Raw genomic sequence first — 57,671 nt, 5'->3', positions numbered from 1 at the left:
ATCCAGCAGCAAGTCGATTTCCCGCTGGCGTTCGAGGTTTTCGAAGGCGAGGAGGGGAGTACGCTGTTCTGTCATTTCGACGCGGCGATTTATCCGCCGGCGATGATGCAGGAGCTGCAACGGCAGTACCTGGAGCTGTTGGCCACGCTGCCAGCGTTGGCCGCGGCGCAGGGTATTCCCCAAGCCGTGGCGCCAGCGGCACAACCCAGCTTGGCGGCGCTGTTCGAACGGCAAGCGGCGCTCACGCCTCATCAGGTGGCATTGATCTGCGACGACCAGCAGCTTGACTACCAGCGACTCAATCAGCGCGCCAATCAACTGGCCCGCGAGATCCGGCAAGCGCTGCCAGCCTATGGCGAACAGGAGGTCGTGATCGGCCTGTTGCTGGAGCCGGGGCCGGCGTTTGTCGCCGCTGCGCTGGCCGTCTGGAAACTCGGTCTGGCCTATCTGGCGCTGGACCCGGCACTGCCAACCAGCCGTTTGGCCTACATGGTCGCCGACAGTGGCTGCCTGCTGGTGGTCAGTCACGGGGCCGCCCGACAGCGTTTGCAGGGAACCCTGGAATGGGCCGTGCCAGAGTTGGACCTTGATGTCCGACAGGCGCAGATCGACGCTCAAGAGGTCAGCGATGGCGTGAACAGCCGGTTTCAGGATTTCTGCTACGTGATCTATACCTCCGGCTCCAGTGGCCGTCCCAAAGGCGTCAAGGGCAGCCAGCGTGGCACGCTCAACCGTCTGCAATGGGGCTGGAACACCTTCCCCTATGGAGAACAGGAGTGCTGCTGCCAGAAGACCTCACTGAATTTTGTCGACCATGTGGCAGAGCTTTTTGCTCCGTTGCTGCAGGGCGTACCGAGTGTGGTTCTTCCCGACCACTGGTTGCGCGAACGTGGCGCGGCGGCTTTTCTCCAGGCTCTCGAGGGGCATCGGATCACTCGGATGGTGGTGATCCCGTCGTTGCTGCGGGCGATGCTGCAGGAGCCTTCGGCCGCTACGGCGCTCGGCAGCTTGCGTTATTGCTTCAGTAGCGGCGAACCCTTGTCGGCGGATCTGGCAAAAACCTTCTTCGCTCTTTGCCCGCAGTCCGAACTGATCAATATCTACGGTTCCAGCGAAATGAGCGCGGACGCGACCTTCAAGCGCGTCACACCGGGGGCTGAAGAGCAGATCAACATCGGCCGTGAGCTGGACAACGTGAGCGTGGTCATCGTCGACGAGCAGGATCGTCACTGCGCCATCGGCGTCACAGGGCAATTGCTGGTCGCCGGAGATGCCCTGGCCCTGGGTTACATCGGCCAGGATGACGAACACGAACAGCGTTTTGCGCTGCTGGATCTCGATGCCACGGGGCCCCGGCGGTACTTTCGCAGTGGCGACCTGGGGTATCGGCTGGCGAATGGTGAGATGGTGCTTTCGGGTCGTCATGACCAGCAGGTCAAGGTCAAGGGACAGCGAATCGAGCTCGGCGAGATTGAAGCCGCGCTGCGAGAGCATGCCGGTGTCCTGGAAGCCTTGGTCAAGCAGGTCGGTGAAGACTCGGGACTGGAAGCGTTTCTGACGCTGAGCGAAGCGCTCGATGGTCGCACCCTGCGTGAGCACCTTGGCCGGACCTTGCCGCGGTACATGATCCCCAATCGCTTCTATCAGCTGGCGCAACTGCCGAGACTGGCCAGTGGCAAAGTCGACCGGTTGAGCCTCTCGGCGGCGGGGGCTCGCTTGCTGCCCTACGACGCGCAACACGAGCCTGGCGGCCCGGACTCGGCAATCGGCAGCGATAATGCGACGCGCCTGCTGCAGGCCATTGCGCAAGTCCTGCAGGTGGCGGCCAGCGAGCTCAGCCTTGACCAGGACTTCTACCAACTGGGCTTTGATTCATTCCGTTTCGTACTCCTGGCCGACGCCTTGAACACTGCGTTTGGCGTCAACAGCTCACCAGCGGACTTCTATCGCCATGGCACGCCGCGCAAGTGGCTGGCCAGCCTGGCGTTGCCCTCCGGTGATGAGGCTCGTGAGCCTGTACCGACCTCGGCGGCCCTCGATGAACCTATCGCGGTGGTGGGGATGGCCGGGGTGTTCCCCGGCGCCGATGACCTGGGCCGTTTCTGGCAGCAGTTGTATGAGGGGAACGACCTGGTCAGCGAAACCCCCGCTGCCCGCTGGCGTTGGCAGGACTATGCCGACCAGCCGGGGGGCGCCGCCTTGCGCTGGGGCGGGTTTATCAACGATGTCGACAAGTTTTCTCCCGGCTTCTTCGGCCTGTCGCCGCTGGAGGCCGAATTCATGGACCCGCAGCACCGCTTGTTCCTCGAGTCGGCCTGGCATGCCCTGGAAGATGCCGGTTATGCGCCGCGTACATTGCCCGAGCGTGAGGTGGGCGTGTTTGTCGGGGTCAGTTCAATGGATTACGCCGGCAAGCTGATGATCAACGGTGAGGTCGATCCGCTGGCGAATTTCGGTAATGGCCACAGCATGCTGGCCAACCGAGTGTCCTACCTGCTCGACCTGACGGGGCCGAGCGTGGCGATCGACACCGCCTGCTCCAGTTCGTTGGTGGCGATTCACGAGGGGGTCAAGGCCATTCGCAATGGCGATTGCCGCTGGGCCCTGGTGGGTGGGGTCAATATTTTGCTCGAGCCGCGCATCACGCTGGCCATGGGCAAGGCCAAGATGCTCAGCCCCGAGGGGCGCTGCAAGACCTTTGCCGCCGATGCCGATGGTTATGTGCGAGGCGAGGGGGCCGGGGTGCTGGTCCTCAAGACGCTCAAGCAGGCCTTGGCCGATAACGATCAGATCCATGGCGTCATTCGCGGTAGTGCGGTCAATCACGGTGGCCGTGCCAATTCGATGACCGCCCCCAATCCCCAGGCACAAGCCGATCTGGTGCACCAGTTGTACCAGCGTGTGGGGATCAGCCCGGATCAGGTGAGTTACATCGAGACCCACGGCACGGGGACTCCGATTGGTGACCCGATTGAAATCAACGCGCTGAAGGAAGCCTGGCAGCGCGGCGGGTATCAGCCCGCATCCGGGGCGCGCTGCGCCCTGGGGGCCTTGAAAAGCAATATCGGCCACCTCGAGGCCGCCGCCGGGATCGCCGGTGCAATCAAGTTGTTGCTGTGCCTCAAGCACAAAACGCTGGTGAAGAACCTGCATTGTGCGCGCACCAATCCCTACATCGACTTGCAGGACAGCCCGTTCTATCTGCTCGAGGACAGCGGTCCCTGGCTGATCGACTCCACGCGTCCACGCATGGCCGGGCTCAGTTCGTTCGGTATCGGTGGAACCAACGCTCACCTGCTTTTCGAAGAATTCTCAAAGGAATCTGCTGATGAATGATCGTGATGACCAACTGATCGTGCTTTCGGCGTTGCAAGCGCAGACTCTGCCAGTACTGGCGCAACAGTTGCTCGAGCATGTGCTCGGCCGGCCGGATCTGGCGCTGCCCGATATTGCCTATACGCTCCAGGTCGGCCGCGAAGCCTTGCCGCACCGTCTGGTGTTGCTGGCGGTGTCCATGACGCAGTTGATTGCCCGGCTCCAGGACTATGTGCAGTCGCCCGAAGCGCTTGAACCACCGTTCTGGAGCGGGGTTGCCGAGCGCGCCCGGGTCGAGCAATGGAGCGTCGAGCAATCCCGCGAGGCCAGCCATGAGTCCCTGGCCAGGGCCTGGGTCGACGGAGTCACGCTACCCTGGGCCGGGCTCTGGGCCGGGCAAGCGGTACGCCGGACCAGCCTGCCGGGTTACCCCTTCGAACGTGAACGGCATTGGGCGCAGCCGGAACAGCTCGCCCAGGCCGAGCCTCAAGGTGGAGTCACGCATCACGCGCATTTGAGCGGCAACGAGTTTTTCCTGCTTGACCATCGACTCAATGGCCGGGCGATTTTGCCAGGCATGATGTACATCGAACTGTTGAGCCGTGCGCTGCGCGCCGCGGGGCAACCGGCCGCGCCCTTTCAGTTGCGCGACCTGCTCTGGTTGCAACCGATGTGGGGGGATGCCGCCGGGATCGATCTGCAGGTGCTTCTGCGGGCGGGGGGCGAGCGTGGGCAACAGCTCGAGGTCCGCTCGCGAGCGGCTGACGGTCAATGGGTGGTGCACTGCAAGGCTGAGGTCTGCGCTCCCTTGCGAACGGCCAGCCGCCTGGACATCCCGGCGCTTGAGCAACAGGCCAAGAGCCAGTTCACAGGAGCCGAGTGTTATCCGCAACTGACCGCCATGGGGCTGGAGTACGGTCCTGGCCACCAGTGTATGGAGCGTCTGTGGGTCGGTGACTTCGGTGTCCTGGTCAAGCTCCGCGCGCCTGAGCCCACCGAGCCTGCGCAGGAGGACTTTCTGGTCCATCCGGGAGTGTTCGACTCGGCCCTGCAAGCGGCCCTGGGGCTGAATATGCAGGTGTCGGGCGCGGGCCAGGCGAGCGTTCCCTTCGCTCTTGCGCACTTCGAACTGCTGCGCGCATCGGCGCCGCCATGCTGGGCCTGGCTGCGGCCACAGCCGGGAGCCGGGAGTTCGGCAGCATTGCAGTTGATCGATATCGATCTGTTCGACGCCGAGGGCGAGCCCGTGGCGCTGTTGCACGGATTGGCCTCGCGCGCGCTGGCCCCCAGCAGCACTGCTTCCACAGGGCCGGCGCAAGCCCCTGCCGCACCCGCACCCGCGCCGGCCGGGGATCTGCGCTACGCGGCGCTCGCCTACTTTCGCCAGCAGTTCGCGCGGATCCTGCGTCTGAACGAAGACGACATCCAGGAGCAGGTGCAACTGGAGCAGTACGGTATCGACTCGATCATCATCATTCGCCTGACCGATGAGCTGGAAAAGACCTTTGGGCGTTTGTCCAAGACATTGTTCTTCGAGTACCAGTCGCTGGGGGAAGTGACGGACTACTTCATGGCCGAGCATGCAGCGGTACTGCAAGGAATACTGGAGCCGGAAACCCAGACCCCACCCCTCGCGGCAGTCGGCGTCACTCCTGCCTCGGTGGTCGCGTCCGAAGCGCCGGCACCGATGCGCTCCGCCAATGAAGACGATGATCAGGAGATCGCGATCATCGGTCTGGCGGGGCGCTATCCTGGGGCACGCAACATGGAGGAGTTCTGGAGCTGCCTGGCGAACGCCCAGGACATGATCCGTGAAATTCCAGCCGAGCGTTGGGACCACCAGCGCTTCTATGACCCGGCCAAGAACACCATCGGCAAGACGTACTGCAAGCACGGTGGCTTCATCGATGATGTCGACAAGTTCGATCCCTTGTTCTTCGGCATCTCGCCGCGTGAAGCCATTGGCATGGAGCCACAGGAGCGCCTGTTCCTGGAGTGCGCCTATGAGACGCTGGAGGATGCCGGTTACACCCGCAGCAGCCTTCCGGCGGCGCCGGGTGGCGGCAAGGGACGCAGTGTCGGGGTGTTCGTCGGGGTCATGTACGAGGAGTACCAGCTGTTCGGCGCTCAATCGACTGAGCGCGGTTACCCCTTTGCCGTTCCGGGGCATCCGGCCTCGATCGCCAATCGGGTGTCCTACATTTTCAACCTGCAAGGCCCGAGCATCGCGCTCGATACCATGTGCTCGTCCTCCATCACCACCTTGCACCTGGCCTGTCGCAGCATTCGCGACGGCGAGTGCGAAATGGCGTTGGCAGGTGGCGTTAATGTGTCCATTCATCCCAACAAATATCTGATGCTGGGGCAGGGTGGCTTCGCGTCGGCCAAGGGCCGCTGCGAGAGCTTCGGTGAAGGTGGCGAGGGGTATGTGCCGGGCGAGGGGGTGGGCGCGGTATTGCTCAAGCGCAAACGTCAGGCCATTGCCGATGGTGACCAGATCTACGGCGTCATCAAGGCTTCGGTGCTCAACCACGGTGGCAAGACTAATGGCTACACGGTCCCCAATCCACTGGCCCAGGCCGAACTGATTTCGGCGGCGTTGGCCCAGGCCCGGGTTCCGGCGCGTGCGGTGAGTTACATCGAGGCCCATGGCACAGGCACGCCACTTGGCGATCCGATTGAAATCGCCGGGCTGTCCCGGGCATTTGCCCGGCAAACCCAGGACCGGGGCTTCTGTGCCATCGGTTCGGTGAAGTCCAATATCGGTCACTGCGAGAGTGCTGCCGGGATTGCCGGGATCAGCAAGGTGTTGCTGCAGATCAGGCACGGACAACTGGCCCCTTCGCTGCACTCGGCGACCCTCAACCCCAACATCGATTTCGCCGGCAGCCCATTCTACGTGCAGCGCAGCCTGACGCCGTGGCAGCGTCCGACGCTGAGTGAGCACGCCGTTGAAAAGACCTGGCCCCGCTTGGCGGGGATCTCGTCTTTCGGGGCGGGAGGGGCTAACGCCCACCTGTTGATCGAGGAGTACCTGCCTTCGAGCGTGCCGCCGCATACGGCGAGGTCAATGCCCGTGGCCATTGTGCTTTCGGCAAAAACCGCAACCGCCCTGCATCTTTCCGTGCAGCGGCTGGCGGCGGCGCTGGCCAGCCCGGCATTGTCGTCAGCGGACCTGTCTGGCATTGCCTTTACCCTGCAGGTCGGACGCGAAGCGATGAGCGAACGCCTGGCGCTATGCGTGAGCTCTCACCAGGAGCTGCGGACTCGACTGGAGGCCTGGTTGCAAGGCGACAAGGTTGCGGCGGGCCTGTTAAGTGCAACGGTCAGCGCCGCGTCGGCCAGTGGGCCGAGTGTCGCCGCGACCGATCTGCCAGCCGCCGTCGCGGCCTGGGTCGCGGGTCAGGAGGTGGACTGGCGTACGGCGTATGCACAGCCGTACCCGCAAAAAGTCAGTCTGCCGACCTATCCGTTCGCCCGTGAGCGCTATTGGGTCGAGGACGAGGTCGAGGCGGCCATGCTGGCCGATGCCGGTCGCGCCGGCCAATGGCCGACAACACGGCCACTGCATCCGCTGGTACAGAGCAACACTTCCTGCGTCGGCCTGCAACGCTTCAGCAGCCGCTTCGATGGCCGTGAGTTTTTTCTCGACGAACACCGCATCAACGGGGAGAAACTCTTGCCTGCCGCGGCATCCATCGAGATGTTCACGGCGGCGGCGAAACTCAGTCATCGCCAGGGGCGCGGTGGTTCTGCGCTACGCCTGAGCCAACTGGCCTGGCTGCAGCCGATCTGGCAGCGCACGGCTGAACTGCGGCTGGACATCGAGGTACAGGGTGAGCCCGATACCGCTGACTGGCACCTGCGGTGTGTCGATGCTCAAGACCCTGAGCGTGTGTATTGCCAGGCCACTGTCGCCGATTGCCCATCGCGTTCGCTTCGGCATGACGTCGAGCAATTGATCGCCGGCTGCAGTCGCCATCTGAGCGGCGCCGAGCTGTATCAAGGCTACCGGGAGGCCGGTTATGAGTATGGCGAGTCTTTCCAGAGCATCGAGACGCTGTGGGGTAGCGATGACTATGTGATTGCCAAACTGCATATGCCGCAGGCCCGAGAGGCGAGCCAGGCCAAACCGTTCGATGTGCCGCCCTCGTTGCTGGACGGTGCGTTGCAGGCGAGCGCGGGGTTGATGCTGCCCGGCGCGCCTGCCGGTTTCTCGGTGGCCCTGCCGTTCGCCATCGACAGCCTGGAACTGTACGGCCCTTGTGAGAACACCCTGTGGGCGTACGTCCGGCGTCAGCCGGCGCAGAGCGAAGCGATCACCCGGTTCGACATCGATCTGTGCAATCGCGCGGGCAATGTCTGTGTCGCCATCAAGGGGTTCAGCTCGTTACGGCTCAAGTCGGGCGATACGACCGGGCCCACGATGACCACCCCCGGCTCAACCCCGCACACCCTGGCCAGCCGCGCCACGACCGAGGCCGAGCAGAAGGTCTATCTGTTGCCGCAGTGGACCCTGGCGCAGCCGGAGTCCAGTCCGTTGTCCCATGATCTGCGGCGCCTGTTGATCCTGGGGAGCCGGCAGGAAGACCTTGCGCGAATCGTCGAAGGCCAGCCTGATGCGGTCTGCCTGCAAGTCAGCCCCGACAGCGGCAGTGCCGAGCTCTTGGCCTTGCTCGAAGGTCGGGATATCGAGCATCTGATATGGCTGGCCCCCAGCGGCAGGCATTCGCCTTTCGATCAGGCCGCGATCCTGCAGGCGCAGCAGGGCGGGGTGATGTTCCTGTTCAACTTGTTCAAGGCCTTGCAGCAGATGCCGGTTGCCAGCACGGTGTTCGAGTTGACCGTGGTGCAGTACGAGACCAGCAGCTTCGACGGGCAGGCGAGCAATTTTACCCAGGCAGGCGTGCATGGCCTGGTCGGTACCATGGCCAAGGAGTCGCCGCGCTGGCGGGTCCGCAGCGTCGACATCGAGCGCGACAGCGTGGGAGCCCTCAAGGATATCCTCCGCCAGCCTTGTGACCCTCTGGGCCTGCAACGAGTGCGGCGCAACGGCCACTGGTACGTCCGCCAATGGCTCAAGACCGAGTTCCAGCAGCCGCCACGCGGCGACTACCTGTGCCAGGACGGTGTCTATGTGGTGATCGGCGGGGCAGGCGGGCTGGGCACCGCGTGGAGCGAATACGCGATTGGCCACTGCAATGCGCAGGTGATATGGCTGGGGCGGCGGGCGCTCGATGCCGATATTCAACGACAGATAGACAGCTGTGCCCAGGCAGGGCGTGCGCCGGTCTATTACCAGGCCGACGCTTGCGATCTGGAGGCTCTGCAGGCGTGCCTGCAGCAGGTTCGCCAGCGTTTCGGCAGCATCCATGGCGTCATCCATTCGGCGTTGCTGCTCGAAGACAGCACGCTGGCGAATATGGATGAGGCGACACTGCGTCGGGTGTACTTCGCCAAGCTCCAGAGCAGCCTCAACCTGGGGATCGCACTGCGAGAGGCGCCCCCGCAGTTCCTGCTGTTTTTCTCCTCGACCGTGGTGTTCACCCCGCCGCCGGGCCAGGCCAACTACAGCGCCGGGTGCCTGTTCCAGAATGCCCTGGCGGAGCAGCTGGCGCGGGAGTTGCCGAGCCGGGTCAAAGTCATCAACTGGGGCTTCTGGGGCAATACCGGTATCGCGGCCTCCGCACACTACCGTGAACTCATGGCGCGTAACGGCATTGCCTCCATCGAGCCGGTGGATGGCATGGAAGCGTTGAACTACCTGTTTGGCGACGACCTCGATCAGCTGGCGTTGCTCAAGGTCACGGACAAGGTCCGCAACCCGCCCGCGCTGATTCCTTCCGACGAACAGTTGACGGTGCTGGCGGCACAGTCCGGGCTGCCTGGCCGTGACTCGGACCAGGCTGCCCGCCCCGATGGCAGCGTTGTCGAGCGCTGGCGCCAGTGGGCCGCCACCCCGGGTGCCGCCGTATCGATACTGGACATGGGGGGCTGTTTCGCGGCGCGCGGCGATGTACTGGAGCATCTGCAAGCCACGCAGCGGTATGTGTGCAGCCACGATGGCGATGCCGAGCGGTTGATGATCGCCGGGCTGGAAGGGCAGGTTGGCGGACTGCAAGCGGTGGCTTTCGACCCGCAATGTGACATCGCCGGGCAAGGCCTGAAACCGGGGGAATACGATCTCGTCATTGCCCTGGCGCAAGCGGCTGGAGATTTCCGGCTGACGTTGCGCCACATCAAGGTGTTGCTCAAACGCCAGGGAAGCTTGTTGGTCGCCAGCCATGGACGCACCGACGAGCTGCGCCTGGCCTTGCATCGGGAAGGCTTCAAGGTGATGGGGCAGCTGTCGGATACGGTCAGCGGCGAGGTGCTGGAAGCCGTCAGCGATGGGGTCATTCGTCAGCCGTTGCGTTCGCCAGCCAATGCACAACACGCGCCGCAGGCGAGCCAGCCGCCGGTGACGGCTCAGACCGCCCAGGTACACGAAGGGCAGCTGCTCGACGCCGCTCTGGTCCACTTCAAGCGCCTGATCGCGCAGGAGCTGCGGATTCCCGTGGAGCGCCTGGACGTCGACGAACCGCTGGACAGCTATGGCATCGACTCGATCTATTCGGTACGGCTGGTCGCGATCCTCAATCAGTCCTTCGCCGATGTGAGCAATACACTGTTTTTCGAGGTACAGAACATCCGCGCCCTGGTGATGCATTTCATCAACAAGCATCGGCTCGAGTTGGAGACATTGCTGGGGGTGCAGTCGACGCCGTCGGACGTCGCGCCGGCGCCAGCGTTCGCAGCACCGGCGCCGATTCCGCTGGCCGCTTGGCCGCAGGCGCCGAGCGCTGTTACGGATCCCCGGAGCAGCGCCTGTGACATCGCCGTTATCGGGATGAGCGGGCGGTATGCCCAGGCAGACGACCTGGAAGAGTTCTGGCAGAACCTGTCCCAGGGGCGCAACTGCATCAGCGAAATTCCGCCAAAACGCTGGGACTGGCGCCAGCATTTCGATGAGCAGCGTGGCAAGTGGGGCAAGCACTACAGCAAATGGGGCGGATTCATCCGCGATATCGACGCGTTCGACCCGTTGTTTTTCCAGATATCGCCGACCGAAGCCGAGCGTATGGACCCACAGTCCCGTTTGTTCCTCGAACAGGCGTATGCCTGCATCGAGGAGGCCGGTTACACCCCCGGTACGTTATCGAACGGAAACCGGGTCGGGGTGTTTGTCGGGGCAATGAACGCCGACTACGTCAACGGCGCCAGCTACTGGTCGATCGCCAATCGGGTTTCCTACCTGTTCGACTTCAAGGGGCCGAGCCTGGCGGTCGACACGGCGTGCTCCTCGTCCCTGAGCGCCATTCACCTGGCAATCGACAGTCTGCTGTCGGGGTCGTGCGACAGCGCGATTGCCGGTGGGGTCAATCTGATCATGAGTCCGACCCACTACATGGGGCTGTCCCTGATGGGGATGTTGTCGGAGAGCGATCAGTGCCGGGCCTTCGGTGCCGACGCCGATGGTTTCGTCGACGGTGAAGGGGTGGGCGCGATTCTGCTCAAGCCGCTGTCGGCCGCGGTGGCCGCTGGCGATCACATTTACGGGGTGATCAAGGGCAGTGCGATGAATGCCGGAGGTCGCACCAGCGGTTTCACGGTGCCGAACCCGGCGGCGCAGACCGCGGTGGTGAGCGAGGCCTTGCGGCGCTCCGGAGTTCCCGCGCGCCAGATCAGCTATGTCGAGGCGCACGGGACCGGTACGCCGCTAGGTGACCCGATCGAGATCAAAGGCCTCAGCGATGCATTTGCCGACGCTGGCAACGAGCGTCAGTTCTGCGCCCTGGGTTCGGTCAAGAGCAATATCGGCCACTGCGAAAGCGCCGCCGGCATCGCCAGCGTGACCAAGGTGCTGCTGCAGCTCAAGCACTCCACACTGTTGCCGACGCTGCATAGCGAGCGCAGCAACCCGCGTATCGATTTCGCGCGCACACCGTTCAAGCTGCAACTCAGCGCGCAGGAGTGGCAACGCCTGTCGGTGGAGGTGGACGGCCAGATGCACTCCGTAGCGCGCAGTGCGGGCATTTCATCATTCGGGGCCGGCGGGGCCAACGCCCATCTGATCATTCAGGAGTACCAGGACCTGCGACCGCGGACTCCCATTGCATCCGGCGTGGTATTGATCCTGTTGTCGGCGCAGTCGGCTCCCCAGTTGCGTCAGCGCGCCGAACGTTTGCTGGCGCATTTGCAGGGAAGCGGTGCTCAGGTCGATCTGCGGGATTTGGCCTACACCCTTCAGGTGGGGCGCGAACCCATGGAGCATCGCCTGGCGTTCGGCGCTTCGACGCGGGAAGCGGTCTGCGAAACCCTGAAGGCGTTTGTCGAAGGGCGCGATGTCGAGCGGGGCGAGCTGTTCCAGGGCTCCGTGCAGGATCACCGCGAGGCCATGGGCCTGTTGCAGGGCGATGAGGACCTGCGCCAGACCATCGATCACTGGTTTGAAAAGGGCAAGCTTGGCAAGTTGTTGGCCCTATGGGTCAAGGGCTTGCAGGTGGACTGGCAGCGCTTTTATGCCGAGCGGCCGGGTCGGCGCGTGAGCTTGCCGACCTATCCGTTCGCCAAGGAGTTCTTCTGGCTTGACCTGGGGGCGCAGGCGGTCGCGCTGTTGCCGTCACTGGCGGCGCCCGCGCAGCTGCATCCGCTGTTGCAGGAAAACCGTTCTGGCCTGGAGGGCGTTCGTTATGTGAGTCATTTCAATGGCTCCGAGCCCCTGTTCAGGGATCACCGTGTTGCCCGGCAACGTCTGCTACCGGCTGCCGCGCAGGTGGAAATGATTCGTTGCGCGGCCACCTCGGCGCTGGGGCAGGCGGTCGATAGCGTGATACCCATGCGCCTACGGGACCTTGCGTGGGTGACACCGGTCAGCGGTGAGCAGCCGCTGAGCCTGGAGTTGGTGCTCAAGCGCACCGCCACGGACCTGCAATTTTGTCTCGGGCAGTCGATCTCTGCGGCCGAGGGGACCTTCCATTGTCAAGGCAGCATCGACTTCCCTGAAGCCCAGGCCCGGAGCGTGGTTGATCTCGACAGCCTGCGCGATGCCTATCCGCCGCTGGCGCTCGGCGCCGCCGATTTCTACCAAAGACTGGCCGAGCATGGCCTGGAGTACGGCGCGTCGTTGCGTACCCTGACTTGGCTGGGGAGCAAGCCGGACAGCTTGCTGGTGGGCCTGAGCGCAGATCCGCAGGCCTATACCGATGCGCGTTATGTGATCGATCCCGGTGTGCTCGATGGGGTTCTGCAGGCACTGGCCCTGTTCGAGCCGGCGGCGGCCGTCGGGCCACAGCCGTCGATAGCCTTGCCTTTCGCGGCGGACAGCATCGAGTTGTTCGCGGCCTGTCGCGGTACGTTGTGGGCGCATCTGCGGCGACAACCGGCGTTCAACGCCCTGGGGCCGAAAACCGATATCGATGTGTACGACCAGGCCGGGGGCCTGTGCCTGTCGCTGCGCGGCCTGGTAACCCGTGGATTGCCCGCCGATGCCACGCCATCTCTGGAAGACGACGCACTGGTGATTCTGAGTCCCCGGTGGACGCTGGCCAACCTTTGAAGTCCGAGGGACAAAACATGCAGCATTCAGCTCACCAGATTTATTTTTGCCACATGGCTTCGTTGCCGTTCACCGCCCTGAGCGCGCATTACCCCGATGCCCAGTGTCATGACTTCAGCGACGGGGCATCCGCTGCCCTGGCGCAGTCCTTTGAACGCCTGTCCGTGGCGTTGCTGGAGCAGGTCCATCAATGCTTGCGCCGTGGCGACAAGCAGCTGCCGTTGGTTCAGGTGATCCTCAGCGAGGAGCAGTTTGCCCAGCGCTCCGGCATTGCCGGCCTGTTTCGCACCATTGCCAGTGAATACCCCGGCTTTCGCGGGCAGGTGATCGCGGTCAATGCCCAGGAGAGCCTGGCAACGCTCACGGCGAAGTTGCGCGGCAACGCGCAGGCGGGCGATCGCCATGTGGAAATCCTTTATCGCGATGACCAGCGGTATGCGCTGGACTGGCAGGAATTGACGCTGCTCGATCATTGCCCCAGCCCTTGGAGGGCCGGGCATGTCTATCTGATTACCGGCGGGCTGGGCGCGGTAGGGCGCCTGTTGATCGAGGAAATTCTGGCCCAGGGGTTCAACAGCCGGGTGATCCTGGTCGGGCGCTCCAGCGTGGACGAACAGGCGCGCAAACAACTGGAGGCCTGGGCGCGTGCCGGTGTCCTGGTCAGTTACCGGCGTACCGATATCGCCGATCCGGAGCAAGTCGATAACTTGATCGGTTGGGTACTGGAGACCTGTGGCCGGCTGGACGGGGTGATCCATTGCGCCGGGATCATTCGCGACAACCTGTTGCTGAACAAGTCAGTCAGTGAGTTCGAACAGGTGCTTTCCCCCAAGGTTCGTGGCGCCGTGAATCTGGACCAGGCGACCCGGACGCTGCCGTTGTCGTTCTTTGCCTTGTTCTCTTCGCTATCGAGCGTGTTGGGCAATGCCGGGCAATCCGATTACGCCGCGGGCAATGGTTTTATGGACGGTTACGCCCGGCTGCGTGCGCAACGGGTGCGTTCCGGGCAGGGGACAGGCCGATCGGTGTCGATCAACTGGCCCTATTGGCAGGACGGTGGCATGCGCATGGAGCCACGGCAGGTGGAGCGCATGTGGCAGGAAAGCGGCCTGCGTGCGCTGTCCACCGAAAACGCCCTCAAGGCTTTCTATCAGGCCTTGGCCCAGGGCGATGAGCAGGTGTTGGTGGTCGAGGGCAATGTCCGGCGCATACGTCAGGTGGCGACGACATTGCATGGTTTCAGTCCATTGGCCGAAGCTCCGGACGTCACACCGCTGGCGACTCCAGTGGCCCGGGGAGAGACCGGGGCCGGGTCGCGTCCTGCACTGCTGGCGCACTTGACCCGATTGGTGGCGCAGGAACTGGGGCTTGCCGAACAGCGGATTCAGGTCGATGCCTTGCTCAGCAAGTACGGTATCGATTCGGTCATGATGATGAGGGTGATCGCGCAGCTGGAAAGTGATTTCGGTTCCTTGCCCAAAACACTGTTTTTTGAGTACCAGACGCTGGCGGAACTGGCCGATTTTTTTGTGGCGCAGCATGCCGAGGTCGTGGCCCGTCGCTGGCCTGCGCCGGGACAGGTTGCGCCGGGACAGGTTGCACAAGGAGAGGTCAAGGACGCGGTTTGCGCCGACGTGCCCGCATTGCCGGTTCAGCCTCCGGCACCGCGTAGTGTCGAGGCGTCCGTGCATGGGCTGGCCGGTGACGCCGAACAGCCGCCGTTGATCGCCATTGTGGCGGTGGCGGGGCGTTATCCCGGTGCTGACTCGGTGGATGAGTTCTGGAAGTGCCTGGCCGAAGGTTACGACGGCATCAGTGAGATCCCGCCCGAGCGCTGGAATGCCGACGACTTCTATGCCCGCACGCCGATGTTGGGCAAGAGCACCTGCAAGTGGGGCGGTTTCCTGGAAGAGGTCGCGGCGTTCGATCCGGCGTTTTTCAAGTTGACGCCGCGGGAGGCCAGCGTTCTCGATCCGAACGGGCGCCTGTTCCTGCAGACGGTTCAACACCTTTTCGACAGCGCCGGTCTGACCCGTCAGCGTATCGCCGAGCGTTACCAGTCGAAGCTGGGGGTGTTCGTCGGCGCGATGTACCAGCAATACAGCGCCGTGGACAGCGATCTGCTCAGTGAGTCGCTGGTATCGATTTCCTCCTACAGCTCGATCGCCAACCGCGTTTCCCATGTTTTTGATCTGCGCGGGCCGAGCCTTGCGCTTGATACCATGTGTTCATCGTCGTTGGTGGCCTTGCACTATGCCCACGAAAGCCTGCTGCGGGGCGAATGCACGGGCGCCATCGTGGGCGGTGTCAATCTGTCGTTGCACCCCAAGAAATACATCGGCCTGGGGGCATCGAACATGTTGGGCAGCGCGCCCGACAGTCGCAGTTTCAGCGACGGCAGCGGCTATCTGCCGTGCGAGGGAGTGGGCGCCGTGCTGCTTCGGCCGTTAAGCGATGCCTTGCGCGACCAGGACGAAGTGCTGGGGGTGATCCGTTCGACCCATGTCAGTCACAGCGGCGGGGCCAGCCATTACGCCACGCCGAACGTCAAGGCGCAGACGGCCCTGATCCGGGAAAGCCTGGCAAAGGCCGGCGTCGCGGCCAACAGCATCAGTTACATCGAAGCCGCCGCCAACGGTACCCCGCTCAGCGATGCGGTGGAAATGCTGGCGCTGCGCAAGGTCTTCAGCGAGCCTGGGGTGGCCTGTGCGATTGGTACGGTGAAATCCAACATCGGGCATGCCGAGGCCGCTTCCGGCCTATCGCAACTGACCAAGGTGCTATTGCAACTCAAGCATCGCAAGTGGCTGCCAACGCCGGGCATCGGCCAGATGAACAGCGATATCGATTGGCGGCAGGCGCCTTTTGAACTGCAATCGACGCTGCGCGACTGGCCACAACCGATCCTCACGGTCGATGGCAAGGAATGTCGCGTACCGAGGCGGGCGGCCATCGACTCGTTTGGCGCAGGCGGAACCTATGCGCATGTCATCGTCGAGGCGTTCGAGATTGCGCAGCCGCAGTGCCCGGCACCGGTACCGCTGGCCACCGAAGAGCAACTGATCGTGCTGTCCGCCGCTAGTCCCTCGTCGTTGCTGTCCCTGGCGACGGCTCACCTGCAGTCCCTGGGCTCGGGCCTGGCCACAAGCCTGGTCGACTATGCGCGCGCCCTGCGCCAACAGCGTGAGGCCATGGACTTCCGGCTGGCGATGGTGGTGTCCGACGTGAGCGAACTGATGCGGAGCCTGCAGGCTTTTTGCGCGGACCCCGAGGACTGGTCGAAACGTGATGGTGTCGGTTTTACAGGGGCTGTCGAGACGCCCGATAGCCGATTGCTGGAAGCTCTGGCACAGGATCGCACCACCGACAGCCTGATCGACGACGCCGTCGGGCAAAAGCATCTGCTCTCGTTGGCGGCGCTGTGGGCGAACGGTATTGATATCGACTGGCGACGTCTGGACGGCAGTGACTGTCATCGCCCGGTGGTTTTGCCGCTTTACCCGTTCGACAAGGTCCGCTGCTGGGTCGGCGCGGCGCCGTCGGCGGCAGAAGCGGGGCCGCAGCCATGGGCCGAGGAAAAGCTGCAAGGGCCGCTGCTGGAGAGGATTCGGCGGATCCTCGCGGAAGTGACCGGACTGCCGGCGACCACCTGGCGCGAGGACCGGGCGTTGAGCGAGTACGGCCTGGGCTCCGCGACCTTCATTCTGTTTTACCAGCGGCTGAGTGCGAGCTTCGGCGAGTTCGCGCTGGCTGATCTGCGTGAGTGCCAGACGCTGAACGACATCGTTCGCCTGCTGGACGCACAGCCGGTTGCCTCGATCGAGTCGCATCCGGTACGCCACCTCAGCCGGCGTTACCCGGAGCTGGTTGCGCTCAACCAGGGCCGTAGCGGGCGCCCGGTGTTCTGGATTCATGCCGGCATCGGTGGTGTCGAGGCTTACCAGGCATTGGCACAGCGCATCGAGCGCCCGTTCTTCGGTATCCAGGCCCGCGGCTACATGAGTGAACGTGCGCCACTCCAGGGCTTGCAGGCGATGGCGACCTATTACTGCCACCTGATCCTGATGCAGCAGCCGGACGGTCCCTATTCCCTGGGCGGTTACTCCCTCGGCGGAGCCCTGGCCTATGAAGTGACGCGGCAGTTGCAGGAGCTCGGTGAAACGGTGGACAGCCTGGTGATGGTCGACAGCCTGGACAGTCACGCCATGAGCGGGGCGGGGGTTTCAACCAAGACGCTTTATCTGCAGAGCGCCAATATCGCCATCGGCGCCTCGTATGGCGACGACCTGGAACAGGCGCTGGAGAACATGATTCACCAGGAACGGATCGACAGTGACGTCAGCGACGATGACTTCCTGCAGGCCCTCGCCGAGCAGGCCTGCCAGCACAGTTCGGATGTTTCGGTCGGCCAGCTGATGCAGCGTATCCGGCATAACGCCAAGGTGCAGTCGGCCTACGACAGCACGAACTTCCAGATACTGCCCTTGCCTCATCCCGCGGCCGTTCGATGCCATTACCTGCACAACCGTGGCGGCAATTACTTCGGTGGTCTGCAACCGTATCTGTTCGTGCGCGGGGAACACAGTGCCTTGGGGCAGGACGACTACGCACAAGGCTGGAAGCAGCAGATGCCGAGCCTTGAAGTCGTCGAGGTGGATGCGTTGTGTCACATGTTGATGCTGTCCACGCAACCGGCCCTGGACCAGATCGGCAGCTATTGCCAAGGGCTGTATGCCAAGACCGACAGGGTAACGCCCGGGTCGACAAAAAACCTGTCGGCGCAATCGGTCGAGGCCTGAGCCGCCAATCGGCGGTCCCTAATGAAAAGGAGTGCATGGAAATGAAAGCCTACATTTTTCCCGGCCAAGGGTCGCAAAGCCAGGGCATGGGTGGCGAGTTGTTCGACGAGTTCGATTTTTATACGCGCATGGCGGATGACATCCTCGGCTACTCGATCAAGGAGTTGTGCCTGAACGACCCGGAGCGCCAACTCAACAACACGCTCTACACCCAACCGGCACTGTTTACCGTCAATACGCTGTGTTACCTGAAGGCCATTCAGGACGACCCCACGCCCGCGGCATGCCTGGCCGGTCATAGTCTGGGGGAGTACAACGCGCTTCTAGCCGCTGGAGCATTCGGTTTCGATGATGGTCTGCGCATCGTCCATAAACGCGCGCAACTGATGAGCAGTGCTTCCGGTGGCGGCATGGCGGCGGTGATCAACTGCGACATCGACAGGCTCCGTGCCTGCCTGAACCAGGGGGGGCTGGATGGCATCGACGTGGCCAACTACAACTCGGACTCGCAGATTGTGATCGCGGGGCTGCAACCCGACCTGGCAGCAGCCTATGGCTTGTTTGACGAGCAGGGCATCGTCTACGTCCCCCTGAAGGTCAGCGCGGCATTCCACTCCCGCCAGATGGCGCCGCTCAAGGAAGCGTTCGCCGATTTCCTGAGGGGTATCGGGTTTTCCCCGTTGCAGGTTCCGGTACTGTCCAATGTCGATGGCGGTTTTTATAGCGACAGCAACCTGGTGGAGCGGCTGTCCGCGCAGCTGTGCAGTTCGGTGATGTGGCGGGATTCGGTGCTGAACATGCGGGCAGCCGGTGTCACGCGGTTCAAGGAGGTCGGCCCGGGCGACGTGCTGACCAAGCTCGTTGGGAAAATACTATGACGCAGCTAGAGCACGGGTTTGAGCGAAGCGTGCCTGGCCGGGTGCGGCAGGGCGAGCCGATGTCGCCGCGCTTGCAACAGCTGCTACGCCTGTTCGGTCCCTCTGCGAACAACGGTAGGGTACTGGAGGAGCTGGAGCGCACTATCGCGGGACATCCAGCCGGCTACTTCAGCAACCCAGGGTTCGGGAGTGACGCTCGGGGGGGGCTGGAGTCGGCGTTCTCCAGCGTCTGTCTCCCGGAGTCGCCCGTGTGCCTCGACGAGCATGTCCAGTACCTGCAGAACCAGGTGTTCAGCCGCGCCACGCCGACGGCCTCGCCGTCATTCATCGGCCACATGACTTCCGCGTTGCCGTCGTATCTGCTGCCGTTGGCAAAGATCATGACGGCGCTGAATCAGAACCCGGTGAAGCTGGAAACCTCCAATGCCTTCACGCCGCTGGAGCGTCAGGTACTCGGGATGCTGCACCGGCTGATCTATGGCAATGACGAGGATTTCTACCGACAGACGTTGCACAGCGGCGAGCATGCCCTGGGGGCATTCTGCGCAGGTGGGACCACCGCCAACATCACGGCCCTGTGGGCCAGTCGCAATAACCTGCTGCCCGCCGACAAGGGGTTCGCGGGCGTTGCCCGGGAGGGGCTGGCCAAGGGGCTCAAGCACTACGGTTACGATGGTCTGGCCCTGCTGGTGTCCGAGCGCGGTCATTATTCATTGAAAAAAGCGGCCGATCTTCTCGGCATTGGCCAGGACCAACTGATTGCCGTGCCCACCGATGGCGCCGAGCGTATTCGCATCGATGCCTTGCAACGCTGCCTTGAGCGGTTGCGCCTGGACAATATCAAGCCGCTTGCGCTTGTAGGGATCGCAGGGACCACCGAAACCGGGGCTATCGACGATCTCGATGCCATGGCCGATGTGGCCGCGCAGGCGGGTTGTCATTTCCATGTGGATGCGGCCTGGGGGGGCGCGAGCCTGATGTCGGATCGACAACGCCCCTTGTTCAAGGGAATAGAACGCGCCGACTCGGTGGTTATCGATGCGCACAAGCAGCTGTATGTGCCGATGGGGGCCGGCCTGGTTTTTTTCAGGCAGCCGACGCTGACCGCCGCGATCAGCCAACATGCCAATTACATCGTGCGCAAGGGCTCCAAGGACCTGGGGCGCCATACCCTGGAAGGCTCGCGCAGCGCGATGGCGATGTTGCTGTACGCCAACCTGCACCTTCTTGGGCGTCAGGGATATGAGCAGTTGATCGATCACGGCGTCGACAACGCCCGTTACTTTGCCGACCTGATCAAGCAGCAGGACGACTTCGAGCTGCTCAGCGAACCGCAACTCTGCCTGCTGACTTATCGTTATGTCCCGTCGCTGGTCATGCAGGCCTTGCACAAGGCTGACGCTGCAAAGGTGGACGCTTTGCAGGAATGCCTGGATGCGCTGAACGACGATATCCAGGAGCGGCAACGGGATGCCGGACGCTCCTTTGTCTCGCGTACCCGGTTGACGCCGGAGCGCTGGGCAAACCGCTCGATCAGTGTCTTGCGCGTGGTGCTGGCAAACCCGCTGACGACTGCGTCGATACTCCAGGAGGTTGTCCAGGAGCAACGGGCACTGGCGCTCGGCAGCCGGTTTCTGCCGCGGTTGCTGGCCTTGCTGGCTCAAGGACCACAATCTTCGGTCACGGTATGAGGCATATCGGTCAGGTCGATGCCCTGCATGAGCGGCTGGAATTGCCCCGGGGGCAGATCCACCTATGGATGGCAACGTGCAGCGAAATCGAGCCGGCGCTGTTTGAACGCTATCGCCAGGAGTTGCTCTGCGAAGAGGAGAGGGCGATCGAGTCGACCTTTCATTTTGCCCATGATCGTCGGCAATACCTGATCACCCGTGCCCTGGTGCGTTGTGTACTTTCGCGCTACAGCCTGCGGGCCGCGGCGGATTGGCGGTTCGGCAAGACGGCGCACGGCCGCCCGACGATTCTGTGCCCGTCCGATGAGGAGCGTGAGCTGTCGTTCAACATTTCCCATGGCGCGGGAGTGGTGCTGGTCGGGGTGATGAAGGGCGGCCAGCTGGGGATCGACACCGAGTCCTATGAACGGCGAGATGACTTCGTCGCCATCGGCCAACGCTGTTTCACCGCGGACGAGGTGTCGACACTCGATCGCCTGGCGCCGGCGCAACGATGGCAGCGCTATGTCGGCTACTGGACGTTGAAGGAGGCCTATGTCAAGGCCACCGGCGCGGGGCTGGCGACGGCACTCGACTGCTTCGGCTTCCGGATGCCCGACGACGAGCGAATCGACTGCCGGTTCGACGATCCCGCGCAACAGGCCGCAGGCTGGCATTTCAGCCTGCTCGAGCCGAACCTCACGCATGTGGCCGCGGTGTGCTGTTCGGGGCATGGGGACGGCGCGCCGCATTTGCTGTTGCGGCGCATCTGTCCCCTGGCCAGCGAATATTTTGCCGATTTCACCTGTCTGGCCCGATCAGTCCGGATGCCGACTGCCGGGCCTGTGCATTTCTTGAAGAGTCAGAACCCATGACCCAACGCAAAACCATTTTCATGTACCCCGGACAAGGGTGTCAGTACTTCCACATGTGCAAGACCCTGTTTGTTCACGACACGGTTTTCCGTGACAGCCTCAAGCGTCTTGACCGCTGGGTGGAAACCGAAATCGGCGGGTCGCTCATCGAATATGTGTTCGACGACCGGGTCAGTGCCCTGGTCCCGTTCGACGCCACCCTTTACTCCAACCAGGCGGTCTTCTGTTTCGAATATGCCTTGACCCAGTCCCTGCTCGCGCGCGGTGTCTATCCCGATGTGCTGTTGGGCGCGAGCCTGGGGGAGGTCGTGTGTGCCGCGGTGTCCGGGGCGCTGAGCCCCAGGGAGTGCATCCAATTGCTGGCGGCCAGCGCCCGGGTGCTGGCGCGGACCTGCGAGCGGGGAGGGATGCTGTCGGTCTTCGCGCCGCCAAGTCTGTTCGACGAAGACCGGCTGTTGCACGACAACTGCGAGATCGCATCGGTGTCTTTTGACCGGCACTTCGTGGTCGCCGGAACCCGCGCGCGGATCGAGCGGGTCGAGGCGCACCTCAAGGCCGGCAACCATATCACCAGCCGCTTGCCGGTCGAGTATGGGTTTCATTCGTCCGCCATCGATCCCGCCCGCTCGGCGTTGCGCGAGCAATATGGGAACAGCGCGCCGGGCCACCCCTTGGTGCCGGTGTTCTCCTGCCAGAAAAAAGCGCTTATCCGCGCCTACGAGGCCGAGCATTTCGATGCGGTGCTCAGGGAGCCGATTCACTTCAAGGAAACCCTGGCCATCCTGGAGCGGCAGGGCCCCAATCTCTATGTGGACGTCAGCCCCTCCGGAACCTTGTCGACGTATTGCAAGTACATCCTGGTTCCCGGCTCGGCGTCCGGAACGGTGCCGGTCTACACGCCGTTCTCGAAGCACCAGAGCCTCGACCCCGGGCTCTGGATGCTGTAGCGCGCCGGCGAGCTGACCAGGCAGGCGCGCGCGTGTCGCTCCTGCCCGGCCCGGTCGCGGCCTAGGTGGGGAGTTTGAACGACAGCAAGGCCAGATTCTTCTTGCGCAAGCTGCTCTGCGGCGTCAGGCGCAGATACCGCTCGCGCAGCCAGCACAGAAACCTGGACTGCGTCTGCTCGATACCGCTCATCGAGCGTGCGGCCTTGACCACGTCATTGGCGCGCGGCAGGCGGATCGCCTCATAGGTCGCCAGTGCCGCGGGAAGCTCGGGGTTTCGCGCGATGCAGTCGGCCAGCACTACCGCGTCCTCGATAGCCTGCGCCGCGCCCTGGCCCAGGCTGGGAAGCATCGGATGGGCCGCATCCCCCAGCAATGCGACATGAGCGTCGCAGAACTGGGTGACGGGGTCGCGGTCCCGGGCATGCACTTTCAGGATCCTGGCTGGCGGCGTCGCCTCGATGGCGGCCAGCACTTCCGGTGCCCAGCCGGAGTAAGCCTGCAGCACTTCATATTTGCTGAGGCTCTGCGCCGCCAGGGCTGCATCGGGCTGGTTACAGGTGCCCCACCAGTACACATGCCCGTCGCCAACATCGCACAGGCCAAACCTTTTACCCTGGCCCCAGTAGTGGGCCACCGTGCCCGGTGTCGTGGCCGGTGCCTCGAATGGCGTCACCGCCAGCCACGCGATGTAGCCCGATGAGCGCACGCAGGTTTCGCCCAGCATCTGGCGGCGGACCATCGAGTTCAGGCCGTCTGCGCCGATCAGCAGGTCGGCGGTGTGACAGGCGCCGCCATCGAACGCGACACTGACGCCATTGGCAAGATGGGTATATCCGGTACAGCGTCGTCCGGTGCGGATCGTGCCGGGCGTGAGCTGTCCGGCCAGTGCCTTGAGCAACAGGGGGCGCTGGATGTTTACACTGGGATGTCCCAGTTCTTCGCCGACCTCATGGATGGGTAAACGAGTGATGGTGCGTCCGTTCTTGTCCTTGAAGTAGAAATGCCGGATCGCCTGGCCGGCTTCCGCCACCGGTCCGTGGGCGTCGATCGAATGCAGCGCCGCCATGGCATTCGACATCACGGACAAGCCGCTGCCCTCGGTGCGCAATGCCTGGGCGGCCTCGAACACCTCGACCTGCCACCCTGCGCGTTGCAGGGCAATGGCCGCAGTCAGGCCGCCGATTCCCGCGCCGACAATGATCGCTTTTCTGGATTGAGTCATATCTGTTGAACCTGGTTGGCCCGGCACCGGTCCGGGTCTGGAAAGAAAACGAGACCGCGCCACGCGGCCTCGTCGATCGACGGGTGGCTATGCCAGCTCCACCTTCGGTGCCCCTGTCCTGGGCAAGGAGCGCTTCAATCGGGTGGCGATGGTGCTGCCCACATACTCGATATGCGGCAGGCGCATCATGGTCAGGTGGTTACCCTGTACAGCGATCCGCTCTACCTTGTCCGAAACCGACAGCCAGCCTCGGTACGGGTCGCGGAATGCCGTGCCGACCAGCTCATGCGGGGCCAGCAACACCTCGGGCAGTTCGGTGTCGGCCGCGAACAGCGTCAGCGGCAGGTTCAGAGGCGGGAATTCATAGTCGACCAGCGCTTGCCAGTTGGCATGGAAGACCCGATAGATCCGCTCCAGGGCGAGCAGTGTCATGGAGGCATCGAAAATGCCTTTGTCGACGCCGTGCTGGCGGATCGCCTCCAGGGCCTGCGATTCACTGAGCGTGGCAAACTCGAGCGCTTCATAGTCGTACTCGCGTTGACCGTCGCCGCTGAGCAACTCCCACATGAACCAGTTCAGGAAGTCGCCAGGGTCGATCTCTACCTTGCCCTTACTTAACCGCACGATTGTGTCCAGCAGGAACACGTTCTGCAGTTCACGCCCGCGTTTGCGCAGTTCTCTGGCCAGCTCGTAGGCCACGACGCCGCCATAGGACCAGCCGCCGACATTCAGCGGCCCCTGGGGCATGACTGCCTCAATAGCGTCGGCGTAGTACGCCGCCTGGGCTTGAACCGACTGCAAAGGTTCACGGGCATCCCAGGTTCCCGGCGATTGCAGCGCATACAGGCGGACTTTGTCCCGCATGGCCCGCGCCAGCGCGGCATAGCACAGTACATGGCCACCGATTGGATGGATGAGGAAGAGTGCGGGCGCCTGTTCGGCATTTCTGAAGTCGACCAGCACACCGGTGTCGTGCGGTTCGCTGTCGATTCGTTGCAGCACCCGAGCGAATTCGGCAATGGTCGGTGCCTGGATGAAGTCGGACAGCGGCGGTTCCAGGCCATGCTCCTTGGCCAGCATCGCGATCAGGCGGACGGCCATGAGCGAGTTGCCGCCGATCTCGAAGAAGTCGTCATGCACGCCGATGTCTTCGATCCCCAGAGTCTTCTGCCAGCAAGCCTGGAGAAGCTGCTCTTCAGGGTTGCCCGGTGCAGTGAACGATCGTTGCCGGGTAACCTGGACCTCCATCTGCCGCAGGCGATTACGGTCGATCTTGCCGGTCGGCCCCAAGGGCATCCGGTCAATGATGACCAGTGAGGCGGGGAGCATGTAAGCGGGCAGCAGGCTGCGCATTCCAGCCTTGAGTCGTTCCAGGTCGAGTACCTGGGCTGGCGCGACCTGAATGAAACCCACCAGGAAACTCTGACCGTCGGGAGCCTGCCGGTCGACGACCGCCACTTGCTGGATGTCGACGCCTTGATGATTGGCCCGCAACAGGGCCATTTCCACTTCGCCGGGTTCGACACGGTAGCCGCGGATCTTGACTTGCGTGTCGCTGCGACCCAGATAGACGACATCGCCCGACGGCAGGCAGAACCCGATATCGCCCGTCAGGTACATGCGTCGCGGCTGACCGTCGAGGGTCCGCACGACAAAGCGTTCTTCGGTCAAGGCGGGCTGGTTCCAGTAGCCGTTCGCCAGGCAAATACCTTCGATGTACAGATCGCCAGCGACACCGGCCAGGCAACGCTGGCCCGCGCTATCGAGGATATGCACCCGTACGCCGTCGATCGCCTTGCCGATGGGCGGCAGGCTTGGCCAGGAAGCGGCCGGCCCCTCCAGGCGCAAGTGCGTGACGACGTGGGTTTCGGTCGGGCCGTAGTGATTTTCCACGACGCATTGGCCGATGCCGTCGATCAGGTTGCGGATCTCATCGGTGATTTTCAGCGCTTCGCCCGCCACATTGATCTGGCGTAGCGAGGCCGGACGGAGATCGAGCTGCGATGCCACTTCGGCCAGTCCCTGAAACGCGACATAAGGCAGGAACAGACGGTTGATCTCCTGCGTGCGAATAAACTTCAGCAACCGGATGAAGTCGTAGCGCAGGCTTTCGTCGATCATCACCAGTTCGCCGCCGCAGATGAGTGTCGAGACGATTTCCTGGAACGACACGTCGAATGAGATGGGCGCGTACTGCAAGGTTTTCTGCTGGCCACAGGCTTTGGGCGCTGGCAGGTCTTGGCGAGTCTGCCAGAGGACCATGTTGACCAGTGCGCGGTGAGGCATCGCCACGCCCTTGGGGCGCCCGGTCGATCCTGAGGTGTACAGCAGGTAAGCGAGGTCCTGGCCGCTCAGGTCGGCGGCTATCGAGGCGACCTGTCGTCGACAGCCGCGGCGGTCGTCGCTCAGTTGCTCGGTCAAGGTTTTCCAGGTGCATGCCGGTCGTGTGTCGATGCGCTCCGCAACGGTTTCGTCGATCAGCACCAGTCGTGGCTGTGAATCGTCGAGAATCAGCTGAATGCGTTCTTGCGGATACCCAAGGTCGATCGGCACATACGCGGCGCCGGCCTGCAGGATGCCCAACAGTGCGATCACCAGGTCCGGGGAGCGCGGCAGCATGAGCGCGACCCGGTCACCCTTGCCGATGCCCTGGCGATGCAACCAGTCGGCGATCCGGGCGCTCGCTTCGGCCACGTGGGCGTAGGACAGGCGAGTGTCGCCCGCGCTCAGCGCGATCTGCTCGCCGCCCCGAGAGAATGCGTCCTGCAGTAGGCTCGAAAGATTGTCACAGGCCAACACCGAGGGTACTGAACCCATGGCCGGCGGCGAGCTGTCGGTCGCTGGCCGCACCGGTATCACAGGGGCGGACTTCGGCGCCGCGACCATCGCCTCGAGAACGCGAACGACGTATTCGGCATACAGCTGCGCCTGGCTCGTTGCAACGCGGGCGGTCTGGTAGTCCATCTTCAGCAAGAGCGATCCATTGACCGGGTGTCGTCCTACCGTGGTCAGCAGATCGTAGTTGCTGGCCTCCGTGGTTTCCCAGTGCGCGAGCACTGGCTCATCCTGCTCCCGGGCCTGGTCCAGCACGTAAAAATCGACGTAGTTGAACACCCCATGCAAAGACACACCCGTTTGGCGGTGGATGAGGGCGAATGGATAACGGCGGTGGGCATGGATCTGTCGTTCCTGTTCCATCAAGGCTTCGATCATCCCGAGCCAACTGTCGGCGCGACGATCGAAGCGCAACGGCAGGGTATTGAGGAACAGCCCCAGCAGCGACTCGGTGTCGTCGAACTCCGGTCGACCATGGCCGATGACCCCGCACAGGATCTCTTCCTGGCCGGACAGTATCGAATGGGCAACCCCGTGCGCAGCGAGCAGGACGGTGCGTAGCGGCAGGGCGTGGCGCTGGCAGAACGCTTCGAGATCTGCCGCTTTCCGGGCGGGGATCTCGCGATACAGCGTCCGGTGCGTCACTGTGTCTGGCGCAACACAGTAGGCCCAGTTGACCAGGGCGGCGGCGGGGGCGTTCTCCAGGTAGCCTTTCCAGAATGCGCTGTGGCTTTGGTTGGCAATCGCTTGCTGTTCCAGTCGCGCGAAGTCGGCCGCAGAGGTGGTGAGCAGCGGCAGCGTGGCCGAGCGGTCGGTGTACAAGGCGAGCAAGTCGCGCATCAGCGTCGCAACACTCCATCCATCGAGAATGGCGTGATGGAAGCTGAACACCAGGTCGATCTCGTCCTGCGCGGCAAACACACAGAAAAGGTACAGCGGCGGACGTTTCCAGTCGGTGCGCAGACGCTTGCGCTCCTCGACATGGGCGGCGATGAGCCGTTGGCGCTCCTCCGGCGTCAGCCCGCGGACGTCGACGGTCCGTACCGGCGGGCGGATTCTTTTATGGATACGTGCCATCGGCTGGCCGGCATGGGCCATGTCGAACGACATCCGCAGCGCCGGGTGCCGCCGGATCAGGGCTTCACAGGCTTGTTGCCAGGCCGCGGCATCCCACTTCAGGCGCAGGGTATAGCGAAAGATATCGTGATAGATCGCCGAATCCGGATGCATCATCGAGTGGTAGATCATCCCGACCTGCAACTGGCTCGCCGGGAACATGTCGTCGAATACCGGCTGGTTGATGCGCCGGATGTCGGGCGCTACCAGCGAGAACGGGAGCGCCCGCTCAAACGAGTCCGCGTCTGTGGCAACGCTGTCCTGTGTTTCGAGGTGCCGGGCCAGTTGCGCGATGTCCGGATGCTGATAAACGTCCTCCAGGTTGAGGGGGATGTTGCGTTCGCGGGCCTTGACCTTCAAGCGGATCACTTTCAGTGAGTCGCCGCCCAGCATGAAGTAATTGTCATGGATGCCGATCGAGTCGCATTTCAGGTTTTCCTGAAACAGCTCGACCAGGGTGCGCTCCAGTTCGTTGCGCGGCTCGACCGCGGCTTCGCCGCCGGATACTGCATCCGGTACCGGCAGGGCCTTGCGGTCGAGCTTGCCGTTGACATTGAGGGGGAAACGCTCGAGTTCGATGCAGTGTCGAGGAACCATGTAGTCCGGGACGTGCCTGCGCAGTTCGGTGCGCAGTGTGGAATGCTCCAGGACGCAACCTTCGTCGCTCAGCAGATAGGCGATCAGGCTCGTATCGCCATCATCGTCGTGGCTGGCGGCCACTACCACATCCTTGACGCCTTCGCAGGCCCGCAGCCGGCTTTCGATTTCGCCCAGCTCGATCCGCAAACCACGGATCTTGATCTGGAAGTCGTTGCGTCCCAGGTACTGGACACTGCCATCGGGCAACCAGCGGCCCAGATCGCCGGTCTTGTAGAGGCGCTTGGGTCCAGCGCTGCCCAACGGATGATCGAGAAAGCGCTCGGCAGTCAGTTCGGCCTGGTTCAGGTAGCCTCGGGCCACGCCAATGCCGCCGAGATAGATCTCGCCCTCTACTCCCGGCGGCATCGGTTGCAAGTGCGTGTCGAGGATATGCATCTGCATATTGGCGATGGGTTTGCCGATCGGGGTGATGCCTTCATGCACATCGGGACGGCAATGCCAGGCGCTGACGTCGATAGCGGCTTCCGTGGGGCCATAGAGGTTGTGCAGCTGGACCCCTGGCAGGCGTTCGAAAAAACGCTCCTGCAAGGCGTAAGGCAAGGCTTCGCCGCTGCACAGTACTTGCCGCAGGCAGGGCAGGCGGTCGGGGTCGGCCTGATCGAGGAAGAGCTGCAGCATCGACGGCACGAAGTGCAGCATCGTGATCTCGGCGCCGGCCATGATGTCCGTCAGGTAGTGCGGGTCCTGATGGCCGCCAGGGGCCGCTACCACCAGTTGCGCGCCTGCGAGCAGCGGCAGAAAGAACTCCCACACCGACACATCGAAACTGAACGGGGTTTTCTGCAGGATGCGGCTGTCATGATCGACACCATAGGTCTGCTGCGCCCAGCGTAGCCGGTTGACCACGCCGTCGTGCTGGTTCATCACCCCCTTGGGGAGCCCGGTAGAACCCGAGGTATAGATCACGTAGGCCAGATGCCTGGCGGTCAGCCCGAGCGCCGAAGCATCAGGGTTGCTGTCCGGGCTTGACGAAAAGATCTCGCGGTCCGCATCCAGTCGCAGTACCGGCATGCTCGCCTCGGGCAAGGTCGCGAGCAGCGTCGTGGTCGTCAACAGCGCGCGTGGAGTGCTGTCGCTCAGCATATGGGCCAGGCGGTCCGCCGGATAACCGGGGTCCAGCGGTACATAGGCCCCGCCAGCTTTCAGGATGCCGAGCAGTCCCACGACCATCTCCAGGCTGCGTTCAACGCAGAGGGCAACGCGCTCGTCCGGACGGATGCCCAGCGCGAGCAACGAATGGGCCAACCGATTGGCTTGCCGGTTCAGCTCGCCATAGGTCAGGACCTGGTTTTCGAATCGCACGGCAATAGCATCGGGCCTGGCTGCGGCCTGGGCTTCGATCAGGGTGTGCAGCAATGGGTCGTCCGGGTACTCGACGGCCGTATGATTCCACTTGTCGACCTGTTCATGCTCGGTGGCTGACAGTAACGAGAGGGTGCTGACCGGCCGGGAGAAATTCTCGAGCACAGATTGCAGGATGCTCATGATGCGCTGTTGCAGCGCTTCGATCTCCGCGCCGTCGAAATAGGCTTGGTTGTAAATCAAATGTATCCAGACATCGTCGCCCGGCGCAGACTCACGTATGTGGACGGACAGCGGAGTCTGTTCAAAACCGTTGCAGAGTTTCACCGGATGTCCACGCGATTGGCCGAACCAGAGCTCCTGGTCTGCGATCTCGTAGGAAACGACCACATCGAACAGTTGCCGTCGCCCCGTGCGCTGCAGTTCAAGTTCGCGGTTCAGTTCGCTGAGAGGAAAGCGCTGGTGGCGATAGTCCTGTTTGAGGACCTGGGCGATGTTCCTGACCAGTTCGTCGAAACCAAGGGCATGGCCCAGGCTCAGCCGCACCGGGCTCATGCCGGCAAACAGGCCAAGCGTTGCCTTTTGCACGGCATTGGCACGGTTGAGGATCGGCACTCCGAACACCAGCTCATCACGCTGGGTAACGCGGGCGAAGTAGGTGTACAGCGCGCCCAGGATCACATGGAAGGCATTCGACCGGCTTGACGTCTTCGCCAGCGCATTGAGGCGGTCATACAACTCGCGCGGCAGGCGCCATGCGTGATTGCGACTGGGGGAAACGTTGTGTTCAAGGCGATCGCGATATCTGGCGGGCAATAGGGGTTCAGGCAGGGTGCGGTATTTGTCCAGCCAGTACTGGCGCTGGAGTTGATCCGATGCCCGGCGGGCTTTGCCCTGCCTGATGTAGTCGACGTAGGCCGGTGCCGTTGCGGGGATTTCCCGGTTTTGTTCCAGGGCGGTGTAAGCCTGGCCGACAGCGCGGCTGATCATGGCGACGGCCCAGCCATCGGCGATCAAGTGATGGCAGTTCATAAAGAAATAACAGGCGTCTTCACGGACTTTCAGCAGTTCCATGCGAAACAGGGGCCGTCCTTCAAGTTCGAACGGCTGTCGCAGGTTTGCTTGCATCAGGGCCTGTGCTGCGGCTTCGGGGTTGTCTTGCTGCGAGACATCGTGCACCGGCATCTGGAAGTCCAGAGCTTCCATGAAACGCTGCCTGGGCAGGTGAGCGTCCGACAACCCCGGAACCAGGACGGTCCGCAATGCATCATGTCGGCCAATGACCAGGTTGACGGCTTGTTCCAGTCTTTGCGGGTCGAGCACACCTTCGATCCGCACATACCCGCCGATGTTGTAAAGGGGCACGGCGCCTTGCAGCATCTGGTCGAGCCAGATCTCAAGCTGCGCAGCCGTGAGCGGATGAAAAGCAATGTCTTGACGGGAAAACGGCGTCGCCTGAGTCATTTTGGTTCTCCGCGTGCCGGCATGGCCGGCGAGAAAAGGTTGGGCGTTGACAGTCGATTCCAAGGCGTCGCACGTCCGTTCGGCGTGGGCGTTCGATCGCGCCTCCCGATCCAGGTGGCGGATGAATACCCCGCCATCGCGGGAGCCGTGAGACGGTGCCGAGGGCGCGGTCTTGAAAGAGGTAATTGGAAGTGCTGGAGCACTAGCTCAGGCGATAGGCCCGAGAGAGGGTCAGTCGTAAATCAACTGGACAGCAGAGGTCTTCATGGTTGCCGGTATGCATTCCACTTTGATAACTCCTGTGGGCTCGCTTGCGCTCGGTCCGGGCACTTGCGGTCGAGGTGGCCCGGTACAGCCGCGGGGCCGGTTCGAGGGTGGATGTCACCGGTTCCATAGTAGGAACAGGGCAAGCCTTTTGCTGTCAGCCTCAGTCGAGTTTTTGTCGATTTTCCGAGCCAGGGGCCAATGGGCTGCGGAGAGTGGGCGGCGTGTCGATCCAGTGCCGGTCGAGGCAACACCCTCCCACGAATGGAGGGTGTGCCCGTCGAGCGTCAGACCAGGCTGATCATGTCCGCGCTCAGTTGCGCGGGGTTGAAGCCGACCAGGGTGATGCTGCTGTCTCCCGCCACGATCAGGCTGTCGCTGCCTTGCTGGCTGGTGGCGCTGAGGACGGCGGCCGTGGAGGCGAACAAGGACTTGGAAAACACCAACTGATCGAACCCGTTCTGGTGAACGTTGAAGTCGCTGATCAGATCATGGCCGAACCCGACCTGGTCGAAGACAAACAGATCGCTGCCCACACCGCCGCTGAGGGTGTCGTTGCCCAGGCCACCCACCAGGATGTCGTTGTGCGCGCCGCCGTAGAGTGCGTCGTTGCCATTGCCACCGAGCAGGGTGTCGTTGCCGCTTCCACCGTGCAGCAGGTCATTGCCCGCGCCACCTTCGATAAGGTCGTCGCCGCCCTGGCCAAAGATCAGGTCGCGGGAGGCGGTACCCTTCAGCAGGTCTGCCAACTGTGTGCCTTCGGTGGCCTTGGCGTAGCTCTTGTCCGACCCGAACAGGCCTTCGAAATCGAGCTTGCTGCCGGTCACGGTAAAGGCCGGGGTCAAGGCCTGGCCCAGGAGGCCTTCAAACTCGACATGCTCGACGTCGTGCAGCTCCTTGAGGCCGTAACGTCCGTTGGTGTCGTTGAGAAACAGGCTGCCATCGCTCAGGCGCACGGCTTCGTAACTGGTGACCGTACCCTGCAGGAAGACTTTGTCGTCGCCCACGCCGCCAGCGACGATGTCGGTGCCGGTGCTGACCCTGAAGCTGTCGTTGCCGGCGAAGCCGTCGAGGAAGTCGTCGTTCCTGCCGTCCTGCAGCTTGTCCGCGCTGTCCGTGCCGAGGAGAAAGGCCGGTGTGCCGAAGTGGTTGGAGGTGGGGGAGTATTTGTCGCTGACCCAGGTAAAGCTGCGGCTGACCGGGTCGAGGTTGCTGATGACGATGGTGCTGTCACGCTCGATGTAGTCGTAGAACGTCGACTGGCCGATGCGCTGGATGGGGTTGATGAAAACGCCTTCCAGGTGCGCCACCCAACCGTTGGGATTGATCACGGAGAAGGGGCCGTTGGGCCAGGTGGGCAAAGCGTAGACCGTGTCGAACAGCACGATGTTGTCGGTGGTCGAGGTGTAGCTGGCATCACTGCCTTTGAGGGCCGCGAGAATGGCGCCGCTCAGGTCGGTCTGTTCGCCGATGAGCCGGTGCACGATGTCGTTTTCGAAGCCGAAGTTGAAGATGCCGTCGCTGTTGCTGGCCTTTGGCGACGCCATGCCGAAGTAGTCCGAATCCTTGAAAAAGCCGTCGGCCAGGTTTTCCCTGCCCAGGTACATGCTGTTGGTCACGGAGCCGCCCTGGCTGTAGCCGGTGACCAGCACATCCTTGCCCGTCAGGTTATGGCTGGTGGCGTAGTTCTTGATCGAGTCGAGCAGGTAGTCGTAGCCGTGGATATAGGAGTTGTCGATCATTGCCGGGTATCCCAGCAAGTCCATCGGCGAGTTGGTGCCGGCAATCGAAAAGCCCATTTTCACCAGCTTGCCGCTCTCGTCGTATTGGCCGAATACCTTGGCCTGGGAGCCGGATACGTTTTCGCCCTTGAAGCTGCCTGTCAGGTCGAGGTGGCTGCCGTCGATGCCCAGGTCGCTGGCGCTGATCTCGCGCCAGCCCTTGGGCAGGACAAAGGTGTTGCCTTCGCCCAGGACCGCCCCGGGCAAGTGGTAGAGCGCGCCTACCGTCGCTACGCCGCTGGTGTAGGTGGCCAGGTTCCAGGCATCTGAAATCAGCACGCGGCCGTCTTGGCCCTTGTAGTCGAATATCGCCATGGTTCGTTTTCCCTCACAAACTAAAAAGTCATGAACAAAAACAAGAGCTGAAGTCTTCTTGTTCTTCTTCGCTCGGATTTCGGAGCCTGGTGACTGCGCGCTCCGGAATCTGCGCCCAAGCTACTCATTCGTCTGGAAGGCGTGGGTCGGGCAGCCGGGTATTGGCACGATCGTCCTGGAAAAAGGCGGATCAAGCCGCAATAAATCTGGGTTTATTACAGTTTGGTTACCGCGAGGCGGGCCCCGCAGCCGTTTACTGCGCCGGGCCCTTGAGGTTTCAGCGAAGCGGTGCTGAAACCTCCTTCTGTGCGACGAGAATTTTCCGGCTTACCCCCAGCGCCGGAACAGCACGCTGGCATTCACCCCGCCAAAGCCGAAGCCGTTGGACATGGCGTATTCCATCGCCAGCGGCTGGGCCTGGCCACGAATCAGGTTGAGGCCTTCGGCGCCGGCATCCGGGTTTTCCAGGTTGAGGGTGGCGGGGGCGATCTGGTCGCGCAGCGCCAGGATGGTGAAGATCGCTTCGATCCCGCCGGCGGCGCCCAGCAGGTGGCCGGTGGCCGACTTGGTCGAGGCGATGGCCAGGTCGCTGTGGTTGCCAAACACGCTCTTGATCGCCGCCAGCTCGCCTTTGTCGCCCACCGGGGTCGAGGTCGCGTGGGCGTTCAGGTGCCGGACCTGCGACGGCTCGACGCCGGCCTGACGCAACGCCTGCTGCATGGCGCGGCGGGCACCGTCGCCGTCTTCCGGCCCGGCGGTCATGTGATAGGCGTCGGCGCTGGTGCCGTAGCCCACCAGTTCGGCGATCGGCGTGGCGCCCCGGGCCAGGGCGTGTTCCAGCTCCTCGATCACCAGCAGGCCGGCGCCTTCGCCCATCACGAAGCCGTCGCGCGCCTGGTCGAAGGGCCGCGATGCGCGCTCCGGCGTGTCGTTGAAATCGCTCGACAGGGCGCGCGCGGCCGCGAAACCGGCCAGGCTGACCCGGTGAATCGTGGCTTCCGTGCCACCGCAGACCGCGACGTCGATCTCCCCGGCGCGAATCATCCGCGCGGCGTCGCCGATGGCCTGGACGCCCGCGGCGCAGGCCGTCACCGGCGTGCCCAGCGGCCCCTTCAGGCCATGCTGGATCGACACATGACCGGCGGCCATATTGCTGAGGAAGGATGGAATGGTGAACGGCGAAAGACGGCGCGGCCCCTTGCTGTCGGTGGTGCGCACGGCGTCGGCGATGGCCGGGAAACCGCCCACGCCCGACGCGATGATGGTGGCGGTACGTTCCTGCGCCTCTGCCGTCTGCGGCGCCCAGCCGGCCTGGGCCAGCGCCTCCTGGGCGGCGGCGAGGGCGAACAGGATGAAGCGGTCCATCTTGCGCTGTTCCTTGGGCGCCAGCAGCGCGTCCGGATCGAAGCCGGCCTGCGGGTCCTCGGTGCGGTCGGGAACCTGGCCGCCGATGCTGATCGGCAGGTCGCCGATCAATGCTTCCGGTAGCCGGCGGATACCCGACTGCCCGGCCAGCAGGCGTTGCCAGACCTGTTCGACACCGCAGCCCAGCGGGGTCAATGCGCCCATGCCGGTGACGACAATGCGTTTGTTCATGACCTTTGTGCTCCTTCATCTCGTGTGGGGTGTGTCGCTCTATGGACGTCACTATCATCATGAAAGTAACATGCCCGGACCACAAATACGCAACTGCGAAATTCGAGGAACCGCCATGCAACGCAAGACCCTCCTTCACGACGAATGCCCGATTGCCCGCAGTCTGGAACGGGTGGGCGAGTGGTGGAGCATCCTGATCATGCGCGACGCCCTGCATGGCCTGCGGCGTTTCGAGGAGTTTTCCCGCAGCCTGCAGATCGCCCCCAACATGCTCACCCGGCGTTTGAATTCGCTGGTCGAGGACGGCTTGCTGGAGCGTCAGGCCTACAGTCAGCGGCCGTTGCGCTACCAATATGTGCCGACGGCCCGGGGCGAGGATTTTCGTGTGGTGCTGATGGCGTTCGTCGCCTGGGGCAATCGCCATTACGCGCCGGAAGGGGAAAGCGTGCAGATCGTCGAGCGCGCCACCGGCCGGCCGGTGCGGCCGATGATGGCCGACCTGGCCGATGGCCGCCCGGTGCCGCTGGAGGCGTGCACGGTCCAGGCCGGGCCGATGGCCGGCGAAGGCATACGTCAGCGCCTGGGAGCGCTGCGGGCGATGGAGGCCGAGGGCGAGGCCTGAGAGGCCGCGAATCGCCGCGGCCCCCTTGGCTTAACGACAGGCGCTTGTCACTGGTCCTTTTCGCAGTTGACCATCCACGAGGCGCCGAAGCGGTCGACCAGCATGCCGAAGCGCGCCGCCCAGAAGGTGGCCTCCAGCGGCATCTGCACAGTGCCCTGGTCCGCCAGCGCGGCGAACACCCGCTCGGCCTCGGCGATGCTGTCGACATTCAGCGATATCGAGCAGCCGTGGATACCCGAATATGGCCGGTCGGGCGTGCTGTCCGAACCCATGATGGCTTGGTCGCCCACTAGTAGGCGGGTGTGGATGACCAGGTCGTGACACTCGGCGGGAACATGGTCGCGAGCGGGGCTTTCGCCGAAGGTCATCATCACTTCGAGGGTGCCTTGCAGGCACTGGGCGTAGAACTTGAAGGCGGCGGCGCAATCGCCGTTGAAGATCAGGTAGGGATTGATTTTCATGCTGGGACTCCCGGATGGCAGGGGCTGCGGGCGCGCCGGGTGAGCCGGCCCGCTGGCAAAAGCTGATGGGGTGAGGCCTTCACTAGCAAAGCCTAAACCTGTGTGGCAGTGGGCTTGTTTTTAGACGGATTTCTCATGGGCCCGTGGCGGGTTATCACCCTTGGGGCACCCCCTGTCAGGCCCGCCGCCCGGTTGGCGGCGGGCCTAGGCTGGTGGCTACACCAGCCGGGTCTGGGGCATGCCCAGCAGGCCGGTCAGGCGGTCCATGATTGCCTGTTGCCGGGCACGGTCGGCCAGGTAGTCGGCCTCGGCGCTGGCCACATCGGCCGAGCAGTGCGGGCAGGTGGTTTCGTGGGCATGGATGTACTGCCAGCAGCCGCGGCACAGCGCCAGCTGGGTGGGCAGGCGTCCTTCCTCGGGGGATTTCTGCCCCTGGTTGATCCACGCCAGCTTGATCACCTGGCCGCTGTCGCTGACGCTGCTGACCGTCTCGCCGGTGTCGATGCGTTCGGTGATCAGGTCGAAGCGACCGACCGCGAACGACGCCTGGGCGGCGTCCTCGAGTTTGACGATGCGTTCGCGCAGGCCCTTTTTCTGCAGGTCCAGGGCGCGGTAGTGGCAGTACGGATTGTTGCCGGGCTTGCCCAGTAGCGAGTGCGAAGTCCAGGTGCAGCCGCCGCGGCACACGTCGTTGTAGTAGCAGGTGCGGCAATAACCCCAGAGGTCGTCGACCGAGCGCAGGCGGCCAAAATGCATGCCCTCGCTGTAGTGCCAGATGTCGTGCAGGTTCATGTCGCGCACATTGCCGCCGGAAAACCCCACCGTCGCCAGCGAAGGGCAGCCCTTGACCGTGCCGTCGGCTTCCAGGGCCAGCACCGTTTGCCCGGCGGCGCAGCCGCTCCAGTGCACGCGCTCGTCGCCGAAGCCGCGCCACATATGTTCGTAAGGGCCGTAGTAACCGATGTTGTTGCCCACGTTCATCAGCAGGCCGCGTTCCTGGCCTTCGCGGTAGAGACGCGCGAGCAGCGGCATCACTTCCAGCAGTTGATAGGGTTGCAGCAGCAGTTCCGGGTGGTCCACCGCATTACCCATGGCCACCGTCAGCTGGATCTGCCAATGGGTGGCGCCCAGTTCGATGATCTGGTTCATCAGCTCCGGCAAGTCGGGCAGGGTGGCTGCGCCGATCTGCGTGTTGACGCTGACCGCGAGCCCGGCCTGCTTGGCCCGGCGCAGGGTGTCCACGGCCTTGTCGAAGGAGCCCGGGACATTGCGCACGGCGTCATGCAGGGGCGCCAGGCCGTCCAGCGAAACCCCTACGCCGTTGAGCCCGGCCTCCACCGCGGCCTGCATTTTCGCCGGGGTCAGGTTGCGCCCGCCGGTCTGGATCGCGCAGTAGATGCCATGGTCGTGGATGGCCTGGATCAGGCGGGTCCAGTCCTTGCGCAAATAGGCTTCGCCGCCGATCAGGGTGACTTCCCGCGTGCCGAGGGCGGCGAGGGCGTCGATCACGTCGAGGCATTCCTGGGTGTTCAATTCATTGGGGCGTCGGTGGCCGGCGCGCGAGCCGCAATGCAGGCATTTGAGGTCGCAGGCGAGGGTGATTTCCCAGACCACATGCACCGGTACGTAACGCTTGAGGTCGGTTTCGCTGAGGTAGCGGGCGGGGCGATTGGCTGACATGGACAGTCCTTTGCGCGCACACAGGCGCGCGGCACGAACCTGGCGGATGTCCGCGCCGTCCCTGGCGATGCCGGCCCGGGCGGACAAAGGGTTTGCCAGTGGGGACCCGGGCCTGGCCCTGAGGAAGGCCAGGCCCGGACGCCACCTTTCAGCGAGCTTCGAGGCGGGCGATCTCGGCGTTCAGCTGCTGCAAGGCGCTGCGCAGCGCATCGCTGCTGGCCAGTTGCTGCTCGCCCTGGCGGACCACTGCCTTGAGTTGCGCCAGGTCACCGCTGGCCTGGGCATGCTGTACCGCGACGGCATACAGCGGGATGGGGTGATGCGGCACGGGTTCCGGGTGCGGGATCGACGCCTGGCTGACGGTGCCGTGCTGCACGTCCTGCCAGCTGCCCTGGTAGTAGTACCGGTAGCTGGCGGAACCGCTGGCCCAGTCGAGCCCGAGAATGCCCTGCAGGTGGAAGGTCTCGGCGATCTGGCTGGTCGGACCGCTGGGGTTGCCGTCGAGCTTTAGAATGATGTGGCCTTCGGTCGAGGGGTCCAGGTGGAGCTGGGAATACTCACCCCACACGTCGGCGAAGAAGTTCACCGGCGGGTAAGTGCTCTTGAACACGCGGGCCACGCCGCTGACTTTTTTCTGCGGGGTGTTGACCAGAAGGTCGAGGGTCAGAACCGGGGCCCCCAGCAGCGCCGTGGTGACGTGGAGGCGGGTGTGGAACAGTCCAGTTTGCATGGTGCAACTCCTTGTTCGTATTCAGGGAAGTCGGGTCAGGGGCGAGCGGCGGTCAGCGGCGCTCGAGCTTGCCGATTTCGTCCTTGGCTGCATCCAGCGCGTTGCGCAGTTGTGGCAACTGCTCCAGTTGCTCCTGGGCTTGGCTGGCCAGGGTTTTCATCTGGGCCAGGTCGCCGCTGGCAATGGCACCATGGATTGGCGCGGCATACAGCGGATGGATTGGTGGATACGCCTGCAGGGCCGGAGCGGTTTCCTGGTGCGTTTGCAGGGTGTAGGAGGGCACCGGCCCGACCAGATGGGCCGGAACGTTTTCGACCGATACCCATTGATGGCCGTTGTAGTACTGGTAGTTGGCGACGCCGCTTTGCCAGTCTTCGCCCACCACCAACTGGATCTTGAAGGTGACGACCGAGTTGGAGCCCGGTCCGCCCTGATTGCCCTGGGCGGTCACCAGGATCTTGCTCGTGCTGGGCGGCATGACGGTCAGGTAGGTGTATTGCCCCCACACATCGGACGGCAATTCCAGGGGAGGATTGACGGCCTGGGTGATGAGCGAGGTGCCGCGCACAGTCTGGTCGGGGGTGTAGACCAACAGGTTGAGAGCAAGGCTTGGCGCGCCCGGGATCGGATTGCCGATCCGGTAGCTGAGGGGAAACAGGCCAACAGGGGACGTAGTGGAACCGGACATGATTGCCTCCATTGCATTAGAAAATGGAAACGGCGTTAGCGCCGTTCCAGACGGGCGACTTCCTGTGCCAACTGCTCGTAAGCGCTGCTCAGATCCTTGGATTCTTTCTGGGATGTATCGCGTTGTTTGAGCAGGGACTTCATCTGCGGCAGGTTGCCGAGGGAGATTGCTTCTTGAATTGCCACGCCATAAGGCGTGACGGGGTGGAGCGAGGATGAACTCATGGCGTTGCCTTCCGTGGGAGGTTGTAGAGACTGCGCTATCCGGCAGCTTTTGCAGTTAAGCAGGCCGGGCACGGGGCAAACGCGAGGGTGAACAAATAACTTTGAATAGCCGTTATCGGGAAAAAATATATCCAGGCAGGACAAGGAACTGGCGCGGCCCTATAGCGCGTTTGGCAATCAGCGACCCACCGCTTACAAGGAATGAATACAAGCAGGCGCCACCACTTACATGCCCCGCCATCCGCCTTATCTGTAGCCGCAGCCGCAGGCTGCGATCGAGCCGCAGGCTCGCGGCGACCGCACGGACGCCGAAGCCCCTGCGGGCCTTATCGCAGCCTGCGGCAGCGGCTACAGGAGGTCATTTTTTGCCAGAGGTAATGCGCAGCGGCTACAGGGGCGGTTGTTGTCTGTGGGAATGCGGTCGGCAGTCGATGGTCGCAGGGGCGGTGATTTGGCGGTGGGGTGGGCGGCGATTGCCGTTGCGCCGCGGTTCAGGCCACGGCGCTCTGCGGCGCGCTGTTCAACAGCCGTTCCAGGGCGCCGCTGAGCAGGTGTTCCAGCAGGGTTTCGCGCTCGTGCTCGGTCAGTGGCTGCTCGTCCAGCCAGCCGGGCGCGCTGTTGAGCAGGCTGGCGATGGCATGCCCGGTGGCCTGCAGCGCCGCGTCGCCGAGCCGCGGCAGCGGGCCGAGGAGCATCAGCAGGCGGCGTTCATATTGCTCGCGCAGCTGGCGCACGCGCTGCTGCTGGTCCTGGTTCAGGCAACCGCTGTCGCGCTCCACCAGGCGGAAATGCCGGGGCAGTTCCCGGTGCAGTTTCAGGTGGGCGCGGATCAGGGTGCGCAGGCGATCGTCGGGCGCCTTGCGCCGTCGTTCGATGCGCCCCAGGGTGCCGAGCAGTTCGTCGTAGAACTCTTCGATCAGGTCCAGCAGCAGGTGCTGTTTGCTCGGGTAATGGTGATACAGCGAGCCCGGGGTCAGCCCCAGATGGCTCGCCAGCTCGCGCATGCCGACCTGGCCGAACCCTTTGCTGGCGAACAGCTCCAGAGCCTTGTCGCGGCTTTCGGCAAAACGCGAGCAGCGCTCAGCCATAGCGGTGGAAGCCACGTTCGGTCTTGCGCCCCAGGTAACCGGCGGCGACCATTTCCTTGAGCAGCGGCGCGGGCCGGTATTTGCTGTCGTTGAAGCCATCGTAGAGGGCCTCAAGGATCGCCAGCAGGGTGTCCAGGCCGATCAGGTCGGCCAGGGCCAGCGGGCCGATCGGCTGGTTGCAGCCCAGGCGCATGCCGGCGTCGATGTCCTCGGCGCTGGCCAGGCCTTCCTGCAATACCAGGATCGCCTCGTTGATCATCGGCACCAGGATCCGGTTGACCACGAAGCCCGGGCGGTTGCCGGCGGTGATCGCGACCTTGCCCAGGCGGGTGGCCATGTCCAGGGCCAGGGTGTGGGTCGCGTCGCTGGTCTGCAGGCCGCGGATCACTTCGATCAGGCCCATCACCGGCACCGGGTTGAAGAAGTGCAGGCCGATAAAGCGCTCGGGTGCGCTGACGCTGGCGGCGAGCTGGGTGATCGACAGCGACGAGGTGTTGGAGGCGATGACACAGGTGCTGGCAACCTGGGCGGCGATCTGTTGCAGCACCCGCCGTTTCAGCTCGAGGTTTTCCGTGGCCGCTTCGATCACCAGTTGTGCGTCGACCAGGCTGGCATAGTCGGTGCTGGTGCGGATGCGCCCCAGGGTCGCCTGTTTCTGCGCTTCGTCCAGGCTGCCCTTGGCAATCTGCCGGTCGAGGTTCTTGGCCACGGTGGCCAGGGCCTTTTGCAGGGCGCTGTCGCTGATGTCCAGCAAGGTCACTTCGAACCCGGCCTGGGCACAGACCTGAGCGATACCGTTACCCATGGTGCCGGCGCCGATCACACCGATATTCTGCAGATTCATCTTGGCTTCTCTTTCTTCGTCCGGACGTGTCGCAGCGCAGCGCGAGCGCGTCTTGCAATGCAACCTTCGAGGCGCGAGTCTAGTGCTCGCGCCGACCCCGGCCTATGCCAAAAGCGCTCAGCCGCGCTGGCGTTTTTTGCCATGTCCACAGCCACAGAGAGCAGTCATTCCATGCGGGAAAAGGATTCGGTCGCGGTCTACTTCGTGCAGGTCATGGTCCACGCCTTGCGTGAGCGGCCCGAGCGCCTGGCCGCGGTGCTGGCCGAGGCGGGCATCGATCCGGCCTTGCTCGGCCAGCCCGAGGCGCGGGTGCCGGCCAGCGCGTTCGCGGCCCTGTGGCTGATCCAGATCCGCGAGCTGGGCGACGAGTTTTTCCAGCTCGATTCCCACGGCCTGCCGCCGGGGGCGTTCGCCCTGATCTGCCGCGGGCTGATCCAGGAGCCGACCCTGGAAAAGGCCCTGCGCCAGTGCCTGGCCAACTTCGGCCTGTTCCTGCGCGACTTCCGTGGCAGCCTCAGCGTGCGCGGCAAGCGCGCGGTGCTGAGCCTCGACAGCCAGCCTTGCGATGACGCCGCCGGGCGTTTTGGCGAAGAGACCTTCCTGGTGCTGATGATCAGCCTGCTGTGCTGGCTCGGCGGGCGGCGCATTGCCATCGACCGCGCCGACTTTCGTTATCCGCGCCTGTCCCTGAGCGACGATGCCTTGCTCTGGGGGCCGAACCTGACCTTCGGCGCCGAGCGCACCGAAATCGAATTCGCCAGCCGTTTCCTGCGCCTGCCGGTGGTCCAGGACCTGGCCTCGCTCAAGGTCTTTCTGCGCAGCGCGCCGCAGTGGCTGGTGATCCGTTTTCGCAACCAGCACGGCCTGGCGACCCAGGTCTATCAACGCCTGCGTCGCAGTCATTACAGCCAGTGGCCGACCCTGGAAGCCTTCGCCGGCGAGGTGCAGGTCAGCCCCAGCACCCTGCGTCGGCGCCTGGAGCGCGAGGGCGTGTCGTACCAGGAAATCAAGGACGAAGTGCGCCGCGCCATGGCCGTCGAACTGCTGCGCCAGAGCCGCGCGAGCATCGGCGAAATCGCCGAGCGCACCGGCTTCCAGGAGCCCAGCGCCTTCCACCGCGCGTTCAAGAAATGGACCGGCGAAAGCCCCGGACGCTACCGCGCGCGCTACCAGCCTGCGACCTGACAGGCTGGCGCGCCTGCGTCAGTTCAAACCGCCAACCCCAAGACCTGCAACTGCCGTCGCGTCTCTGCCGCCGACCGGTGCTCAATCGCATTCCAGCCCAGGGCCTTGGCGGCGACGATATTCGGCGCGTGGTCGTCGATGAACGCCAACTCCTGCGGCGCCACGTCTGGCAGGTGCGCGCGAATGCGCTGCAGCGTGGTCTGGTAGATCTCGGCGTCAGGCTTGATCTGCCGCTCTTGCCCGGACACCACGATGTCGCGAAAACGCTGGAGGAACGGATAGTTGTCCCAGGCGTAGGGGAAGGTCTCCTGGGACCAGTTGGTCAGCCCGAACAGCGGCATCTGCGCCTGGTGCAGTTCTTCCAGCAAGGCCACGCCGTCATCCAGCTGGCCGCGGAGCATTTCCGGCCAGCGCCCGTAATAGGCCTCGATCAGCGGCGCATGCTCCGGGTGTTCGGCCAGCAGGCTGCGGGTCGCTTCGGCCAGTGGCCGCCCGGCGTCCTGCTGGGTGTTCCAGGCCTGGGTGCAAATGGTCTCGAGGAACCATTGGCGGCGGGCATCGTCGGGGATCAGTTGGCGGTACAGATGGTGCGGGTTCCAGTCGAACAGCACGCCACCAAAATCGAAAACCACAGCACGAATTGTCATCAGCACGTCCTTTTGAGCGGTTGTGGGTCAGGGCGACATCCTGCGACGGCAGGCGATGCAATGCAATTTGCCGGAGGGGCTAGCGCCGTCCCTCAGTCGACAATCACCCGCTCGTTCGGGTCATCGCTCAGGCACACGCTCATTTGTTGCCCGGCCTTGTTGAACGCACAGGTGGGCAAGGGCTGCTTGATGAAATTCAGCGCCGGGAGGATGAACACGCCGGCCAGGATCAGCGCGCCCACGATTCGGGGCAACAGTACATCCGCGCTGGTGGCGGCTGGCCGGGGTTTGAGGCGCCCGCGCCGATACCAGTGTAGCCCGCTGAGGACCAGGCCGCAGCCGATCGCCATCGCGTAGTCCAGCTCCCAGGATTGCGGGCTGAAGATCAGGTTGCCGTCGGCATCGTCCGGGTAATTGATCCGCCACCAGGCGCCCAGCAGCAGCGGCACCAGGCCGGCGACGATCCAGGCCAGGCGGGCGCCGGGCATGCGGGTGAGCAGGGCCAGGGTCAGGCCGAGGAGGCAGACGAGCCACAGGCCGAGGAACAGTTGGAAGCCCATGGCGCCGCCGAACAGCGTGCCGCTGACGTCCCGCGGGACGATCAGTTGCAGGTCGGTGATCACCATCACCGCCAGCGGGGCGGCCACGGCGATGCCGCTCAGGAGCGCGTTGATCCATGAGCACAGGGTGAACAGGCGACGGATAAGCAGGTTCGACAAAGAGGGGGCGGGCGCCAACACGTTTCTTCCTTGGGCAGTGTGCGGGGCGCGCAGTATGCAAGGCCGCCGCCGGTTTTGCATCAGTCGTCGAAGCCGTATCGGCGAGCCGCCATGGGCGGGGTGGCGCGCGTGGCCATTGGCGGGCTGGCGTCGGCGCCTTGATGGTGTTTTGGGGCGAGCCTGCACGCTGCCGGCCAGGGCGTCGGCGGGGTTGGCCGGCGATACACGGTTGGCCCGGCCACCGCACTTTTTGCGTTTTTGCGGTTCTATTCAGGGCCAGGCCGCGCCGACTCCCCGCGCGGCCAGAGTCCAGAATGGTGCCGATGGTTTATCCGCTTTCTCGTTATTCCTTGCGCGTGTTTTGCCTGCGTATGCCGCGCCAGCCACTGTGGCTGGCCGCTGTCTTGATGCTCTGCGCCACGGGTTGCAGCCAGCAGCAGGGGCGCGACATGGTCCACCAGTTCAGCAATGGCAAACCCCAGGAGTTCTTCCAGACCAGCGTCGACCGCATGGCCACCCTGAGCATGCGCGATAACCTGCAAAGCCTGTACCTGCTGATGAACAAGCTCTACCTGCGCAACCCCAACCAGTGGCGCGAGTGGGGGTATACCGACGCTACCAGTGCCGCGCGGGATATCCGCCAGGCCATCGAGCAGCAGAAGGCCTTGCCGGCCCTGGGCAACCGTCGCGACCTGGCCGCGTTGAGTTATGCCCTGAGCCCGGAGTTTCGTGGCGACCGGGTTGGTGCCTTTATCTATGCCATTGGCAGCATGCTGGTGACCGCCCATGGCGGGCGCACCGAGTTTTTTATGACCGACACTATCGATCCGCAGTTTGTCAGCAATGCGGCGCGCAATATTGAAAAAGCCACTTGGATGCTCAGCCAGCGGCAGGGGGCCAATGGGGAGCTGTTGCTGTTCTCCAATGAGATTTCGGAGGAGGGCAGCAATCTGAGTTTTGCGGTGGAGTTTGGGAAGATTGTGGCGCGCCTCGACCTGCTGACCCAGATGCTCGACGAACGTTACCGGCGTATTGGACTGAACTACGCGCAAAGTCTGCTGCTGATGAATTTTTTGCCGGTGCAGTAGGGCGCTGTCGTCCGTGATCTTCTTGGGTACATATCTGTTGCTGCATGGGCTTTTGTAGGAGCGAAGCTTGCTCGCGATAGCGGTAGTGGTTTCGCTGGTGATGTTGGACGGGGTGCATATCCGTTCCTGCGGTAACGGCTACTTATGGTTCCGCTCTTACAGCGGGTCACTTTGGAAAATCCGGAAGCCGGCCCAGTCCAAAGTAACCAAAACGCTTTGCCCCACCACTTGGTGCCTCGCTAAGGCTCGGCATGCCCGAACGAAGGCATTGAGCCGTGGGCCGCCGCCACAGGCCATCCATGGCCTGGGGCGGCTAACCCGGCATCCCTGCCGGGTTACCCACGGCTCAATGCCTGCGTTCGGCCATCGTGGTTAACGGGGCTTTCAGATCAAAAGCCAAAGCCAAAGCCAAAGCAAACGGTGGCCTGCCCGCCGGCCTGAATTTGGGCTTCAAGGTCTTTAACGCCCCAGCTTTTCCATCGCCGCATCCGCGAGAAAAGACGACCGGCTCTTGATGTTGTGCTCGCGCACAAAGCGGTCGATGCGTTGAATCACGTAGCCCGGCAGGGTCACATTGACCTTCTCGGTTTTGCCCAGGTAAGGCGTGATATCGATATCCAGCATGCCCCAGCCCATCCCTTCGAAGTCGGGGTTGGCGCGGTGTGTGCCGGTGGGCGAGGGCAGGGGAATGGCTTGTCCCTCACGGGCCAGTTCTTCGAGCATGACGTGGGCGATCTCGATGGCGGCGCTATACGCGGCCTCGAAGGTGTCGCCGGCGGTTACCGCGCCAGGAATGTCGGGAATCTGGATGCCGGTAGCCGTGTGCTCGTCGCCCCACTCTATGCAGATGGGATATTGCACGGGGATCTCCTCATAAGGTGCGAAGGCCGAAGGGGCTATATCAGCCCGGCCAGTTTCTTGATGGCCCTGACCGTCCCCCGTGGCAGATCCTTCTTCGGGTGCGGCACCGGAACGGTCTCGGGCCGGTAGGGATGCTTGAACAGATGATGGTTGCCGGTGACGCGCTCCAGCACCCAGCCTGCGGCTTCAAGCTCCTTGATCAACTGTCTGCTTTGCACCTCCATCTCCTTATTGGGGTGAGAGGTGCTTTATAACTCCAGGCGCATAGTAGCGCAGGTTGAATTATGTGTCTGGAGTTATGTATCTGAGCATATCGTTCAGAGGGCACGTCACTATGGGATCGACGCTCCCTGTAGCCGCTGCCGAAGAATGAGGCTGCGATCGGCTGCGCAGCAGACGCAAATCCTGCCTCCCGGATTTACCTGTTACACCGCGTTGCCAGGTTTGGCGTGCGCTTCGTCGGAGTGCCACCCAGCCCGATCGCAGCCTCATTCTTCGGCAGCGGCTACAAACAGCATTTCAGGTTTGATCAGAGACTCAGATGTCGGGGCCGCTGCGTGCCCCGACCAGGTTTCCTCGCCACAGCTCAATAGCGCTCAGGGCTCCTGCCCCGTGCGCCACTGAATCACCTCCAACACCGCACACCCTTCCCGGGTCAGCAAATGCACCCCTCGTGTCACCCGCGTCAGATCGCAGTCGGAAATATCTTTCAGGTTAAGCGTGGACAGGCTGTCCATCAGGTCGCGCACCACGGTGAAACGATGGGCTGCGCAAGCCGCCAGATCGCTCAAGGGCGCGTCGGTATCGAGGTAGAAAACGGGAGCGTCGGCGTCGTGGGTGTCGATGGGGGTGAAGCGGGAAATCGATTGATCGTCCATGGTCGTTACTCGTTGTAGAGCTTCCACCATTTGCGGCCAAGCAAATTGAGGGTGGCAGCTGTGTGAGGGTTGGCCGACCGGTTTACAACGACACCGGCACACCCGAAGGTGTCCCGCACACAGCCGCCATAACACAGAATCGCAGGCACAAAAAAAGCGTCTGCAATGTGTTTGGACGCTGATGCGTCGTTGTAATTCGACCGGCCAAGGTCGTTCGCGGATTTTGCCGCGAGCGCGAACTATAGGGGCCGCGCTTGAGCGGCGCAACCGCGTATTGGTGGGGATGTTTGAGGGGTTGTGTCGGAGCGTTGGAGGCGACGGCGGTGGGGCGTAATTACATTGACTTGATGCCCTAATGTCCGTTCATAACCGAACCTCAAAGCCTGCAAGCAATTTCCTTCCACATGTAGTCGTAGTTGTACTTCAGCCATAGAGCCAGCACCTTATCAAACTGCCTGCGTAACCAATTACGCTTCCGCGCCGCCAGCCTTTCCTCGATCCTGGCTCTGAGCCAGTCGGGGTCAAAGCCTGTCCAGACAGAGGGCAAGACTGCTGCAAGGTTGGAGAAGCACACGGGCGCCACTTCTGAATAAAAGATTTCGTAGAGTACGTCAGGATCGACGCCTTTGACCTGTCGCGCGATGTAGTCGTAATCGGTCGGAAAATAGTTGAATGGCTCAGACAGTGCGGTTCTGACTTCTGTCAGTTGTGGCTCGGTCAGAAAATGTCCCAATGCGAAAACTCCTCTAGTTCCTCATCGAGGGAATCCGCGACCGCCTCACCCGCGACGCCGCCTGCGACCGACCCGACCAAGATAATCAGCATTTTTTGGGTTTAGCCATGATGGCCTGCTGTCAAAACTCGTGAGCGTCACAACCTATCCCGAATGCCACGCCCAATTAGTAACCCTCGCATAGGATGTTAGAGACAGAAACGCACAAAATGCTTCGCTTTTTAAAAGCTATGAGTCCGCTTTCGGCCCAGGCTGTGTAAAAACGCTGGCATCGACCTTGCTGTGATTTGATGGATTCAAATCAGTGGGGAATGCCGATGAAGCGTTTTATCCAGGGAGAGCATCGAGGCCAAAGTGTGTTGCTTCCCGAGAGCCTGGATGACTACGTGGCGGACACCAACCCGGTGCGTGTGGTCGATGTCTTCGTCGATGAACTCGATCTTGGTCAACTCGGTTTCGAGGGCGTTGTCCCCGCAGAAACTGGTAGGCCTGCTTACCATCCTGCCGTCCTGCTGAAGATCTACATCTACGGCTACCTCAATCGCATCCAGTCCAGTCGCCGCCTTGAGCGAGAGACCCAGCGCAACGTCGAGCTGATGTGGTTGACCGGGCGCCTGATGCCGGACTTCAAGACCATTGCCAACTTCCGCAAGGACAACGGTAAGGCGATCCGCGGCGTTTGTCGGCAGTTTGTCGTGCTGTGCCAGCAGCTCGGTCTGTTCGCCGAAGCGCTGGTGGCTATCGACGGCAGCAAGTTCAAGGCGGTCAACAATCGTGATCGCAACTTCACCAGTGCCAAGTTGCAACGGCGGATGGAGGAAATCGAATCCAGCATCAACCGCTACCTCACCGCCCTGGACACTGCCGATCGGCAGGAGCCTGCCGTGGCACAAGCCAAGGTCGAGCGACTGCACAGCAAGATCGCGGCGTTAAAAGTGAAGATGCAGGAACTCCAGGCCATCGAGATCCAGCTTCAGAGCGCCCCGGACAAGCAGATCTCCCTGACCGATCCAGATGCACGCTCGATGATGACGCGCGGCACCGGGATGGTTGGTTACAACGTCCAAGCTGCGGTCGATACGAAGCATCACCTGATCGTGACGCACGAAGTCACCAACGACGGCGTCGACCGTGACCAACTGAGTAGCATGGCCATGCAGTCGCGGGAAGCGATGGGCGTGGAAGCGCTCTCGGTGGTCGCTGACCGAGGCTATTTCAAGAGCGAGGAAATCCTCGCCTGCCACGAAGCTGGCATCACGGCTTTCGTGCCCAAGACGCTGACTTCGGGGGCGACAGCGGCTGGCCGCTTTGGCAAAGGTGACTTCGTCTATGACGCAGCAAGGAACGAGTACCGTTGCCCGGCAGGGCAAAGCCTGATCTGGCGCTTCTCACACGTCGAGAAAGGACTAAAGCTGCACCGTTACTGGAGCTCGAACTGCCAAAGGTGTGCGTTGAAAGATCAGTGCACACCGAGCGCACAGCGCCGGGTGAGTCGCTGGGAGCATGAGTCGGTGCTCGATGCGATGCAGACTCGTCTGGATCAGGCACCGGAGATGATGCGCATCCGCCGTCAGACGGTGGAGCATCCATTCGGCACGTTGAAGGCCTGGATGGGCGCTACTCATTTCCTCACCCGAACGCTCGACCGGGTGAGCACGGAAATGAGCCTGCATGTGCTCGCCTACAACTTCAAACGGGTGCTGAATCTGCTGGGTAATGGTGCGCTGATGGCTGCGATGAGGGTCTGAAACCCCATTGGCAGATCGTTGAACTCATCGCCAAGCATCGCAGATCCACACTTGCCCGAATTGGCTGAATACATCGGATCGACACACCAGGAGCCTGTAGGGCCTCTGGGCGCCGCTAAAACAATCCAATATCCAGCTATCCATCGCCCGCTGCGTTTTTACACGGCCTGGGCCGAAAGCCGCCTGCCATGAACGGTTCCTTTCGGCCAAAAGCACACACTCAAACCTCTACCAAACTAGTAACGATTCAAAATCAGCTTTAATCCGCACCCACCTCGAACGTCTGCCCACCCTTTGTCGACTGAATCACCCATTCCCCACTCACCCGAAACGACTTCGCCGACGCATAGGTATCTTCCATAAACTGGAAATAAACGATTTTCCCATCGATCACTTTGGCAAGAATCGAGAACGGCGAGGTAAAGCGATTACCCACTCCAACCGAGGTGTAGGTGAAGCTACCGAAGACCGCGACCTTTTCACCGTCGCCGAAGATATCGGTTACCGAGAAGTCGTTGATGTCCCAGTAGGTGCCGACGTTGGAGAAGGTGTCGACGTAGATCTGCCTGCCTTTGCGGGTGCCTGCCCAAGGCTCGATCTGTTGCAGTTCGGGGTTGTCGAAGTTCAGTGAGACATAGGTGGCGTCTTCGCTGACCAGTTGGGTGGCGGCGTGTGCGACGCTGTCTTTGGCGGTGTTGGCCAGGAAGGCGCTGACGACGTCGATCGGGGCTTTGGTTTTTTGTGCTTTTTCGATTGCGGCGAGATTGGCCATTTTATTGCCTGCTCAATGAAGTGTTTCAGGGGGGGAATTGAAGTTCTTGCTGTGTCGCTTCTTGGCGTCTAGGACGCGGATGTATGGTGCTTGTCGACTCAAGGTTGGTGGGGTGGTTGAAGCAGAGCGCGGATACCCGGGCAGCCAGCAAGCCACCCGGATACCCGGCTCTTGATTTCTACAAACCAAACAACCTCCGCGCATTCCCCCGCCCAATCTTCTCCCTATCGTTCTCACTGATCAGCGCCTGATCAAACCAGTTGCTCGCCGTGGCCATGCTTTCATACGGGTAGTCCGCCGAAAACAGCACACGATCGACACCAATTTCGCTGATGGAATCCAGCAGGCCTTTGGTGTGGAAGTGGCCGGCGGTGGTCAGGTAGAAGTTGTGGCTGAAGTAGTGGCTGACCGGTTTTTTCGCGTTGCCCAGGCCTTCGCCTTCGCGTTGCATGTGCAGGCGGTGTTCCAGGCGCGGCAGCATCAGCGGCAGGCCTTCGGCGAGATGGCCGAGGATGAGGGTCAGGTTGGGGTAACGGTCGAACAGGCCACTGAGCATCAGGCGGATCGCGTGGGTGGCGGTTTCATGGGCGAAGCCCCAGGTTGAGCCGACCAGGGATGGATAACCCTCGTAGATCCGCCGTTGGCTTGGCAGCGGTTCGCGCGGGTGCAGGTAGACCGGCACGTTGAGCGCCGCGACCCGCTCCCAGAATTCCCATACCGGCGGTTCGTCCAGGTACTGCGCGGTATCGGCGTTGCCGATGTTGGTGTAGCCGTTGATCAGTGCCCCCACCATGCCGTAATCCTTTACCGCACGTTCCAGTTCGTCCGCCGCGGCCCTGGGCGATTGCAGGGCCACCGTGGCGAAGGCCTTGAAGCGTTGCGGGTGGCGGGCGACGAACTGCTCGGTGATCTGCTCGTTGGTGCGTTGCGCGAAGGCGATGGCCTGGCGCGGATCGAGCAGCGACTGGGCGCCGGGGGAGGTGAGGGACAGGATGGCGAGGTCGATGCCATTGCGGTCCATATCGGCGATGCGCTGGTCGCTGTCCAGCAGGCGTTTTTCCACATCCGCCATATAGGTCCGGCCATTGCGCGTGGCTTCGCCGGAAGCATCCCACAGGCTGTTGTTCAGCTCGGTGCTGATGTGTTCCTCGAGTACGATTTTGCCTTTCATGCTGATGTAGCCTCTTTAAGGATAAACAGGTACGTAGCGCTTCGACTCAGCCGGGCCTAGGCCTCGGCGGTCGACAGGCTGATGTGTTTGTATTCGATGAAATCGTCGATGGCCGCGACGCCGTTCAGGCGGCCCAGGCCGGACTGGCGATAACCGCCTTCCTCGAATTCGTCGTAGACCTTGGCCCAGTCGTTGATCCACACGGTGCCGGCCTGCACCTTGCGCGCCACGCGCAGCGAGCGCTTGGTGTCGCGGGTCCAGATGGCGGCCGCCAGGCCGTATTCGCTGTCGTTGGCCAGGGCCACGGCTTCGGCTTCCGTATCGAAGACTTGCAGGGTCAGCACCGGGCCGAAGGTTTCCTTCTGCACGATATCCAGCTTCGAGTCGCTGACTTGCAGCAGGGTCGGACGGTAGAAGGCGCCGTTGGCCAGCTCGCCTTCGGTGATGGGGCCGCCGCGGACGATGACCTTGGCGCCCGCAGCGATGGCGGCCTCGACGGCCTGATCGACCCGCTGCACGTTGGCCTTGTCGATCAAGGGGCCCATGTCGCTGCGCGGGTCGGACGCCGGGCCGACCCGCACCGCTTGCAGGCGTGCCGCCAGGCGCTCGCGCAGTTGCTCGGCGATGCCGCGCTGCACCAGCAGCCGTGAGCCGGTCATGCAGAACTGCCCGGCGAACACGGTCAGGGCTTTTTCCAGGAGCGGCAGGGCGGCGTCGAGGTCGGCGTCGTCGAACACCAGGTGCGGGGTCTTGCCGCCCAGCTCCAGGCCGAAGCGCTTGAGCGACTGCGCGCCCACCGCGGAAATCGCGCGGCCGGTGGCGGAGGAACCGGTGAAGCTGATGACCGGCACCTGGGGTGAGGCGATCAGCCGGCGCGAGCCTTCGCCGCCGGACTCGGTGAACAGGTTGATCACCCCGCGCGGCAGGGAAGGCGCCTCGGACATGACCCTGGCCAGCAGGGCATTGGTCTGCGCGGTCTGCGCCGGCATCTTGATCACCACCGTGGCGCCGGCGGCCAGGGCCGGTGCCAGCGAGCGCACCATCAGCACCACCGGCGAGTTCCACGGCACGATGATGCCGGCCACGCCCATCGGCTCGCGCAGCACGATGGACAGCACGTCGGGGCGCGGGGTGCCGCTGTGGCCGCGTTCGGTGCGGGTCAGCGCCGCGTAGTAGCGCAGCTTGGAGGGCACCATGCTGACTTCGAAGCGGGCTTCGGGCTTGATCTTGCCGTTCTCCAGCGCCAGTTGCTCGATCAGCGCCTCGCTGTGGCGCTCGAAGGCGGCGGCCAGCTCGTCGAGGACCCGGGCGCGCAACGCGCTGTCGTCGCTCCAGCCACTGTTGAAGGCGCGCACGGCCGCGGCGATGGCCGCATCGGCCTCGGCGCCGCCGCCATCGGCGTAGTGGCCGATGACCTTGGAGGTGGCCGGGTCGATGGATTCGCGGTGTTCGGTCGAATCGACCCAGGCGCCGTCGATCCAGTGTTGGGCAAGGGTGTTTTGCATGGTCATGGCAGTGTTCTCCACATTAGCTGTAGCGACGCGCGATGTATTCGGCGGTGGCGATGGTGGTGATATTGGTGGCGACCGAAATGGCGTCCGGGAAGATCGACGCATCGACCACCCGCAGGCCCTGCACGCCGTGGACCCAGCCTTCCAGGTCGACCACCGCGCCGGGGTCGCCGGCAGGGCCCATGGGGGCGGTGGAGGTGGGGTGGTGGTAGGTGTCGAGGGTGGCCAGCATCGACTGCTCGATCTGCTGGTCGCTGCTGGCCTGGGCGCCCGGGTTCAGTTCCGAGTGGATCAGGTCCTTGAGCGGCGCGGTCTGGCCGATCTTGCGCGCCAGCCGCACCCCTTCCAGCAGCCGGGCGCGGTCCTCGGCCCGGGCCAGGAAGTTGAGGTCGATCAGCGGCGCCTGCGCCGGGTCGCGGCTGGCCAGCTTCAGGCTGCCCACCGACAGTGGGCGGGTCAGGGCCACGGCGAGGACAAAACCGACCTTGGTCGGGCTCTGGTCGTGGGGGAACAGGTGGGTGGCGGTGATGTGCAGGTCGAGGTCGCCATTTTTCGCCGTGGAGCTGTGGGTCCAGAGCTTGGCGCCGATCACTGGGGACTGCTTGCCGATCAGCTCGGGGCGGGCGGCGTAGGCGTTGTAGTAGAAGGGGTGATCCTTGAGCCGCTGGCCGACGGGCAGGGCGGCGACCAGGGGGATCGACAGCGACGCCAGGTGCTCGCGCGGGCCAATGCCGGAGCGCAGCAGGATCGCCGCACTGCCGTAGGTGCCGGCCGAGAGTATGACTTCGTTCGCATGGATGACTTCGCCGCTGGCCAGGCGCACGCCGGTGGCGCGGCGGCCGTCGAACAGCACCTTGTCCACCAGCACGTCGCCGCGGATCTGCAGGTTGCCGCGGGCCCGCACGGCATTGTCGAGGTAGGCGATGCCGGTGTTGACCCGCACGCCGTCGACGATGTTCATCGGGTAGGGACCGACACCTTTGGCGTCGGCGCCGTCGAAGTCGTCGATCACGCGGAAACCGTTGGCGACGGTGGCGTCGACGAAGGCCCGCTGCATGGGGCTGATGTCATTGCGGGTCAACTGGTGCACCGGCAGGGGGCCGTCGTGACCGTGCAGCTGGTTGCTGCCGGTGTTGCGTTTTTCCAGCTTCTTGAACGACGGCAGCAATTCTTCATAGGACCAGCCCGGCAGGTTCCAGTTGACCAGGTCCTGCTTGCGCGCGCGGATCGCCACCGCGCCGTTGACCGCCGAGCTGCCGCCCAGCACCTTGCCGCGAATCGCATGGATCGGGTGGCCGATATAGCCGGGCAAGGTCTGGTAGCCCCAGTCGCTGCCGGCATCGCCGCCGACGCTGTCGCTGCTGGCGATGACTTTCGGGTAGTCGCGGGTGCCGTAGACGTGGCCGGCTTCGAGCAGCAGCACGTTGCGCTCGCGGCGTTCGCTCAGGCGCCGGGCCATGACCGCGCCGGCCGAACCGCCGCCGATGATCAGCACGTCCACCGGGTTGCCGGCACTGCCGTCGCGCTTGCCGTTGGCGCCTTGCGGGGCTGCCGCGAAAGCGGGGCCGGCGCCCAGCATGGAGCCGATGGCCAGGGTCGCCGAGCCGGCGACTGTCTGGGCCAGCAGTTTGCGGCGCGAAGGGTTTTCTGGTTGGTGGTGACTCATTGCTCATCTCCCATAGCAGGCGAATGCCTGTCAGATGGAAGCTGAGGCTAAGGTGCGCTCGGGTTGAGCGACAGCCACTGTAAAGTGAACCGCCCGTTCAGTATTGCTTGACCAGGCGGCGGGCCCTGCGCGCTCAGGCGGTGGCGCCGCCCGGCAGCAGCCCGCGAGCGATCAACGCCGCGTCCCAGGGCGCCGGGCGACCGATTTCCTCGCCGAGAAATTGAATCAGCGCCTGGACCTTGGGCGGGGTTTTCAGGGTCTTGAGGTACACCGCCGAGATCTGCCCGCCGGACGGCGCATAGTCGTCCAGCACCGACACCAGCCTGCCGTCGAGCAGGGCGTCGGCCGCCAGGAAGGTTGGCAGGATCGCCAGTCCCAGGCCGGCCAGCGCGCCTTCGAGCAACTGGTGCCCGGAGTCGGTACGCATGCGCACCCGGACGCGGAACGAGTGCTGCGCGCCGTCCATGGGCAGGCTCCACATGCCGTTGGGTTCGCGGTTGTAGTAGACCAGCCCGTCGTGCCGCTGCAGGTCGCCGGGGTGCTCGGGAGTGCCCTGGCGCGCCAGGTAGTCGGGGCTGGCGCAGATCAGGTGGCGGTTCTCGGTCAGCGGCCGCGCCACCAGGCAAGAGTCGTGGAGGTTGCCCAGGCGGATGGCGACGTCGAAATGGCCATCCTGCAGGTTGGCCACCCGGTCATGGGCTTCCATGTCGACGCACAGTTGCGGGTATTGCAGGGCGAAGCGCGCCAGCAGCGGCGCCAGGTAGCGTGGGGTGAAGGCCATCGGCGCCGCCAGGCGCAGGGTGCCGCCGAGGCTGGCCTGGTGGTCCTGCACCGACTCTTCGGCGCGCGCCAGGTCCAGCAGGATGCGTGTGCAATCGGCGTAGAACAGCTGGCCGGCCTCGGTCAGCTTCAGCGGCCGGCCACGGGTCAGCAATACCACGCCCAGGCGCTTTTCCAGCTGCTGCATGCGTTGGCTGACCAGCGACTTGGTGGTCCCCAGGCGTCGCCCGGCTTCGGAAAAACTGGCCGCCTCGACGACCGCGACGAAGGTGCTCATGTCCGAGAATTTATTCACCGCCACTCCTGTTGCCCTGGGTTGAAGAACCTGAAAAGAAACACGCAGGTTCGCGTGCTGCTCAGGGGCGCCATGAGAAGCCAAGCGTATCGGGCAACGCAAGTGGCGAACCGGCCAGAGATGAAGTTGCCACCCGGGGCGACGGACGGGGCTGTTGCCGATGGACAGACGCCCGGGCTACCTGGCGTTGCCGAGGTTTGGCGCGGATCGCACGGTTTTCCATGGGCCGGCCACTTCGCGGCTATTCTCTAATTTCAGGTCGATGGCCTAAAAGATCCATGTCCACGCTTATGGCCTGATGTCCTGCTCGCCCGGGTAAAAACGCTTTTCTCAGCCTTGCTGAGCCGTATCGGGTGTTGCTTCGAGGACGGGCCCCTCCAGTTCGAGGGCGGTTAATGGCGCTTCACAGTGATCAGGGACGATGACAGTGAGGGCATGCATGCAGTGGCGGCCATGGATATGAGCGTCGGGTCAACGACCGGAGAAGAGGCGGCGGACTTTTTCGTGCAGACCCTGGAACAGGCCAACGATGCCGTGGTGATCATCGACGAGCGCAACCAGGTGGTGTTCTTCAACGCGGCGGCCGAACGTTTCTGGGGCTGTCCACGGTGCGAGGTGCTGGGCAGCGACGTCAGCATGCTGGTGCCGATCCCCATCCGCTCGCGGAACGACGGCGAGACCGGGGTCAACAAGATCATCGGCACCAGCCGCGATGTGTGCATCACGCGCAAGGATGGCGAAGAGCGCTGGGGCGCGATGGCGATCTCGAAGATCACCCTGCAAGGGCGCATTCTCTATGCCGCCTTTTTCAAGGACGTGACCCAGACGCGGCTCAAGGATATCGAGCAGCGCTTGCTGTCGATGTCGGTCAATGCCAGTAGCTCGGCCACCTGCATCGTCGACGCCGACGGCCGGCTGATCTACATCAACGACGGGCTGGTGCGCTTGCTGGGGTATTCCCGCGAGGAATTGCTGGAGCGCTCGCCGCAGATGTTCTTCGTCACCGATACCCCGGGCCAGGCCCGGGCCGACGAGCTGCAACTGGAGAGCATCCTCAGTGGCCAGCCCCATGAAGCCTGCGGCCTGGTCAGCAAGCGCAACGGCCAGCGGCTGTGGGTGCAGGTCTGCTCGGCGCCGGTGTTCGACGCCGGCGGGCGGATCGGCAACATCGTCATCGTGTTCACCGACATCACCCGTTCCAGGCTGCCCGAAGTGCTGCAGGACAAGGTCATCGGCGCCTTGTTGCAAGAGCAGCCCGTGGAGCGCGTGTTGACCCTGCTGTGTCAGGAAATCGAGCGCCTGGCGCCGGAGGTCATCGTCTCGATCCTCGGCGTGGACCCACAGGGGCTGCTGCACCCCCTGGCCAGTCCCGGCCTGCCGGCCGACTACTCCCAAGTCATGGAGGGGCTGCCGATCGGGCCCGCCGCCGGCTCCTGCGGCACCGCGGCCTTTCGTGGCGAGCCGGTGCTGGTCACCGATATCGAGACCGATCCGCTGTGGGCCGATTACCGTTTGCTGGCGCGGCAGGCCGGGGTGCGGGCCTGTTGGTCGATCCCGCTGCGCAACAGCGCCGGCAGGGTGTGCGCGACCTTTGCCCTGTACTTCCGCGAGAGCCGCAAGCCCGATACCACCCATGCCCACCTGATCATGACCGGGACCCACCTGTGCATGCTGGCCCTGGAGCGCGAGGAGGCGCGCCAGTCGATCCGCCACATGGCCTTGTCCGATGCCCTGACCGGCTTGCCCAATCGCAGTTCCCTGCTGGCCGAGGCCAACCGCAGCATTGCCGAGGTGGCCCTGGAGCAGGGCGAACTGGCGGTGTTGTATGTCGACCTGGACCGCTTCAAACAGGTCAACGAGGCCCTGGGGCATGCTTCGGGCGACGAGCTGCTGCAGCTCATGGCGCAACGGCTGCGCAGCGTGCTGCGCGAGTCGGACATCGTCGGCCGGCTGTCGAGCGACGAGTTCGTGCTGGTGCTGCCCCGGATGAACGCCACCCGGGTCACGACCTTTCTCGAACGCCTGATGCCGACCCTGGGCGCCCCGGCCGATATTGCCGGGACCGCCGTGGTGCCTTCGGCCAGTGTCGGCGTCAGCCTGTACCCCAGCGACGGCCAGGATATGGAAAGCCTGCTGCATTGCGCCGATATCGCCATGTACCAGGCCAAGCGTACCGAGCGCGGCGGTTTCAGGTTCTTTCTCGAGGAGATGGACCAGCTCGCCCAGCAGCGCCTGCAGCTGGAGACGGCGCTGCGCCAGGCCCTGACCAGCGACGGCCTGCATCTGGTCTATCAACCGCAGATCGACTTGCACAGCAACGGCCTGGTCGGGGTCGAGGCGCTGGCGCGCTGGGAGCATCCAAGCCTGGGCACTATCCCGCCCGCGCGATTCATCGCGCTGGCCGAGGAGTGTGGGTTGATCAACTACCTCAGCCAGTGGGTGCTGTGCGAAGCCTGCGAGCAACTGGCGCGCTGGCGTCGATCGGGCATCAGGGTGCCGTCCATCTCGGTCAACCTGTCGCCGATCAACTTCCACAACCTCAACCTGGCGGCCCTGATTGCCCGCCAGTTGCAGCGCTGCGGCCTGCAGCCGGCGGACCTGTGCGTGGAGGTCACGGAGGGGGTGTTCCTGTGCAGCAACCCG

Annotated in this window: 34 protein-coding genes (2 of these 34 running past the window's edge); 12 read left to right on the top strand and 22 right to left on the bottom strand. The window is 63.5% G+C overall.

The features are described from left to right. The 7 genes in view from PMI20_RS19960 to PMI20_RS19930 are tightly spaced (at most 41 nt apart) and all read left to right on the top strand, a layout consistent with a single transcriptional unit that may run on beyond the window. Positions 1-3,336 carry the 3' portion of a non-ribosomal peptide synthetase gene (locus PMI20_RS19960; RefSeq protein ID WP_037033536.1) on the top strand. 11,424 nt of this gene lie to the left of the window's left edge, so the window shows 3,336 of its 14,760 coding nt (coding positions 11,425-14,760); the start codon falls outside the window, past its left edge; its stop codon occupies positions 3,334-3,336. Continuing rightward, positions 3,329-12,913: an SDR family NAD(P)-dependent oxidoreductase gene (locus tag PMI20_RS19955; protein WP_007920502.1), complete on the top strand. Its 9,585-nt coding sequence runs from the start codon at positions 3,329-3,331 to the stop codon at positions 12,911-12,913. Before PMI20_RS19960 ends, PMI20_RS19955 begins: the two co-directional genes overlap by 8 nt. A gap of 17 nt (positions 12,914-12,930) precedes the next feature. Next, the gene (locus PMI20_RS19950) at positions 12,931-17,712 is read left to right on the top strand and encodes an SDR family NAD(P)-dependent oxidoreductase (RefSeq protein WP_007920501.1); all 4,782 of its coding nucleotides are present in this window, start codon (positions 12,931-12,933) and stop codon (positions 17,710-17,712) included. Between the two features lie 41 nt (positions 17,713-17,753). Next, positions 17,754-18,590, top strand: a complete 837-nt coding sequence (gene fabD / locus PMI20_RS19945) for an ACP S-malonyltransferase (RefSeq protein ID WP_007920500.1) — start codon at positions 17,754-17,756, stop codon at positions 18,588-18,590. Beyond that, positions 18,587-20,281 carry a pyridoxal-dependent aspartate 1-decarboxylase PanP gene (gene panP, locus PMI20_RS19940; RefSeq protein ID WP_284168888.1) on the top strand — a complete coding sequence of 565 codons (1,695 nt, stop codon included), beginning with the start codon at positions 18,587-18,589 and terminating at the stop codon, positions 20,279-20,281. The genes fabD and panP overlap by 4 nt, the downstream gene beginning before the upstream one ends. Then, entirely contained in the window at positions 20,278-21,135 is an 858-nt protein-coding gene (locus PMI20_RS19935; RefSeq protein WP_007932318.1) for a 4'-phosphopantetheinyl transferase family protein, read from the top strand. Before panP ends, PMI20_RS19935 begins: the two co-directional genes overlap by 4 nt. Further along, positions 21,132-22,082 (top strand): acyltransferase domain-containing protein, encoded by a 951-nt coding sequence (locus PMI20_RS19930; protein ID WP_007932317.1) that lies wholly within the window; start codon positions 21,132-21,134, stop codon positions 22,080-22,082. Before PMI20_RS19935 ends, PMI20_RS19930 begins: the two co-directional genes overlap by 4 nt. Positions 22,083-22,143: 61 nt before the next feature. Here the strand turns inward: PMI20_RS19930 and PMI20_RS19925 are convergent, their stop codons facing one another. From PMI20_RS19925 to fabF, 4 genes are all read right to left on the bottom strand, one after another. After that, the gene (locus tag PMI20_RS19925; RefSeq protein WP_007932316.1) at positions 22,144-23,304 is read right to left on the bottom strand and encodes an FAD-dependent monooxygenase; all 1,161 of its coding nucleotides are present in this window, start codon (positions 23,302-23,304) and stop codon (positions 22,144-22,146) included. A gap of 87 nt (positions 23,305-23,391) precedes the next feature. Further along, complete coding sequence (locus PMI20_RS19920; RefSeq protein ID WP_007932315.1) at positions 23,392-30,681, bottom strand: non-ribosomal peptide synthetase; 7,290 nt, start codon at positions 30,679-30,681, stop codon at positions 23,392-23,394. A 551-nt stretch (positions 30,682-31,232) separates the two neighbouring features. Then, complete coding sequence (locus PMI20_RS19915; protein ID WP_007932313.1) at positions 31,233-33,041, bottom strand: calcium-binding protein; 1,809 nt, start codon at positions 33,039-33,041, stop codon at positions 31,233-31,235. A 327-nt stretch (positions 33,042-33,368) separates the two neighbouring features. After that, entirely contained in the window at positions 33,369-34,637 is a 1,269-nt protein-coding gene (gene fabF / locus PMI20_RS19910) for a beta-ketoacyl-ACP synthase II (protein ID WP_007932312.1), read from the bottom strand. A gap of 115 nt (positions 34,638-34,752) precedes the next feature. Between fabF and PMI20_RS19905 the strand changes: the two genes are divergently transcribed. After that, positions 34,753-35,259, top strand: coding sequence for a winged helix-turn-helix transcriptional regulator (locus PMI20_RS19905; RefSeq protein ID WP_007932311.1), 507 nt, complete (start codon positions 34,753-34,755; stop codon positions 35,257-35,259). Positions 35,260-35,306: 47 nt separating this feature from the next. Here the strand turns inward: PMI20_RS19905 and PMI20_RS19900 are convergent, their stop codons facing one another. The 7 genes from PMI20_RS19900 to PMI20_RS19870 form a co-directional block, all read right to left on the bottom strand. Further along, on the bottom strand, positions 35,307-35,720 hold the full coding sequence (locus PMI20_RS19900) for a VOC family protein (protein WP_007932310.1): 414 nt from the start codon (positions 35,718-35,720) through the stop codon (positions 35,307-35,309). Between the two features lie 216 nt (positions 35,721-35,936). After that, positions 35,937-37,400, bottom strand: coding sequence for a GDL motif peptide-associated radical SAM/SPASM maturase (locus PMI20_RS19895; RefSeq protein ID WP_007932309.1), 1,464 nt, complete (start codon positions 37,398-37,400; stop codon positions 35,937-35,939). A gap of 148 nt (positions 37,401-37,548) precedes the next feature. Next, positions 37,549-38,130 (bottom strand): DUF1842 domain-containing protein, encoded by a 582-nt coding sequence (locus tag PMI20_RS19890; RefSeq protein ID WP_007932308.1) that lies wholly within the window; start codon positions 38,128-38,130, stop codon positions 37,549-37,551. Positions 38,131-38,182: 52 nt separating this feature from the next. Beyond that, complete coding sequence (locus tag PMI20_RS19885) at positions 38,183-38,818, bottom strand: DUF1842 domain-containing protein (protein WP_007932307.1); 636 nt, start codon at positions 38,816-38,818, stop codon at positions 38,183-38,185. 35 nt (positions 38,819-38,853) lie between these two features. Beyond that, the gene (locus tag PMI20_RS19880; RefSeq protein ID WP_007932306.1) at positions 38,854-39,042 is read right to left on the bottom strand and encodes a DUF1843 domain-containing protein; all 189 of its coding nucleotides are present in this window, start codon (positions 39,040-39,042) and stop codon (positions 38,854-38,856) included. A 491-nt stretch (positions 39,043-39,533) separates the two neighbouring features. Next, entirely contained in the window at positions 39,534-40,130 is a 597-nt protein-coding gene (locus tag PMI20_RS19875; protein ID WP_007923559.1) for a TetR/AcrR family transcriptional regulator, read from the bottom strand. Next, complete coding sequence (locus tag PMI20_RS19870; RefSeq protein WP_007923557.1) at positions 40,123-40,974, bottom strand: 3-hydroxybutyryl-CoA dehydrogenase; 852 nt, start codon at positions 40,972-40,974, stop codon at positions 40,123-40,125. Before PMI20_RS19870 ends, PMI20_RS19875 begins: the two co-directional genes overlap by 8 nt. Before the next feature lie 171 nt (positions 40,975-41,145). On the opposite strand from PMI20_RS19870, the gene PMI20_RS19865 reads away from it, so the two are divergent. Beyond that, positions 41,146-42,159: an AraC family transcriptional regulator gene (locus tag PMI20_RS19865; RefSeq protein WP_007923555.1), complete on the top strand. Its 1,014-nt coding sequence runs from the start codon at positions 41,146-41,148 to the stop codon at positions 42,157-42,159. A gap of 23 nt (positions 42,160-42,182) precedes the next feature. On the opposite strand, the gene PMI20_RS19860 is transcribed toward PMI20_RS19865, so the two are convergent. Both PMI20_RS19860 and PMI20_RS19855 read right to left on the bottom strand, forming a co-directional pair. After that, complete coding sequence (locus PMI20_RS19860) at positions 42,183-42,806, bottom strand: HAD family hydrolase (protein ID WP_007923553.1); 624 nt, start codon at positions 42,804-42,806, stop codon at positions 42,183-42,185. A gap of 92 nt (positions 42,807-42,898) precedes the next feature. Beyond that, positions 42,899-43,546 (bottom strand): hypothetical protein, encoded by a 648-nt coding sequence (locus PMI20_RS19855; RefSeq protein ID WP_007923552.1) that lies wholly within the window; start codon positions 43,544-43,546, stop codon positions 42,899-42,901. Positions 43,547-43,848: 302 nt separating this feature from the next. Between PMI20_RS19855 and PMI20_RS19850 the strand changes: the two genes are divergently transcribed. Beyond that, positions 43,849-44,613, top strand: a complete 765-nt coding sequence (locus PMI20_RS19850; protein WP_052034509.1) for a hypothetical protein — start codon at positions 43,849-43,851, stop codon at positions 44,611-44,613. A 459-nt stretch (positions 44,614-45,072) separates the two neighbouring features. Here PMI20_RS19850 and PMI20_RS19845 read toward each other — a convergent pair whose 3' ends face one another. The 4 genes from PMI20_RS19845 to PMI20_RS19830 form a co-directional block, all read right to left on the bottom strand. After that, positions 45,073-45,474 (bottom strand): type II toxin-antitoxin system HicB family antitoxin, encoded by a 402-nt coding sequence (locus tag PMI20_RS19845; protein WP_007923747.1) that lies wholly within the window; start codon positions 45,472-45,474, stop codon positions 45,073-45,075. A gap of 35 nt (positions 45,475-45,509) precedes the next feature. Beyond that, entirely contained in the window at positions 45,510-45,692 is a 183-nt protein-coding gene (locus PMI20_RS19840; protein WP_007923746.1) for a type II toxin-antitoxin system HicA family toxin, read from the bottom strand. A 378-nt stretch (positions 45,693-46,070) separates the two neighbouring features. Continuing rightward, a complete protein-coding gene (locus PMI20_RS19835; protein WP_007923745.1) occupies positions 46,071-46,352 on the bottom strand; it encodes a hypothetical protein in 282 nt (93 codons plus the stop codon). 376 nt (positions 46,353-46,728) lie between these two features. Next, on the bottom strand, positions 46,729-47,085 hold the full coding sequence (locus tag PMI20_RS19830; protein ID WP_007923744.1) for a DUF7079 family protein: 357 nt from the start codon (positions 47,083-47,085) through the stop codon (positions 46,729-46,731). Positions 47,086-47,402: 317 nt separating this feature from the next. Between PMI20_RS19830 and PMI20_RS19825 the strand changes: the two genes are divergently transcribed. Continuing rightward, the gene (locus tag PMI20_RS19825; RefSeq protein ID WP_007930624.1) at positions 47,403-48,833 is read left to right on the top strand and encodes an IS1182 family transposase; all 1,431 of its coding nucleotides are present in this window, start codon (positions 47,403-47,405) and stop codon (positions 48,831-48,833) included. A 259-nt stretch (positions 48,834-49,092) separates the two neighbouring features. Here the strand turns inward: PMI20_RS19825 and PMI20_RS19820 are convergent, their stop codons facing one another. The 5 genes from PMI20_RS19820 to PMI20_RS19800 all read right to left on the bottom strand — a co-directional run bounded on the left by PMI20_RS19820 (position 49,093) and on the right by PMI20_RS19800 (position 55,028). After that, complete coding sequence (locus PMI20_RS19820; RefSeq protein ID WP_007921012.1) at positions 49,093-49,605, bottom strand: nuclear transport factor 2 family protein; 513 nt, start codon at positions 49,603-49,605, stop codon at positions 49,093-49,095. A 178-nt stretch (positions 49,606-49,783) separates the two neighbouring features. Further along, on the bottom strand, positions 49,784-50,776 hold the full coding sequence (locus tag PMI20_RS19815) for an amidohydrolase family protein (protein WP_007921011.1): 993 nt from the start codon (positions 50,774-50,776) through the stop codon (positions 49,784-49,786). A 56-nt stretch (positions 50,777-50,832) separates the two neighbouring features. Beyond that, positions 50,833-52,281, bottom strand: a complete 1,449-nt coding sequence (locus tag PMI20_RS19810; RefSeq protein ID WP_177323772.1) for an aldehyde dehydrogenase family protein — start codon at positions 52,279-52,281, stop codon at positions 50,833-50,835. 22 nt (positions 52,282-52,303) lie between these two features. Next, positions 52,304-53,953 carry a GMC family oxidoreductase gene (locus PMI20_RS19805; RefSeq protein WP_007921009.1) on the bottom strand — a complete coding sequence of 550 codons (1,650 nt, stop codon included), beginning with the start codon at positions 53,951-53,953 and terminating at the stop codon, positions 52,304-52,306. Between the two features lie 133 nt (positions 53,954-54,086). Continuing rightward, on the bottom strand, positions 54,087-55,028 hold the full coding sequence (locus PMI20_RS19800) for a LysR family transcriptional regulator (RefSeq protein ID WP_007921008.1): 942 nt from the start codon (positions 55,026-55,028) through the stop codon (positions 54,087-54,089). 408 nt (positions 55,029-55,436) lie between these two features. Between PMI20_RS19800 and PMI20_RS19795 the strand changes: the two genes are divergently transcribed. Next, positions 55,437-57,671 carry the 5' portion of an EAL domain-containing protein gene (locus tag PMI20_RS19795; RefSeq protein WP_502945110.1) on the top strand. Its footprint extends 357 nt past the window's final position, so only the first 2,235 of its 2,592 coding nucleotides appear in the window; its start codon is at positions 55,437-55,439; its stop codon lies off the right edge, out of view.

It is taken from the genome of Pseudomonas sp. GM17, from assembly GCF_000282175.2.
In the GTDB taxonomy this organism is placed as follows: Bacteria; Pseudomonadota; Gammaproteobacteria; order Pseudomonadales; family Pseudomonadaceae; genus Aquipseudomonas; species Aquipseudomonas chlororaphis.
Note: the sequence above shows the minus strand (reverse complement) of the source record. Positions and strands in the feature narration are given on the sequence as shown.

Coding starts and splice junctions, on each gene's coding strand:
- PMI20_RS19930 (WP_007932317.1), top strand. CDS start 21,132: ATGACCCAACGCAAAACCATTTTCATGTACCCCGGACAAGGGTGTCAG.
- PMI20_RS19950 (WP_007920501.1), top strand. CDS start 12,931: ATGCAGCATTCAGCTCACCAGATTTATTTTTGCCACATGGCTTCGTTG.
- PMI20_RS19885 (WP_007932307.1), bottom strand. CDS start 38,818: ATGTCCGGTTCCACTACGTCCCCTGTTGGCCTGTTTCCCCTCAGCTAC.
- PMI20_RS19920 (WP_007932315.1), bottom strand. CDS start 30,681: ATGACTCAGGCGACGCCGTTTTCCCGTCAAGACATTGCTTTTCATCCG.
- PMI20_RS19815 (WP_007921011.1), bottom strand. CDS start 50,776: ATGAAAGGCAAAATCGTACTCGAGGAACACATCAGCACCGAGCTGAAC.
- PMI20_RS19915 (WP_007932313.1), bottom strand. CDS start 33,041: ATGGCGATATTCGACTACAAGGGCCAAGACGGCCGCGTGCTGATTTCA.
- PMI20_RS19900 (WP_007932310.1), bottom strand. CDS start 35,720: ATGAAAATCAATCCCTACCTGATCTTCAACGGCGATTGCGCCGCCGCC.
- PMI20_RS19865 (WP_007923555.1), top strand. CDS start 41,146: ATGCGGGAAAAGGATTCGGTCGCGGTCTACTTCGTGCAGGTCATGGTC.
- fabF (WP_007932312.1), bottom strand. CDS start 34,637: ATGAACAAACGCATTGTCGTCACCGGCATGGGCGCATTGACCCCGCTG.
- PMI20_RS19925 (WP_007932316.1), bottom strand. CDS start 23,304: ATGACTCAATCCAGAAAAGCGATCATTGTCGGCGCGGGAATCGGCGGC.
- PMI20_RS19880 (WP_007932306.1), bottom strand. CDS start 39,042: ATGAGTTCATCCTCGCTCCACCCCGTCACGCCTTATGGCGTGGCAATT.
- fabD (WP_007920500.1), top strand. CDS start 17,754: ATGAAAGCCTACATTTTTCCCGGCCAAGGGTCGCAAAGCCAGGGCATG.
- PMI20_RS19955 (WP_007920502.1), top strand. CDS start 3,329: ATGAATGATCGTGATGACCAACTGATCGTGCTTTCGGCGTTGCAAGCG.
- PMI20_RS19875 (WP_007923559.1), bottom strand. CDS start 40,130: ATGGCTGAGCGCTGCTCGCGTTTTGCCGAAAGCCGCGACAAGGCTCTG.
- panP (WP_284168888.1), top strand. CDS start 18,587: ATGACGCAGCTAGAGCACGGGTTTGAGCGAAGCGTGCCTGGCCGGGTG.
- PMI20_RS19905 (WP_007932311.1), top strand. CDS start 34,753: ATGCAACGCAAGACCCTCCTTCACGACGAATGCCCGATTGCCCGCAGT.
- PMI20_RS19805 (WP_007921009.1), bottom strand. CDS start 53,953: ATGAGTCACCACCAACCAGAAAACCCTTCGCGCCGCAAACTGCTGGCC.
- PMI20_RS19850 (WP_052034509.1), top strand. CDS start 43,849: ATGGTTTATCCGCTTTCTCGTTATTCCTTGCGCGTGTTTTGCCTGCGT.
- PMI20_RS19835 (WP_007923745.1), bottom strand. CDS start 46,352: ATGGACGATCAATCGATTTCCCGCTTCACCCCCATCGACACCCACGAC.
- PMI20_RS19860 (WP_007923553.1), bottom strand. CDS start 42,806: ATGACAATTCGTGCTGTGGTTTTCGATTTTGGTGGCGTGCTGTTCGAC.
- PMI20_RS19810 (WP_177323772.1), bottom strand. CDS start 52,281: ATGCAAAACACCCTTGCCCAACACTGGATCGACGGCGCCTGGGTCGAT.
- PMI20_RS19820 (WP_007921012.1), bottom strand. CDS start 49,605: ATGGCCAATCTCGCCGCAATCGAAAAAGCACAAAAAACCAAAGCCCCG.
- PMI20_RS19890 (WP_007932308.1), bottom strand. CDS start 38,130: ATGCAAACTGGACTGTTCCACACCCGCCTCCACGTCACCACGGCGCTG.
- PMI20_RS19870 (WP_007923557.1), bottom strand. CDS start 40,974: ATGAATCTGCAGAATATCGGTGTGATCGGCGCCGGCACCATGGGTAAC.
- PMI20_RS19935 (WP_007932318.1), top strand. CDS start 20,278: ATGAGGCATATCGGTCAGGTCGATGCCCTGCATGAGCGGCTGGAATTG.
- PMI20_RS19825 (WP_007930624.1), top strand. CDS start 47,403: ATGAAGCGTTTTATCCAGGGAGAGCATCGAGGCCAAAGTGTGTTGCTT.
- PMI20_RS19895 (WP_007932309.1), bottom strand. CDS start 37,400: ATGTCAGCCAATCGCCCCGCCCGCTACCTCAGCGAAACCGACCTCAAG.